This window comes from Nitrobacter sp. 62-23 (genome assembly GCF_001897285.1).
GTDB lineage: Bacteria > Pseudomonadota > Alphaproteobacteria > Rhizobiales > Xanthobacteraceae > Nitrobacter.
Genome location: NZ_MKSM01000105.1, coordinates 1 through 40,651, shown reverse-complemented (window position 1 = coordinate 40,651; position 40,651 = coordinate 1). Strand labels below are relative to the sequence as shown.

37 protein-coding genes and 2 tRNA genes are annotated in these 40,651 nt (G+C 63.9%); 19 read left to right on the top strand and 20 right to left on the bottom strand.

Annotated features, from left to right (window positions below; all coding sequences use genetic code 11):
• Positions 1–254 precede the first annotated feature (254 nt).
• On the top strand, positions 255–1,223 hold the full coding sequence (locus BGO16_RS11120) for a tyrosine recombinase XerC (RefSeq protein ID WP_292618762.1): 969 nt from the start codon (positions 255–257) through the stop codon (positions 1,221–1,223).
• A gap of 41 nt (positions 1,224–1,264) precedes the next feature.
• Here the strand turns inward: BGO16_RS11120 and lpdA are convergent, their stop codons facing one another.
• From lpdA to BGO16_RS11070, 10 genes are all read right to left on the bottom strand, one after another.
• Entirely contained in the window at positions 1,265–2,668 is a 1,404-nt protein-coding gene (gene lpdA / locus BGO16_RS11115) for a dihydrolipoyl dehydrogenase (protein WP_292618761.1), read from the bottom strand.
• A gap of 353 nt (positions 2,669–3,021) precedes the next feature.
• Positions 3,022–3,522 (bottom strand): hypothetical protein, encoded by a 501-nt coding sequence (locus tag BGO16_RS11110; protein WP_292618760.1) that lies wholly within the window; start codon positions 3,520–3,522, stop codon positions 3,022–3,024.
• A 21-nt stretch (positions 3,523–3,543) separates the two neighbouring features.
• Entirely contained in the window at positions 3,544–4,848 is a 1,305-nt protein-coding gene (gene odhB / locus BGO16_RS11105) for a 2-oxoglutarate dehydrogenase complex dihydrolipoyllysine-residue succinyltransferase (protein ID WP_292618759.1), read from the bottom strand.
• A gap of 194 nt (positions 4,849–5,042) precedes the next feature.
• Positions 5,043–8,000 (bottom strand): 2-oxoglutarate dehydrogenase E1 component, encoded by a 2,958-nt coding sequence (locus BGO16_RS11100; protein ID WP_292618758.1) that lies wholly within the window; start codon positions 7,998–8,000, stop codon positions 5,043–5,045.
• A gap of 139 nt (positions 8,001–8,139) precedes the next feature.
• Positions 8,140–9,024: a succinate--CoA ligase subunit alpha gene (sucD, locus tag BGO16_RS11095; protein WP_292618757.1), complete on the bottom strand. Its 885-nt coding sequence runs from the start codon at positions 9,022–9,024 to the stop codon at positions 8,140–8,142.
• The gene (gene sucC / locus BGO16_RS11090) at positions 9,025–10,224 is read right to left on the bottom strand and encodes an ADP-forming succinate--CoA ligase subunit beta (RefSeq protein ID WP_292618756.1); all 1,200 of its coding nucleotides are present in this window, start codon (positions 10,222–10,224) and stop codon (positions 9,025–9,027) included. It abuts the gene before it with no gap.
• A 126-nt stretch (positions 10,225–10,350) separates the two neighbouring features.
• Positions 10,351–11,319, bottom strand: a complete 969-nt coding sequence (gene mdh / locus BGO16_RS11085) for a malate dehydrogenase (RefSeq protein WP_292618754.1) — start codon at positions 11,317–11,319, stop codon at positions 10,351–10,353.
• A gap of 152 nt (positions 11,320–11,471) precedes the next feature.
• Positions 11,472–12,656 (bottom strand): cell division protein ZapE, encoded by a 1,185-nt coding sequence (gene zapE / locus BGO16_RS11080; protein ID WP_292618753.1) that lies wholly within the window; start codon positions 12,654–12,656, stop codon positions 11,472–11,474.
• A 72-nt stretch (positions 12,657–12,728) separates the two neighbouring features.
• Positions 12,729–13,265 (bottom strand): RNA 2',3'-cyclic phosphodiesterase, encoded by a 537-nt coding sequence (gene thpR / locus BGO16_RS11075; RefSeq protein ID WP_292618752.1) that lies wholly within the window; start codon positions 13,263–13,265, stop codon positions 12,729–12,731.
• 132 nt (positions 13,266–13,397) lie between these two features.
• Entirely contained in the window at positions 13,398–14,084 is a 687-nt protein-coding gene (locus BGO16_RS11070; protein ID WP_292618751.1) for an arylesterase, read from the bottom strand.
• Here BGO16_RS11070 and BGO16_RS11065 point away from each other — a divergent pair.
• The 6 genes from BGO16_RS11065 to BGO16_RS11040 all read left to right on the top strand — a co-directional run bounded on the left by BGO16_RS11065 (position 14,083) and on the right by BGO16_RS11040 (position 21,882).
• A complete protein-coding gene (locus tag BGO16_RS11065; RefSeq protein ID WP_292618750.1) occupies positions 14,083–14,805 on the top strand; it encodes an ABC transporter ATP-binding protein in 723 nt (240 codons plus the stop codon). The two genes, BGO16_RS11070 and BGO16_RS11065, sit on opposite strands and share 2 nt — an antisense overlap.
• Positions 14,806–14,894: 89 nt before the next feature.
• A complete protein-coding gene (locus tag BGO16_RS11060; RefSeq protein WP_292618748.1) occupies positions 14,895–17,438 on the top strand; it encodes an FtsX-like permease family protein in 2,544 nt (847 codons plus the stop codon).
• Positions 17,439–17,747: 309 nt separating this feature from the next.
• Positions 17,748–18,563 carry a Bax inhibitor-1/YccA family protein gene (locus BGO16_RS11055; RefSeq protein WP_292618747.1) on the top strand — a complete coding sequence of 272 codons (816 nt, stop codon included), beginning with the start codon at positions 17,748–17,750 and terminating at the stop codon, positions 18,561–18,563.
• A 137-nt stretch (positions 18,564–18,700) separates the two neighbouring features.
• On the top strand, positions 18,701–19,738 hold the full coding sequence (locus BGO16_RS11050) for a ligase-associated DNA damage response exonuclease (RefSeq protein WP_292618764.1): 1,038 nt from the start codon (positions 18,701–18,703) through the stop codon (positions 19,736–19,738).
• The gene (locus tag BGO16_RS11045; protein WP_292618746.1) at positions 19,738–21,459 is read left to right on the top strand and encodes a cisplatin damage response ATP-dependent DNA ligase; all 1,722 of its coding nucleotides are present in this window, start codon (positions 19,738–19,740) and stop codon (positions 21,457–21,459) included. The genes BGO16_RS11050 and BGO16_RS11045 overlap by 1 nt, the downstream gene beginning before the upstream one ends.
• Positions 21,460–21,579: 120 nt before the next feature.
• On the top strand, positions 21,580–21,882 hold the full coding sequence (locus tag BGO16_RS11040) for a DUF6460 domain-containing protein (protein WP_292618745.1): 303 nt from the start codon (positions 21,580–21,582) through the stop codon (positions 21,880–21,882).
• A gap of 76 nt (positions 21,883–21,958) precedes the next feature.
• On the opposite strand, the gene BGO16_RS11035 is transcribed toward BGO16_RS11040, so the two are convergent.
• Together BGO16_RS11035 and BGO16_RS11030 are read right to left on the bottom strand one after the other, a co-directional pair.
• Entirely contained in the window at positions 21,959–23,053 is a 1,095-nt protein-coding gene (locus tag BGO16_RS11035) for a quinone-dependent dihydroorotate dehydrogenase (protein WP_292618744.1), read from the bottom strand.
• The gene (locus BGO16_RS11030) at positions 23,050–23,394 is read right to left on the bottom strand and encodes a DUF952 domain-containing protein (protein WP_292618743.1); all 345 of its coding nucleotides are present in this window, start codon (positions 23,392–23,394) and stop codon (positions 23,050–23,052) included. The genes BGO16_RS11035 and BGO16_RS11030 overlap by 4 nt, the downstream gene beginning before the upstream one ends.
• A gap of 230 nt (positions 23,395–23,624) precedes the next feature.
• Between BGO16_RS11030 and BGO16_RS11025 the strand changes: the two genes are divergently transcribed.
• Positions 23,625–24,251 (top strand): helix-turn-helix transcriptional regulator, encoded by a 627-nt coding sequence (locus BGO16_RS11025; protein ID WP_292618763.1) that lies wholly within the window; start codon positions 23,625–23,627, stop codon positions 24,249–24,251.
• Positions 24,252–24,447: 196 nt separating this feature from the next.
• Here the strand turns inward: BGO16_RS11025 and acs are convergent, their stop codons facing one another.
• From acs to tsaD, 4 genes are all read right to left on the bottom strand, one after another.
• Positions 24,448–26,406 carry an acetate--CoA ligase gene (gene acs, locus BGO16_RS11020; RefSeq protein ID WP_292618742.1) on the bottom strand — a complete coding sequence of 653 codons (1,959 nt, stop codon included), beginning with the start codon at positions 26,404–26,406 and terminating at the stop codon, positions 24,448–24,450.
• Positions 26,407–26,786: 380 nt separating this feature from the next.
• Positions 26,787–27,200, bottom strand: coding sequence for an EVE domain-containing protein (locus tag BGO16_RS11015; protein WP_292618741.1), 414 nt, complete (start codon positions 27,198–27,200; stop codon positions 26,787–26,789).
• Between the two features lie 4 nt (positions 27,201–27,204).
• Positions 27,205–28,185 carry an NAD(P)H-dependent glycerol-3-phosphate dehydrogenase gene (locus tag BGO16_RS11010; protein WP_292618740.1) on the bottom strand — a complete coding sequence of 327 codons (981 nt, stop codon included), beginning with the start codon at positions 28,183–28,185 and terminating at the stop codon, positions 27,205–27,207.
• 13 nt (positions 28,186–28,198) lie between these two features.
• A complete protein-coding gene (tsaD, locus tag BGO16_RS11005) occupies positions 28,199–29,272 on the bottom strand; it encodes a tRNA (adenosine(37)-N6)-threonylcarbamoyltransferase complex transferase subunit TsaD (RefSeq protein WP_292618739.1) in 1,074 nt (357 codons plus the stop codon).
• 105 nt (positions 29,273–29,377) lie between these two features.
• On the opposite strand from tsaD, the gene hemC reads away from it, so the two are divergent.
• The 6 genes from hemC to BGO16_RS10975 all read left to right on the top strand — a co-directional run bounded on the left by hemC (position 29,378) and on the right by BGO16_RS10975 (position 35,687).
• The gene (hemC, locus tag BGO16_RS11000) at positions 29,378–30,328 is read left to right on the top strand and encodes a hydroxymethylbilane synthase (RefSeq protein ID WP_292618738.1); all 951 of its coding nucleotides are present in this window, start codon (positions 29,378–29,380) and stop codon (positions 30,326–30,328) included.
• Positions 30,329–30,331: 3 nt separating this feature from the next.
• Entirely contained in the window at positions 30,332–31,078 is a 747-nt protein-coding gene (locus BGO16_RS10995) for a uroporphyrinogen-III synthase (protein WP_292618737.1), read from the top strand.
• 211 nt (positions 31,079–31,289) lie between these two features.
• The gene (locus tag BGO16_RS10990; protein ID WP_292618735.1) at positions 31,290–32,534 is read left to right on the top strand and encodes a hypothetical protein; all 1,245 of its coding nucleotides are present in this window, start codon (positions 31,290–31,292) and stop codon (positions 32,532–32,534) included.
• Positions 32,535–32,541: 7 nt separating this feature from the next.
• The gene (locus BGO16_RS10985) at positions 32,542–34,188 is read left to right on the top strand and encodes a heme biosynthesis HemY N-terminal domain-containing protein (RefSeq protein WP_292618734.1); all 1,647 of its coding nucleotides are present in this window, start codon (positions 32,542–32,544) and stop codon (positions 34,186–34,188) included.
• A gap of 131 nt (positions 34,189–34,319) precedes the next feature.
• Positions 34,320–34,395: transfer RNA gene (locus BGO16_RS10980), tRNA-Thr, on the top strand.
• A gap of 299 nt (positions 34,396–34,694) precedes the next feature.
• The gene (locus BGO16_RS10975) at positions 34,695–35,687 is read left to right on the top strand and encodes an alpha/beta hydrolase (RefSeq protein ID WP_292618733.1); all 993 of its coding nucleotides are present in this window, start codon (positions 34,695–34,697) and stop codon (positions 35,685–35,687) included.
• Between the two features lie 114 nt (positions 35,688–35,801).
• Here BGO16_RS10975 and BGO16_RS10970 read toward each other — a convergent pair whose 3' ends face one another.
• The 3 genes from BGO16_RS10970 to BGO16_RS10960 form a co-directional block, all read right to left on the bottom strand.
• Positions 35,802–35,942 carry a hypothetical protein gene (locus tag BGO16_RS10970; protein ID WP_292618732.1) on the bottom strand — a complete coding sequence of 47 codons (141 nt, stop codon included), beginning with the start codon at positions 35,940–35,942 and terminating at the stop codon, positions 35,802–35,804.
• A 34-nt stretch (positions 35,943–35,976) separates the two neighbouring features.
• Positions 35,977–36,177, bottom strand: coding sequence for a twin transmembrane helix small protein (locus BGO16_RS10965; protein ID WP_292618731.1), 201 nt, complete (start codon positions 36,175–36,177; stop codon positions 35,977–35,979).
• 320 nt (positions 36,178–36,497) lie between these two features.
• Complete coding sequence (locus BGO16_RS10960; RefSeq protein WP_292618730.1) at positions 36,498–36,776, bottom strand: hypothetical protein; 279 nt, start codon at positions 36,774–36,776, stop codon at positions 36,498–36,500.
• Between the two features lie 700 nt (positions 36,777–37,476).
• Between BGO16_RS10960 and BGO16_RS10955 the strand changes: the two genes are divergently transcribed.
• The 3 genes from BGO16_RS10955 (at position 37,477) to BGO16_RS10945 (ending at position 39,293) form a co-directional block, all read left to right on the top strand.
• On the top strand, positions 37,477–37,707 hold the full coding sequence (locus BGO16_RS10955; RefSeq protein WP_292618729.1) for a hypothetical protein: 231 nt from the start codon (positions 37,477–37,479) through the stop codon (positions 37,705–37,707).
• A gap of 133 nt (positions 37,708–37,840) precedes the next feature.
• The gene (locus BGO16_RS10950; RefSeq protein WP_292618728.1) at positions 37,841–38,320 is read left to right on the top strand and encodes a TerB family tellurite resistance protein; all 480 of its coding nucleotides are present in this window, start codon (positions 37,841–37,843) and stop codon (positions 38,318–38,320) included.
• A gap of 190 nt (positions 38,321–38,510) precedes the next feature.
• Positions 38,511–39,293 (top strand): SDR family oxidoreductase, encoded by a 783-nt coding sequence (locus tag BGO16_RS10945; protein WP_292618727.1) that lies wholly within the window; start codon positions 38,511–38,513, stop codon positions 39,291–39,293.
• 42 nt (positions 39,294–39,335) lie between these two features.
• On the opposite strand, the gene BGO16_RS10940 is transcribed toward BGO16_RS10945, so the two are convergent.
• Positions 39,336–39,411, bottom strand: a tRNA-Ala gene (locus BGO16_RS10940).
• 519 nt (positions 39,412–39,930) lie between these two features.
• Between BGO16_RS10940 and BGO16_RS10935 the strand changes: the two genes are divergently transcribed.
• Both BGO16_RS10935 and BGO16_RS10930 read left to right on the top strand, forming a co-directional pair.
• Positions 39,931–40,221 (top strand): YggT family protein, encoded by a 291-nt coding sequence (locus tag BGO16_RS10935; RefSeq protein ID WP_040674890.1) that lies wholly within the window; start codon positions 39,931–39,933, stop codon positions 40,219–40,221.
• An 11-nt stretch (positions 40,222–40,232) separates the two neighbouring features.
• The gene (locus BGO16_RS10930) at positions 40,233–40,553 is read left to right on the top strand and encodes a DUF167 domain-containing protein (protein WP_292618726.1); all 321 of its coding nucleotides are present in this window, start codon (positions 40,233–40,235) and stop codon (positions 40,551–40,553) included.
• Positions 40,554–40,651: the final 98 nt, after the last annotated feature.

Below are 40,651 nucleotides of genomic sequence, written 5' to 3'. Positions count from 1 at the left end.
GCTATGACAAGCGGGCCGATATCTTCCTCTCTACAATCCTCTTGGCCGCTACCCTGACTTGGTGGATCAATTGAGTCTCGACCCTAGAGGCCTCGGCTTCTGATGGAATCGAAAGCGGGGATCCATGATTTTGATTTGACGCGTTTTCTTCAGGCGAACCGGGTTCCCCTTCGCTCGAAAACGCTATGGGTTAGCAAACGATAAACCAAAGCGGCGCGATATAATCGCCGGAATCATCGTGACGGGTAGGAATCATGCCCAAGCCCGCTCCGGAACCGCTACCCGATCTTGCCTGCGCGGCCCCCGATGTGGGGCAGCAAATCGCGCGGTGGCTGGCGCATCTGGGGACCGAGCGAAGGCTCTCCCCCAAGACCTGCGAGGCCTATGCGCGGGATGTCCGGCAATGCCTGGCGTTTCTCGGCGAGCACTGGGGTGAGTTGGTGACGTTGAAGCGCTTTGCCGCGCTTGAGGCGAGGGATGTCCGCGCCTTCATGGCCGCGCGCCGCGCCGATGATATCGGTGGCCGGTCGCTGATGCGCGCGCTGGCGGGATTGCGATCGTTCGCGCGCTTTCTGGAGCGGGAAGGGCTCGGCAAGGCCGGCGCGCTCGGCGCGGTCCGCGCGCCGAAGGTTGGGAAAAGCCTGCCGAAACCGATTCAAGTGAGCGCGGCGAAGCGTTTTGCCGATGCGTCCGAGCGTGCCGGCGAGGACCGCGAACCCTGGATCTGGGCGCGCGATGCCGCCGTCATGGCATTGTTATATGGATCGGGCCTGCGCATTTCCGAGGCGCTCGGCTTGAAGCGCCGCGATGTGCCGCAGCCCGGCGCGGGCGACGTGCTGGTCGTCACCGGCAAGGGCAACAAGACGCGGATGGTGCCGGTGCTGCAGAACGTGCTGGCGCTGATCCAGGACTATGTCGCGATGTGTCCGCATTCGCTGCCGCCGGAAGGGCCGATCTTCGTCGGCGCGCGGGGCGGTCCGCTCAGGGCGCGTATCATCCAGCTCGTCATGGCGCGGATGCGCGGCGCGCTCGGCCTGCCCGACAGCGTGACGCCGCATGCGCTGCGTCATTCATTCGCGACGCATCTTTTGAGCCGCGGCGGCGATCTGCGCGCGATCCAGGAACTGCTGGGTCACGCATCGCTTTCGACCACGCAAATCTACACCGGCATCGACAGCGAGCGGCTGTTGGAGGTCTACAAGACGGCGCACCCTCGCGCCTGAGGAGCAAGGCGGACGCCGCATATCTTGCGTCACGCATTGCATTACATATGGATCGCGCGTTTGCCAACGGCGAGGGCAGCTTCCTTGACAGCTTCCGATCGCGTCGGATGAGCATGGCAGGTGCGGGCGAGATCTTCCGCCGAGCCGCCAAATTCCATCAATACGCAGGCTTCGTGGATCATTTCGCCGGCCTCGCGGCCGATGATGTGAACGCCGAGCACGCGGTCGGTTTTCGCATCGGCGAGAATCTTCACAAATCCGTCCGTGGTCTGGTTGACCTTGGAGCGGCCGTTGGCGGTGAACGGAAACTTGCCGACGGTATAGGCTGTGCCGGCCTGTTTCAGTTCTTCCTCGGTCTTGCCGACCGATGAGACCTCGGGCGTGGTGTAGACCACGCCGGGGATGACGTCGTAGTTCACGTGCCCGGCCTGCCCGGCGAGAATTTCGGCGCAGGCGACGCCTTCGTCCTCGGCCTTGTGCGCCAGCATCGGTCCTTTCACGACGTCACCGATGGCGTAAATTCCTTTCACGCTGGTCGCGAAATGCGCGTCGATTTCCACGCGCCCGCGTTCGTCCAGCGCGACGCCCGCTTCCTTCAGGCCGAGGCCGTCGGTGTAGGGCGTGCGGCCGATGCAGACGAGCACGACGTCGGCCTCGATCGTCTCAGTCGCCCCGCCGGCGGCGGGTTCGACATGCGCCGCCAGCGTCTTGCCTGACGAGTCGATGCCGGTGACCTTGGCGCCGAGCTTGAACGCAAAGCCCTGCTTTTCGAGAATGCGCTGGAATTGCCTGGCGATCTCGCCGTCCATGCCGGGCAGGATACGGTCGAGAAATTCCACCACCGTCACCTGCGCGCCGAGGCGGCGCCACACCGACCCGAGTTCGAGGCCGATTACGCCGGCGCCGATGACCAGAAGTTTTTCCGGCACTTTCTCTAGAGACAATGCGCCGGTGGACGACACGATGCGTTTCTCGTCGATCTCGATGCCCTTGAGCTTCGCGACGCCGGAGCCGGTGGCGATGACGATATTTTTCGTTTCGACACTCTGTTTTTTGCCGTCGGCTCCGGTCACGTCGACCTTGCCGGCGGCGAGAATCCTGCCGGTGCCGTGGATGACGTCAATCTTGTTCTTCTTCATCAGGTATTCGACGCCCTTGACGTTGCCGTCGATGCCCTGCTGTTTGAAATTCATCATCGTCGGCAAATCGAGTTTCGGATCGGAGACCGTCACCCCCATCTTTGCAAACGAATGCCCGGCTTCCTCGAAGGTTTCGGAGGCGTACAGCAGCGCCTTCGACGGCATGCAGCCGACATTGAGGCAGGTGCCGCCGAGCGTTGGATTTTTCTCGACCACGGCGACCTTCATGCCGAGTTGCGCCGCGCGAATGGCGCAGACGTAACCTCCGGGGCCGGTGCCGATAACGATGAGGTCGTAAGTCGCCATGATCGCAAATCCTGTCGTTTAGTCCTTATGATGCGCCTGGTGGAGTGGATCTGACATTCGTTGCCCACCTGCTGCGGGCTGGCAAATGCGAATGCCAAATCCAAAACTCCACTAGAAACTTACATTGCCAGTGGTCCCCTGATTCTAACATTCGCACAAGCGCGCCTGCTGAAACGGGATGCGAATGTTAGAATCGGACCACTGGCACCCGCAGGAGATGTTCGTCTTCATGCCAGCGACACGAGGGGCTTCGCCCGATAACGGCCAGGGCGACGGCGTTGACGGTTTGTCCGCGGCGTCGCCGAACTATGGTGGATACCAAGCTCGAAGCTGCTCGGGTTCAATTGTGCTCCTTAACTCGTTGGGTCCGGTATGGTGAGCAATTTTGCGCGCTGGTCGAAGAGCAATCCGCCGACGAGCCGGTTGAGTTCGTCGGGATCGGCTCCGTCGGTGATCAGCTTTCGCCTCAAAGCGTGGGCCTTGTCGAGGTTGCCGAGCTTTTTCTCGATCGCCGGTTGATGCTTGTCTTCAGCTTTCGCGTTTTCCTGATCGGCCCTCGCCCGTCGCCTCTGGTTGTCGTGGTGGAACAACGTTCGCGACAAGACCCAGTCTGCTGATTTTTTCGAAATGTTCTCGAAAGATCCCAGGGCGTTGAAGGGGTTCTCACAGTCGATACTTTTAATTTCTCCGCTGTATTCGGAGACATAAATATGTGCGGCGGATTCGCCGTGCTCAAAGCTCAGACAGGCCAGGTAAACCAGTTCCAAAATGACCGCATTCAACTCCAGATCGATTGAGGTCAAATGACCGAACTCGGTGGCTTTGGTATCGGACTTCAGCAGGATTTGCGTCATGTGATTCCCCCCTTGCTTGAACTACAAATCCAGCACCAGCCGGGCCGGGTCTTCGAGCGATTCCTTGACGCGCACGAGGAAGGTGACGGCCTCCTTGCCGTCGATGACGCGGTGATCGTAGGAGAGCGCGAGATACATCATCGGGCGGATTTCCACCTTGCCGCCGATCGCCATCGGCCGTTCCTGTATCTTGTGCATGCCCAAAATACCGGCCTGCGGCGCGTTCAGGATCGGCGTCGACATCAGCGAGCCGTAGATGCCGCCATTGGTGATGGTGAAGGTGCCCCCCTGCATCTCCTCGATCTTGAGCTGGCCGTCGCGGGCGCGGCGGCCGTAATCGGCGATGCCCTTCTCGATCTCGGCGATCGTCTTGCGGTCGCAGTCGCGCACCACAGGCACGACGAGGCCCTTGTCGGTGCCGACCGCGACGCCGATGTGATAGTAGTTCTTGTAGATCAGGTCGGTGCCGTCGATTTCAGCGTTGACTGCGGGAATGTCCTTCAGCGCCTGAACGCAGGCCTTGGTGAAGAAGCCCATGAAGCCGAGCTTCGCGCCGTGCTTTTTCTCGAACACCTCTTTGTACTGCGCACGCAGCGCCATGACATGGGTCATGTCGACCTCGTTGAAGGTCGTCAGCATCGCGGCGGTGTTCTGCACCTCCTTGAGGCGGCGCGCGATGGTCTGGCGCAGCCGCGTCATCTTCACGCGCTCCTCGCGCGCGGCGTCGTCGGGCGGCGAGGGGGCGCGAAGCTGAACCGCGGCGGCCGGCTGGTTGACCGGTGTCGGCGCCGCCGCCGCTTTCTCGATTGCGGCCAGCATGTCGCCCTTGGTAACGCGGCCATCCTTGCCCGAACCCGGCACGGTGGAAGCATCGACGCCGCTCTCGGCGGAGAGCTTGCGGACCGAAGGCGCGAGCGGCGCGTCGGAGGACGCTGAGGTTTCCGGCGCTGAGGTTTCCGGCTTGGGCCGCGGCTCTTCCGGGCCGGCATTGATCGGTTTCGTGGTGTCGGACTTGAGGTCGGGACGTCCGGTTGCGCTTTCGGGCGCGACGCCCGCCGAAGCCTTGGCGGCCGCGGGTTTTGCCGGCGCGGCGCCTTCGGAAATCTGCCCGAGCAGCGCGCCGACGGCGACGGTCTCGCCATCCTTGGCGACGATCTCGCCAAGCGTGCCGGCGGAGGGCGCCGGCACTTCGATGGTCACCTTGTCGGTTTCGAGTTCGACCAGCGGTTCGTCGACGGAGACAGTGTCGCCGGTCTTCTTGAACCATTTGCCGATGGTGGCCTCGGTCACCGATTCGCCGAGCGTCGGAACGCGTATCTCAGTCATGTGAGCAGCCCTTCCTAAATCCTCTGCCGGTCATGGCCGGCCATATCCGTTCGAAGCACGGCGCCGCTTCGCTCGCTTGTTTCCGCTATCCACGTCTTGAACGCGATGTAGAGACGTGGATCTCCGCGCGTCGCAGACCGGTTGACGCAATCTGTGCAAGCTTGATGGCGCACCGGGCATGGCAACGCAATTAATTATCCAAGTGCTTCTTCGAGAAGCGCCTTGAGTTGTGCGAGGTGCTTCGACATCAATCCGGTCGCGGTGGCCGCGGACGCGGCGCGGCCGGCATAACGCGGGCGCTTGTTGGGAGTGTCGATCTGGTTGAGAATCCATTCGAGATAGGGTTCGATGAAGTGCCACGCGCCCATGTTGCGCGGCTCTTCCTGGCACCAGACGACCTCCGCATTCTTGAAGCGGCCGAGCACCTGCACCAGCGCCTTCAGCGGCACCGGATACAACTGTTCGATCCGCAACAGGTAGACGTCGTCGATGTTGCGCTTCTCGCGTTCCTCGTAGAGGTCATAGTAGACCTTGCCGGAGCAGAGCACCACGCGGCGGATATTCTGGTCTTCCAGCAGTCTGATTTTTTGCTCCGGAAGCATAGCCGCGTCGTCGTACAAAATGCGGTGGAAAGCGGTATCGGCGCCGAGTTCGTCGAGACGCGATACCGCTCGCTTGTGGCGCAGCAGCGACTTCGGCGTCATCATGATCAGCGGCTTGCGGATCTGGCGCTTCAACTGCCGGCGCAGCGCATGGAAATGGTTGGCCGGCGTGGTGAGGTTGACCACCTGCATGTTGTCTTCCGCGCACATCTGCAGGAAGCGTTCCAGCCGCGCCGAGGAATGCTCCGGTCCCTGGCCTTCATAGCCGTGAGGCAGCATGCAGACGAGGCCCGACATGCGCAGCCACTTGCGTTCTCCAGCGGAGATGAACTGGTCGAACACCACCTGCGCGCCGTTGGCGAAGTCGCCGAACTGCGCCTCCCACATTGTGAGCGCATTGGGCTCGGCGAGCGAATAGCCGTATTCGAAGCCGAGCACCGCTTCTTCCGACAGCAGCGAGTTGATGACTTCGTAGCGGCCCTGGTCCTTGCCGAGGTGGTTGAACGGCGTGTAGCGGCTCTCGTCCTGCTGGTCGAACAATACCGAATGCCGTTGCGAGAAGGTGCCGCGCTCGCTGTCCTGGCCGGACAGGCGGACGTTGTGACCCTCCAGCATCAGCGAACAAAAAGCCAGCGCCTCGGCCGTCGCCCAGTCGAGACCGCCGCCGCCCTCGATCGCCCTGGCGCGGTTTTCGAGAAAGCGTCGCACCGTGCGATGCACGCGGAAACCGTCCGGCACGCGGGTAATGCTGCGGCCGATCTCCTTCAGTGTCGCGACGTCGACGCCGGTGACGCCGCGACGCGGCTCCTCGTCCTGGTCGGCGAGCTTGAAACCCGCCCACTTGCCGTCGAGCCAGTCGGCCTTGTTCGGCTTGTAGCCGGCGCCGCCCTCGAATTCGGCGTCGAGCCGCGCGCGCCAGTCGGCTTTCAGCTTCTCGACCTCGCCCTCGGTGATGATGCCGTCAGCGGTCAACCGCTTCGCGTACAGTTCCAGCGTGGAGGGATGCGCGGCGATCTTGTGGTACATCGTCGGGTTGGTGAACGAGGGCTCGTCGCCTTCGTTGTGGCCGTGACGGCGATAGCAGAACATGTCGATCACGACCGGCTTGTGGAATTTCTGCCGGAATTCGGTCGCGACCTTGGCGGCGAACACCACCGCTTCCGGATCGTCGCCGTTGACGTGGAAGATCGGCGCATCGATCATCTTGGCGACGTCGGACGGATAGGGCGAGGAGCGCGAGTAGCGCGGATAGGTGGTGAAGCCGATCTGGTTGTTGACGATGAAGTGGATCGAGCCGCCGGTGCGGTAGCCCTTGAGGTCCGACAGCGCAAAGCATTCCGCCACCACGCCCTGGCCCGCGAAGGCGGCGTCGCCGTGCATCAGGAGCGGCAGCACCGAGTTGCGCTGGTCGGGCGGATCGCCGTGCTGATCCTGCTTGGCGCGCACCTTGCCGAGCACCACCGGATCGACGATTTCCAGGTGCGAGGGATTGGCGGTCAGCGACAGGTGGATGCGGTTGTTGTCGAACTCGCGGTCGCTTGAGGCGCCGAGGTGATACTTGACGTCGCCCGAGCCTTCCACGGCGTCGGGATTGACCGAACCGCCCTTGAATTCGTGGAACAGCGCGCGGTGCGGCTTGCCCATCACCTGCGTCAGCACGTTCAGCCGTCCGCGGTGCGGCATGCCGATCACGATTTCCTTGACGCCGAGATTGCCGCCTCGCTTGATGATCTGCTCCAGCGCCGGAATCAGCGATTCGGCGCCGTCCAGACCGAAACGCTTGGTGCCGGTGAACTTGACGTCGCAGAACTTCTCGAAGCCTTCCGCCTCGACGAGCTTCTTGAGAATGGCGCGACGGCCTTCCGGCGTGAAGCTGATCTCCTTGTCCGGCCCCTCGATGCGCTCCTGGATCCAGCCCTTCTGCGCGCCGTTCGTGATGTGCATGAACTCGACGCCGAGCGTCTGGCAGTAGGTTCGCTCGCAGATCGCTACGATCTCGCGCAGCGTGCCGTATTCGAGGCCGAGCACATGGTCGAGGAAGATCTTGCGATCCATGTCGGCGTCGGTGAAGCCGTAGACGCGCGGATCGAGTTCCTCGTGATCGCGCGCAGGTTCGAGACCGAGCGGATCGAGCCGGGCATGGAAGTGGCCGCGCATGCGATAGGCCCGGATCAGCATCAGCGCGCGCACCGAATCGCGGGTGGCCTGGTGGACCTCGACGCCGGCGAGCACCGAATCTTTCGCCTGTGTCCTGGCCTGTATTTTAGCGCCGACCGCCTGTTCGACCTGCGCCCAGTTGCCGTCGAGCGCGGAGGTGAGGTCGTCCCGTGGCGTCGAAGGCCAATTCGCCTTCTCCCAGGATGGGCCTTCCGCGTTCTTCGCAACGTCCTCGGGAGCGTCCTTCAGGCTGCCGAAGAATTCCCGCCACTCGGCGTCGACCGAGCCGGGATCCTTCTCGTAGCGGGCGTAAAGTCCGTCGATGTAGGAGGCGTTCGCGCCCTGCAGGAACGAGGAAAGGGCAAATGCTGCATTCGCGTTCTGGCGAGACATATCGTATCCTGACGATTTCCAGTCTTGCGCATAGCAAACGGCGCGTTCGCCGATTCCGCGGCGGAATCAGCGCGAATTCGAACTTTTTACTTACCTTATTTGGGGTGGAACTTCGCGCCGAAAAGAACCAAGGTTTGAATCAGGACTTCAATTTTTCGACAAGTGTCTTTCCGAGTCGCGCCGGAGATGGCGAGACAATGATGCCGGCGGCTTCCATGGCGGCGGTCTTGGACGCGGCGTCACCCTTGCCGCCGGAGATGATGGCCCCGGCATGGCCCATGCGGCGGCCGGGCGGCGCGGTGACGCCGGCGATGAAGCCGACCACAGGCTTCTTGCGGCCGCGTTTGGCCTCGTCGATCAGGAACTGGGCGGCGTCTTCCTCGGCCGAGCCGCCGATCTCGCCGATCATCACGATCGACGTGGTCTTGGGATCGGCGAGAAACATTTCCAGCACGTCGATGAATTCGGTGCCCTTGACCGGGTCGCCGCCGATGCCGACCGCGGTTGTTTGCCCCAGACCTTCCTGGCTGGTCTGAAATACCGCCTCGTAGGTCAGCGTGCCCGAGCGGGAGACGATGCCGACATGGCCCGGCTTGAAGATGTTGGCCGGCATGATGCCGATCTTGCATTCGCCGGCGGTGACGACGCCCGGACAATTCGGTCCGATCAGCCGCGACTTCGATCCCGACAGCGACCGCTTGACCCGCACCATGTCGAGCACCGGAATGCCCTCGGTGATGCAGACGATCAGCGGGGTCTCGGCGTCGATCGCCTCGCAGATCGCATCCGCCGCACCCTGCGGCGGAACGTAGATCACGCTGGCGTCGGCACCGGTCGCCGCGCGCGCTTCGCGGACGGTGTCGAATACCGGCAGGCCGAGATGCTTGCTGCCGCCTTTGCCCGGCGAGGTGCCGCCGACCATTTTGGTGCCGTAGGCGATCGCGGCCTCGGAGTGAAAGGTGCCGTTCTTGCCGGTGAAGCCCTGGCAGATGACCTTTGTGGTCCTGTCGATCAGAACGGACATTTACCCGACCCCTTTCACGGCCTTGACGATCTTCTGCGCGGCGTCGTCGAGATCGTCGGCGGGCAGCACGTTGAGGCCGGACTCGCGGATGATCTTTTTGCCGGCGTCGACATTGGTGCCTTCGAGGCGAACCACCAGCGGCACATTGAGGCCGACCTGCTTCACCGCGGCGACGACGCCATCGGCAATGACGTCGCATTTCATGATGCCGCCGAAGATATTGACCAGGATGCCCTTCACGTTCGGATCTGCGGTGATGATCTTGAAGGCGGCCGCGACCTTGTCCTTGGTGGCGCCGCCGCCGACGTCGAGGAAGTTCGCAGGCGCCATGCCGTAGAGCTTGATGATGTCCATGGTCGCCATCGCGAGGCCGGCGCCGTTGACCATGCAGCCGATCTGTCCGTCGAGCGCGACATAGCTCAGGTCGAAGCGAGACGCCTCGATTTCCTTGGGGTCTTCCTCGGTCTCGTCGCGCAGCGCCAGCACGTCGGAATGGCGGAACAGCGCATTGCTATCGAATGATACCTTGGCGTCGAGCACGCGCAGTTCACCTTGCCTGGTGACGACCAGCGGGTTGATCTCCAGAAGCGCCATGTCCTTGGCGATGAAGGCGGTGTAAATCTGCGTCACCAGCCTGTCCGCCTGCTTGGCGAGGTCGCCGGTGAGACCCAGCGCCTTGGCGACGGTGCGGCCGTGATGGGCCATGACGCCGGTGGCGGGATCGACCGAAAAGGTCACGATCTTCTCAGGCGTTTTATGGGCGACGTCCTCGATGTTGACGCCGCCCTCGGTGGAAACGACGAACGCGACCCGCGAGGTCTCGCGGTCGACTAGCGCCGAGAGATAGAACTCCTTGTCGATATCGGAGCCTTCCTCGATGTAGAGGCGGTTGACCCGCTTGCCGGCGGGGCCGGTCTGCACCGTGACCAGCGTCGCCCCGAGCATCTGGCTGGCGTATTCGCTGACCTCGGCGACCGACCTGGCGAGACGGACGCCACCCTTGTCTCCGGCGGAGGCTTCCTTGAACTTGCCCTTGCCGCGGCCGCCCGCATGGATCTGGCTTTTCACCACCCACACCGGACCGCCCAGCGTGGTCGCCGCCGCCTCGGCTTCCGACGCCTTCAGCACCGGCACCCCGCGCGAGACTGGCACGCCGAATTCGCGCAGCAACGCTTTGGCCTGGTACTCGTGGATGTTCATCGCGATGGTCTCCGACGCGTGGCAGTGACAATTGGCAACGAAAATTTTCGACCTTACCTGTCTCCGTCTGTCGCAGACCGGTGATAGACCGGCCGAGCGGCAGGCGGATAGTCGCCTCGCGGCCGATCAGCGGCCCAGCAGATCGGGCGCGATCTTCTTGCAGGCATCGATGAGCCCCTGAACCGCGTCGACCGATTTGTCGAAGGCCTCGCGATCCTTGCCCCCAAGTTCGATCTCGACGACGCGCTCGACGCCTTTGGCGCCGATCACCACGGGGACGCCGACATACATGTCCTTCACGCCGTATTCGCCGTTGAGATGGGCGGCGCATGGCAGCACGCGCTTCTTGTCGCGCAGGTAGCTTTCCGCCATCGCGATCGCCGACGTCGCGGGCGCGTAGAAAGCCGAACCGGTCTTCAGCAGGTTGACGATCTCCGCGCCGCCGTTGCGGGTGCGCTCGACGATTTCGTCGATGCGCGCCTGCGAGGTCCAGCCCATCTTGACGAGGTCCGGCAACGGAATGCCGGCCACGGTCGAGTACTTCACCAGCGGCACCATGCTGTCGCCGTGGCCGCCGAGCACGAAGGCCGTGACGTCTTCCACCGACACGTCGAATTCGTCGGCGAGGAAATAACGGAAGCGCGACGAGTCCAGAACGCCCGCCATGCCGACCACCTTCTTCGCCGGCAGGCCGGAGGCTTTCTGGAGCGCCCAGACCATGGCGTCGAGCGGATTGGTGATGCAGATGACGAAGGCGTCGGGCGCATATTTCCTGATGCCGGCCCCGACCTGCTCCATCACCTTGAGATTGATGCCGAGCAGATCGTCGCGGCTCATGCCCGGCTTGCGCGGAATGCCGGCAGTGACGATGCAGACGTCAGCGCCCTCAAGCGCTTCGTAGGAATTGGCGCCGGTCAGCCTGGCATCGAACCCCTCCATCGGAGACGACTGCGCGATATCGAGAGATTTTCCTTGCGGAATGCCTTCGGCGATATCGAACATCACGACGTCACCGAGTTCTTTCAGTCCGATGAGATGAGCGAGCGTTCCTCCGATCTGACCGGAGCCGATCAGGGCGATCTTGTCGCGCGCCATGGGAATTTATCCTTTGATGGCAAAGAGGCGGGATGAGGAAAATGTTGACATCAGCGTGGTTAGACCTTTCGTCCCGGCCATTCAAGTCGTGCAGCGTGCATTCCTGTTCGCCCAAGGTTCGATCCCGATGACCGGCAATGGCGGCATCAATGTCATGTCTCCACCAGTCCGGTGCTGGAGCCGCCGGCGGCGGAATCGCTGCGGCCGTGGGCCTGGGCCAGGTAGGAGTCCGAGCCCATCTCGATCAGGCGCGAGGAGGTGCGCTTGAATTCGTTCGCCTCGAAGCCTTCAGTGGCGCGATAGAGCGACAGTGGATCGGTGTCGCTCGAGGCCATCAGTTTCACGCCGTTGTCATACAGCGTGTCGATCAGCGCGATGAACCGCTTGGCGGCGTTGCGGTCGGCGTCGTTCATGACCGGGATGCGATCGATGATGAGGGTATGATAGTCCCGCGCGAGCCTCAGATAGTCGGAGGCGCCAAGCGGCTGCTCACACAGATCGGCGAAGGAAAACCGGGCCACGCCGTGGGACGAGCATGGCACGCGCAAGGCATGGCCCTTGATCGCGATGTCGCGGGGCCTGCACGGCGCGCCGCCGGTCATCAGCGCCCACCCCTTGTCGAGCGCCGCTTCGGCCTTGGCGTCGGCGGGCGTCAGCCACATCGTGACGCCTGCCAGCTTTTCCATGCGGAAATCGGTGCGTGCATCGAGGCGCAGCACCTCCATGCGTTCCTCGATCTGTTCGATAAACGGCAGGAACAGCACGCGGTTGAGGCCGCCCTCATAGAGATTCTCGGGCGGGACGTTGGATGTCGCCACCACCACCGTGCCGAGTTCGAACAGGCGCGCGAACAGGCGGCCGAGGATCATGGCATCGGCGATATCGGTGACGTGGAATTCGTCGAAGCACAAAAGCCACGCTTCCTCGAAGATCGCGGCCGCGGTGAGTTGAATGACGTCGGCGTCGGCTGTTTCGCCGCGTGCGATGCTCTGGCGAAAGGCGAAGATGCGCTCGTGAACGTTGGCCATGAACTCATGAAAATGGACGCGGCGCTTGTGCGTGACCGCGCTGTCATGGAAGAACAGGTCCATCAGCATGGATTTACCGCGCCCGACGTCGCCGTAGATATAAAGTCCCTTCGGAGGAGGCGCGTGGTCAGGATGGAACAGCTTGTCGAGAAAGCCGCCTTTGCCGGCCGGCTTGTAGGCCATGAGCCGCTCGTCCAGCGCGGCGAGAGCGTCCGCCACCCGCGCCTGCGCGGGGTCGGCCTCGAGCGCGCCCGACGCGACGAGATCCTGATAGTGATCACGGAACAGCGTGGGCGAGGCTGAAAGCATCAGACAGCTTACGACTCCATATCAGCCGAAATGCAAGTCGTGAATTGGTTGAAGGACTTGCAGGTCGAACGGTTACGGGCTGAGCGCGTAGGAATCCTCCACCACATAAGGTCCGCCGCCGACCGAGGCGCGCGAGGAGAACAGCACGAAACGCTCGGCGGTGAAGACTTTGGACGGAAAATAGCCCCGCACCGACAGATAGTTCGCGACGTCATGGTTGGATGCGTCGCGCAGCCGAGCCAGCGTCACGTGAGGCGTGAACTTGCGGCTCTCGGGATCGAGCCCGCAGCGCTGGATCAGCCGTTCGAGTTCGGCCTGCAACTCGACCAGCGGCCCGCTCGGCTCCACCGAAGCGACGACGGCGCGCGGTTTCTTGCCGCCGAAACTGGACAGCCCGCGCAGCGTCACCTCGAATGGTTTGCGGTTGACCCGCAGCAGCACCGACGCGATCTCGTTGGCGGATGCGCCGTCGATATCGCCGATGAAGCGCAGCGTGAGATGGTAATTTTCGGGATCGATCCAGCGGGCGCCGGGCAGACCGCCGCGCAGATCGGACAGTATGCGGCAGACGTCGGGCGGTATCTCCAGCCCGGTGAACAAACGCGGCATCGCAACACCCTCGATGCTGAGACCCGGTTCCGAAACTCGCGCGGCGAAAAGCGAAGTTCGAAACCAATTCGGCGGCGAATCGACGATATCCGCTTTTATCGTAGTTCTATGATGGTGCGAAGCACGTGGTTCTCACTCTTTCTGCCCAGCTATGCCGCGGACAAAGGACTCAACCGTCGGCATGATATTCGTCACGATCACTCCAATGCCCGCCGCGGTCGGATGAATGCCGTCGGCCTGATTGAGCTTGGTGTTGGCCGCGACGCCATCGAGGAAAAACGGATAAAGCGGCACGTCGTATGCCTTGGCGAGATCGGGAAAGATCGCATTGAATTGCGCGGCATATTCGGCGCCGTAATTCGGCGGCGCGACCATACCGCACAACAAAACCGCGATACCGCGCGCCTTCAGCCGCTTCAGGATGTTGTCCAGCGCGGTACGCGTCACCTTGGGATCGAGGCCGCGGAGCGCATCGTTTGCACCCAGTTCGAGAATCACGCCCCGGGTGCCGGCCGGCACCGACCAGTCGAGCCGGTCGAGACCGCCGGAGGCGGTGTCGCCGGAAACGCCGGCATTGTTGATCGCCACGTTCAGCCCTTTGTTTTGCAATGCCTTTTCCAATTGGGCGGGAAATGCGGCGGCGGCTGGAAGTCCGAGGCCGGCGCTCAAGGAGTCGCCGAGCACGACGAGCTTGATCGGACCGGCGGAGGGGGCCTGCGCGAATGCGGATGCCGTCAACACCACGCTCAACGCCAGCCACATAAACATGCGCTTCAACCACTCGACTGCCGGAAAGGAAGCCCCATATGACTTTCGCATGGACAATCTCATCGAACGCTCGTCGCCGGCCGGTTATTCCGAAGTCCCGGATGCCATCGCCATCGCCAATGTCAACCTCACGCTCGGCAGCGGCGCGGCGCGGGTCCACATCCTCAAGGACATCAATCTCCGTGTCGGCCGCGCCGAAGCGGTCGGTCTGATCGGCCCGTCGGGATCGGGCAAATCGACGCTGCTCATGGTGATGGCCGGGCTTGAACGTCCTGACAGCGGAGAGGTGGTGGTCGATGGCACTCGATTCAATGCTCTCGACGAAGATGCCCTCGCTCGATTTCGCGGCCGCCACGTCGGCATCGTGTTCCAGTCGTTTCATTTGATCCCGACCATGACGGCGCTCGAGAACGTCGCGGTGCCGCTCGAACTTGCGGGTGCCCCCGACGCATCGGCGCGCGCGGCGCGAGAACTGGAGGCGGTAGGTCTCGGCGAGCGGCTGCATCATTATCCGGCGCAGTTGTCCGGCGGCGAGCAGCAGCGCGTGGCGCTGGCGCGGGCGTTCGCGCCCGATCCGGCGATACTCGTCGCCGACGAGCCGACCGGCAATCTGGACGAGGCGACCGGCCAGCAGATCGTCGATCTGCTCTTCGCCAAACATGCCGAGCGCGGCATGACGCTGGTGCTGGTCACCCATGACACCGCGCTCGCGCGGCGTTGCGATCGCGTGGTGCGGCTGCGCTCGGGCCGCATCGACCGAGCCGCGCAATGACCCGTCATCCGTTGTTCCGAACCGCAAACCGTCCGTCACTCCGGGCTCGCGAACTCCGGTCGCACCCTCGAATGACGAAGTGGATGTAGATGGCCCGCGTCCCGTTTCTACCCCTCCGGCTGGCGTTGCGCGAATTGCGTAGCGGCTTGCGCGGTTTTTACGTCTTCATCGCCTGCATCGCGCTCGGCGTCATGGCGATTGCCGGCGTTGGCTCGGTGGCATCAAGCCTGTCGGATGGGCTGGCGCGCGAGGGTCGCGCGCTGCTTGGTGGCGACGTCGCGTTTTCGCTGATCCAGCGCGAGGCGAAGCCGGAAGAGATCGCATTCCTGCGCGCCCGAGGAGAGGTCTCGACGGCGGCGATGCTGCGCGCGATGGCGCGGGCGCCCGACGGGCAATTGGCGCTGGTCGAGTTCAAGGCGGTCGATCGGGCCTATCCCATGCTCGGTGCGCTGAGGTTGGCGCCGAAACTCCCGATGGCCGATCTGCTCGCCGAGCGTGACGGCGTGTTCGGAGCGGCCGCCGATCCTGCCCTGCTGGCGCGGCTTGATCTCAAGGTCGGCGATCGCGTCACGGTCGGTAGCGCCACCTTCGAAATCCGCAGCGTTGTGGATGCCGAACCCGACAAGCTGGCAGGCGGTATCGGACTCGGGCCGCGCTTTCTCACCAGCATCGATGGCCTGCGCGCTACCGCCTTGCTGCAGCCCGGCAGTCTGGTGCGCTGGACTTACCGGGTCCGGCTTGCCGGCGATGGTGCGGACGACGGCGCGGCGTCGGCGCTGGCCGACGATGCGCGGGCGGCGCTTCCGGAGGCAGGCTGGGACATCCGCAGCCGCAACAACGCGTCGCCGCAACTTGAGCGGACCATCTCGCGTTTTACGCAGTATCTGACCCTGGTCGGGCTCGCCGCCCTGCTGGTGGGGGGCGTCGGCGTCGGAAATGCCGTCAAGAGCCACGTCGACCGCCGCCGCGACGTCATCGCGGCTTTCAAGGCGCTGGGCGCGACAGGACGCGATGTGTTCGCGATCTATCTGACGCAGGTCATGGTGCTGGCGGTTCTCGGATCGCTCGCCGGTCTGGCGGTCGGCGCGGCGCTGCCTTTCGTCATCGTCGGCGCTTTCGGTCATCTTCTGCCGTTGCCGGTGATCCCGGCGCTGCACCCCGGTGATCTGGCGTTATCGGCCGTATATGGCCTGTTGACCGCGCTCGCATTCGGCATGTGGCCGCTGGCGCGGGTTCATGACATTCCGGTCGCGGCGCTGTTTCGTGACACCGTTGCAAACGAGGCGCGCCGGCCGCCAACCCGCTACCTGGCCTGGGTGGCGCTTCTGATCGCGCTGCTGGTCGGGATCGCCATCGGCCTTGCCTATGACAAGCGCGTGGCTCTGGTGTTCGTGGCCGGGTCGGCGATGGTGTTCGTGGTGTTGCGCGGCATCGCTTCCGCCCTGATGGGACTGGCGCGCAGGCTGCCGCGGTCGCGGATGACCATGGTGCGGCTTGCGGTTGCCAACATCCATCGTCCGGGAACGCTGACGCCCTCGGTCGTGCTTTCGCTCGGCCTCGGCCTTGCCGTGCTGGTCACGATCACCCAGATCGACGGCAATTTGCGCCGCCAGTTCCTGGCCGCTTTGCCGGAGCGCGCGCCGTCGTTCTATTTCATCGACATCCCCTCGTCGGTGTCGGACCGGTTCACGGCGTTTCTCAAGCAGCAGGCTCCACAAGCAACGGTGGAAGACGTCCCGATGTTGCGCGGCCGCATCGTCGCGGCGCGCGGCGTCAGCGCCGACAGGCTGAAACCTTCTCACGAAGCCGAATGGGTGCTGCAAAGCGATCGCGGCCTGACCTACACCGGCGAGGTGCCGAAGGGGTCGAAGGTGGTGGAAGGCCAATGGTGGGGACCGGATTATGACGGTCCGCCGCTGGTGTCGTTCGAGAAGAAACTGGCCGACGGACTCGGGCTCAAGCTCGGCGACACGGTCGTCGTCAATGTCCTTGGCCGCGACGTCACCGCCACCATCAGCAACATGCGCAACGTCGACTGGCAGAGCCTCGGCATAAACTTCGTATTGGTGTTCTCGCCCAACGCTTTTCGCGGCGCGCCGCACACCCATATCGCGACCCTGACCGAGACGCATGACAGCATCGCTGAAGATACCGCCATCATCGAGGCCGTGGCCGGCGCGTTCCCGATGGTGACGAGCGTGCGGGTTCGCGACGCTCTGGAGACCATCGGAACCGTGGTCACCAATCTGGTGCTGGCGATCCGCGGCGCCAGCACCGTCACCCTAATTTCGGCGATCCTGGTCCTCGGCGGCGCGCTGGCGGCCGGCCACCGCCATCGCGTCTACGACGCGGTGATCCTCAAAACCCTCGGCGCCACCCGGTTGCGGCTGCTGGGTGCCTACACCCTGGAATATCTGATGATCGGCACGGCCACCGCGGTGTTCGGCGTGGCCGCCGGTTCGGTCGCCGCGTGGCTGATCGTGACCCGGCTCATGACGCTCGGCTTCGAGTGGCAGGCAGGCAGCGCGGCCTTGGTGGTGGTCGTGGCGCTGTTCGTCACCGTGGTGCTGGGGCTGGCCGGCACGCTGACGGCGCTGAACCAGAAGCCGGCCCGGGCGCTCCGCCATTTATGACAATATGTAGCAGACATGGCGGCGATCGGATCCACGATGCCGCGACCAGGCGGGGGTGATTGATCCCCTTGCGGATTTGACGCTTTTGGCGCATCGGTCGTCCGCGGCCGGGGCCAATGCCCGTCCGGAGGGCGACATTCAGCCGCGCGTGGAAGCTTGCGCCCGTTGTGCTAGTTTCCCACATACAGCTTGGGTCGGACATTGGCCTGATGACGAAAAGTTAAACATTCGCAGACCGACGTATCCGAGACAGAATTCGAACTGGCGCGTAAATCATAAGTGGCGTCAGACAACCGTGGGAATTCGACCATGTCGGACTTAGACCGTAACTACACCTCTCCGTTTGGCCGGGCCGCCGGACGGGTTGATACCGCGGCCGTCGATGCCGGTCTGCGGGCCTATATGCTCAAGATCTACAACTACATGTCGATCGGCCTCGCCATCACCGGCCTGGCCGCGCTCGGCGTTTACATGCTGGCCGTGACGGGCGACGCTTCTCTTGCCGCTAAATCGACGACGGGAGCTGCATTCGCGCTGAAGGCTGGGCAATACCTGACGCCGTTCGGCGTTGCATTGTTCGTCAGCCCCTTGAAGTGGGTATTCATGCTCGCGCCCTTGGCGATGGTGTTCGCCATCTCCTTCGGCATCAACCGCCTGAAGCCCGCGACCGCACAGATGCTGTTCTGGGCGTTCTCGGCGCTGATGGGCGTGTCGCTGTCGTCGATCTTCCTGGTGTACACCCACACCTCGATCGTGCGGGTGTTCTTCATCACCGCGGCCTCGTTCGGCGCGCTGAGCCTGTTCGGCTACACCACCAAGCGTAACATGACCGGCCTTGGCTCATTCCTGTTCATGGGCCTGATCGGCGTGATCATCGCGAGCTTGGTGAACCTCTTCATCGCGAGCTCGGCATTGCAGTTCGTGGTGTCGGTGGCCGGCGTGCTAGTGTTTGCGGGCCTCACCGCCTGGGACACCCAGCGGCTGAAGAACGACTACATCTACGGCTACGCCTCGCAGGGCGGCGAGATCGCGGAACGCGCGGCGATTACAGGTGCGCTGTCGCTCTACCTGAACTTCATCAACCTGTTCACGCTGCTGTTGCAGTTGCTGGGACAGCGGGAATAGGCGCGATCCTGAAAACGGTCGTCCTGTTTGGGATCTGATACGTGAAGCCCCGGCCAAGGCCGGGGCTTTTTCGTTGCGCCGGACATCTTCGAAGCGTCCGGACTCCAACGCCTCCGGCGGCTGCCTATATGCCCGCTATGCGTCCGCAAGACATCCTGATGCCCGTCGCCGCCGGATTGTGTTGCAAGCCCGGCGGCTTCCATATCGATCCGGTGCGTCCCGTGGACCGTGCGGTCATCACCCATGGCCATTCCGATCACGCCCGCCCCGGTCACGGCGCGGTGCTGGCGACGCAGGACACGCTCGACATCATGCGGCTGCGCTACGGTGATGGTTTCGCCGGCTCCACGCAGGCGATAGCTTACGGCGAAGAGATCGCGCTCGGCGGGGTCTCGATCAAATTCCATCCCGCGGGCCACGTGCTGGGCTCGGCGCAGATCGCGGTCACCCATGGCGGGCTCCGGATCGTCGCCTCGGGCGACTACAAGGATGTCCGCGATCCGACATGCACCCCGTTCGAGGTGGTGCCGTGCGATGTCTTCATCACGGAGGCGACGTTCGGCCTGCCGGTGTTTCGTCATGGCGATGCGGCGTGCGAAGTGGACAAATTGCTGGCTTCGGCGGCGCTGTTTCCGGATCGCGCGCATCTCGTCGGCGCCTATTCGCTCGGCAAGGCGCAGCGCGTGATCGCGCTGATTCGCGAAGCCGGCTACGGCGCGCCGATCTATCTGCATGGCGCGATGGACAAGGTCACGCAGTACTATCAAAGCCGCGGTGTCGCGCTTGGCGAATTGCGGCCGGCCACGGGAATGAAGAAGGCCGACCTTGCCGGCACCATCACGCTGGCGCCGCCCTCGGCGATCGCGGATCTCTGGACGCGGCGCTTTCCCGATCCGGTGACGGCGTTTGCGTCGGGCTGGATGCGGGTTCGCGCGCGGGCGCGGCAGCGCGGCGTCGAACTGCCGCTGGTTATTTCCGATCATGCCGATTGGGACGGCCTGACCCGCACCATCGCAGCGACAGGAGCAGGCGAGATCTGGGTGACGCACGGCCAGGAAGATGCGCTGGTGCATTGGTGCACGTCGCAAGGGCTCGTCGCGCGTCCGCTCGCACTGGTCGGTTACGGCGATGAGGACAGCGGGGAGGATGCGACCTCAAGCGAAGAGGATGGTTGATGAACCGCTTCGCCGAATTGCTGGACCGCCTCGCCTATGAACCCGGGCGCAACAACAAGCTGCGGCTGATCACGGCGTATTTTCGCGAGACGCCGGATCCGGATCGTGGCTACGCGCTGGCGGCGCTGACCGGCGCATTATCGTTCAAGCACGCCAAACCCGCGTTGATCCGCGAATTGATCGCCGCTCGGACCGATCCGGTGCTGTTCGCGCTGTCCTATGACTACGTCGGCGATCTCTCCGAAACGGTGGCGCTGATGTGGCCCTCGGCGCTGAGGCGCGAGCACGACAGCAAATCACCGCCGCCCACGCTTACTGATGTCGTCACGACGCTGCGCACGCTCGGCAAGTCCGAACTGCCGGCGCAGCTCGCCCGCTGGCTCGACGAGTTGGACGAAATCGGGCGCTGGGCACTCTTGAAACTCGTCACCGGGGCGATGCGGATTGGCGTGTCCGCGCGGCTCGCCAAGACCGCCGCTGCGGCGCTCGGCGATAAGGACACGCACGATGTCGAACTGATCTGGCCAGGTCTCGCGCCGCCATATCTCGATCTGTTCGCATGGCTGGAGGGCCGCGCCGACAAGCCGGTCAATCGGCTTCCCGCGCCGTTCCGGCCGGTGATGCTGGCGCACGCGATCGAGGACGCCGATTTTGCACGGCTGGATGCCGCTGATTTTACTGCCGAGTGGAAATGGGATGGCATCCGCGTGCAGGCGGTCGGCGGTCGCGACGAGCACGGCAGTGCCGCGATCCGGCTCTATTCGCGGACCGGCGAGGACATCACGGGCGGCTTTCCGGATTTGCTCCCTTCGCTGAGGTTGCAGGAATCTTCAGAAGGGACACTTGATGATTACCGAAAACCGCTTCGCACTTTTCGGCATCAAGCGTTCGCCATCGACGGCGAGTTGCTGGTGGTGCGCGAGGGACGGGTGCAATCGTTCAACGTCCTGCAGCAGCGGCTGAACCGCAAGACCGTGACCCCTAGGCTGATGAAGGAATTCCCCATCCACTTGCGCGCTTACGATCTGCTCGGCGATGGCGACAACGACCTGCGCGAGTTGCCGTTCGACGAGCGCCGGCGGCGGCTGGTTGATTTCATCGCAGCGCTTGACGATCCGCGTATCGACCTGTCGCCGCAGGTGCCCTTCGCCACATGGGGCGAACTCGCGGCAGTCCGCGCCGATCCGGCCGCGGCGGGAGCGGATGCCGCCGCGGTCGAGGGCATCATGCTGAAGCGCCGCGACGCGCCGTACCTGCCGGGACGTCCCAAGGGCCTGTGGTGGAAATGGAAACGCGATCCGCATGTCATCGACGCCGTGCTGATGTATGCGCAGCGCGGCCACGGCAAGCGCTCGTCCTATTACTCGGACTACACCTTCGGAGTCTGGACCGAGACCGATGGAAACGAGCAACTGGTGCCGGTCGGCAAGGCCTATTTCGGCTTTACCGACGAGGAACTGTTGCGGATCGACCGTTTCGTCCGCCGCAACACCACCGAGAGCTTCGGTCCGGTGCGCCATGTCGTGCATGAGCCCGATCGGGGGCTGGTGCTGGAAGTCGCCTTCGAGGGATTGCAACGTTCGGCCCGGCACAGGTCCGGCGTGGCGATGCGTTTTCCCCGCATCAACCGCCTGCGCTGGGACAAGCCGCCGCGCGAGGCCGACCGGCTGGAGACGCTGGAGCGGATGCTCGCCTCCGCTGCAGCGGTTCGATCCGCATGAACGCGATCTGATCGCGCTGCTGGACCATTGACGGCGGAACGGCGGTTCCCCATCTGCATCACGCGGTTTTTTGGGCTATGCTGCGACGCGCGGGGCCTCGAATCCCGCAGGAGGGTCACGATGCAGAACGACACCCGGAAATTTCCGGCCGAGAACGACAGCCTGTCGCGTTTCCTGGGGGGCTCGCCGCTGGCGGTCGCGTTTCGCCTGATCCTGCTGTCGACGCTGGTTGGCGTAATGCTCGCTGCGATCGGCTTCGATCCCTGGAATATCGTGCAAAGCATCCGCCTGCTGGTCGAACGCGTCTGGAATCTCGGCTTCGATGCGATCAACGGACTGTGGCGCTACTTTCTGCTCGGCGCCGTCGTGGTGATCCCGATCTGGCTGTTGTCGCGCCTGTTCGGGACGCCGCGCGGGCGTTAGACATGACCCGAAAAAGCCTGCCATCCGGGGTGAGCCGGTTTTCGGATAGATCATGCTTGATCAAAAAAAGATGAGGCTAAGCCGGCCAGTCTTCCGCCGTGATTGCCGCGGCATCCGCGCCGACGATTTCCGACAGCGAGTCGCGCCCCGTGCGCAGCAGCGTCGACATCAGATCGCGCTTGATGTCGTCGACCAGTCCCAGTCCCTTGTAGACCAGCGCCGAATAAAGCTGGATCAGGCTCGCGCCGGCGCGAATCTTGGTCAGCGCCGCGCCTCCGGAATCGATGCCGCCGACCCCGACCAGCGGAAACGCCCCCTCGGCTCGCACATAGGTCTCCGCCACCATCCGGGTCGACAGCCGGAACAGTGGCCGCCCGGACAGCCCGCCCTGTTCTTTCGCGCGCGATTGATCGCGCAAGCTCGATGGCCGCGCCAGCGTGGTGTTGCCGACGATCATGCCGTCGATACGGCGCGAGCGCGCGATCTGGACGACGTCGTCGAGTTCTGCCAGCGTCAGGTCGGGTGCGATCTTGAGCAGCACCGGCGTGTCGCCGGCATTCTGACGGACCCGCTCGCGGGCATCGATCACCTTCGCCAGCAGTTCGTTGAGCGCATCCGCCTGCTGCAGGTTGCGCAGGCCCGGCGTATTGGGCGACGATACGTTGACGGTGAAGTAGCTTGCCACCGGTGCGAAGATTTCGATCAGCCTGACGTAATCGGCGACGCGATTGGCTGAATCCTTGTTGGCGCCGATGTTGACGCCGATGATGCCGCCGGAATGCGCGCGCGCCGCCAGCCGCCGCAGCACGACATGGGCGCCGTCATTGTTGAATCCCATGCGGTTGATCACGCCCTCGTCGCGTTCGAGCCGGAACACGCGCGGACGCGGATTGCCGGGTTGCGGCCGCGGCGTCACGGAGCCGACCTCGACAAAGCCGAATCCCAGTTTCAGCAGCGCGTCCGGAACTTCGGCGCTCTTGTCAAAGCCGGCGGCCATGCCGATCGGGTTGGGAAAATTCAATCCGAAGGCGCGAACCGCGAGCTTGGGATCGTCGGCGCGCTGACGTATCGGTGGCAGCAGCCGCAATCCCTGCATCGCCATGCGATGGGCGTCCTCCGGATCGAACCAGCGCAGGAGCGGCAGCGAGAAATTGTCGAAGGCGCGAATCACGGCGCAAGCTCCGGAATGTCGTGAGATCCGTCCGCTCGTGCGCGCATGTCCTGCACCGCCGTGACGTGGCTGAGATCGAGTTCGCCGTAAAGATGCGGAAACAATTCGCCCCCGCGCGAGACTTCCCAGCGCAGCGCATCGCCCAGCCCATCGGCATCGATCGCGATCAGAAGCAGCCCGGTCTGACCAGCGAAGTGCTTGCGAGCCGTGCCCTCGACCTGGGCGGCGGTGGAAAAATGAATGAAGCCGTCGCGCAAGTCATCGGCGCTGCCGCGAAAGACGCCGTGCCGTTCGGCCTCCCGCCAGGCCGAAGCAGGGCAGATTTTGTAGATCGTTCGCACGCGTGTCCCGAGCCCGCATTGCGCTCTACGATACTGAAAAGCGCATGATCATGTTTCCGCTCGCTTAAATTGCAGCGGATCAACGTGACCGTATCGGTGGCCCGCTTTCACTTCAAGAGCCGCATTTTACCCGCGGCGCATTGCGGATTGGCGTCAAATGAGGTAATAATTCCTAGATCGTGACAGAATTCATCGCTCCGGGAAGCGAGATCAGGACCCGCCATATGACCATGCTGACACATGCCCAGATCTGGTCGGCGTTGGATCGTCTCGCCGAGCGCGCCGGCCTGTCGCCATCGGGTCTTGCGAGAAGAGCCGGACTCGACCCGACCACCTTCAACAAATCGAAACGCGTCACCAGCGACGGCCGCGAGCGGTGGCCGTCGACCGAATCGGTCGCCAAGGCGCTCGCGGCCACCGATACCGCGATCGACACCTTCGTGCAGTTCATCGAGGACACGGCGCGCGCCGCGCAGGCGGTGCCGCTGCTCGGCTTCGCCGAAGCCGGTGTGGGCGGCTATTTCGACGATGGCGGCTTTCCTGTCGGCAAGGGCTGGGACGAGGTGGGGCTTCCTTCCGTCAACGACGAGCACGCCTATGCGCTGGAGATATCCGGCGACTCGATGAAGCCTGCCTACCGCGACGGCGATGTCATCGTGGTTTCGCCGGGCACGCCGATCCGGCGCGGTGACCGCGTGGTGGTAAAGACCAGGGACGGCGAGGTGATGGTGAAGGAACTCAAGCGCCGGACCGCGAAGACGATTGAACTGCAATCGCTCAATCCGAGCCACGTCAACCGCACGCTGTCGGCTTCCGAGGTGGAGTGGATCGCGCGGATCGTGTGGGCGAGCCAGTGATCGGGAGAGAGATGATGTTGGTCAAAGCAGCCTGACCCGACCACCTTCACCTCTCCCCGCCGGGAGAGGTCGGCACGTAGTGCCGGGGAATTCAGCATCGAGACGTCGGATCCTCTCACCCCCACCCTCTCCCAATGGGAGAGGGTGTCTCTGTGGCCAGCGATGCGTTTCCGTCTAAATGTAAATTGCTCTGAACCTACGCCGCGGCGCCGTCCTTCTTGTTCTGGCGGTTCTTGACGAGATCTGTGACGACGCCGGGATCGGCCAGCGTCGTGGTGTCGCCGAGGCTTGACGGCTCGTCCTCGGCGATCTTGCGCAGGATGCGGCGCATGATCTTGCCGGAACGGGTTTTGGGCAGGCCCGGCGCGAACTGGATCAGGTCGGGCGAAGCGATCGGGCCGATGTCCTTGCGCACCCAGGCGACCAGTTCCTTGCGCAGCGTCTCGCTTGGCTCCACGCCCGCCATCAGCGTGACATAGGCATAGATGCCCTGACCCTTGATGTTGTGGGGATAGCCGACCACGGCGGCTTCCGAGACGCTTTCATGCGCCACCAGTGAGCTTTCGACCTCCGCCGTGCCCATGCGGTGGCCGGAGACGTTGATGACGTCATCGACGCGGCCGGTGATCCAGTAGTAGCCGTCGGCGTCGCGGCGGCAGCCGTCGCCGGAGAAGTACTTGCCCCTATAGGAGGAGAAGTAGGTCTGCTCGAAGCGGGCGTGATCGCCATAGACCGTGCGGATCTGGGCCGGCCACGATCGCGCGATGCACAGGTTGCCGCTGCATTCGCCTTCCAGCACCTTGCCCTCGGCATCGACGATCTCGGGCACGATTCCGAAGAACGGCTTGGTTGCGGAGCCGGGTTTCTGCGCGATCGCGCCGGGCAGCGCCGATATCATGATGCCGCCGGTCTCGGTCTGCCACCAGGTGTCGACGATCGGGCAGCGGCTGTCGCCGACCACGCGATGGTACCATTCCCAGGCTTCCGGATTGATCGGCTCTCCAACCGAGCCGAGCAGGCGCAGGCTCGCGCGCGAGGTTTTCTTCACCGGTTCGTCGCCCGCCTGCATCAATGCGCGGATCGCGGTCGGCGCGGTGTAGAAGATGTTGACCTTGTGCTTGTCAATCACGCTCCAGAACCGCGAATTGTCCGGATAGTTCGGCACGCCCTCGAACATCATCGTGGTCGCGCCGTTGCACAACGGCCCGTAGAGTATGTAGCTGTGGCCGGTGACCCAGCCGACGTCGGCGGTGCACCAGTAGATGTCGCCGTCGTGATAGTCGAACACGTACTGGTGGGTCATCGCCACGAAGACCAGATAGCCGGCGGTGGTGTGCAGCACGCCCTTGGGCTGTCCCGTCGAGCCCGACGTGTAGAGAATGAACAGCGGGTCTTCCGCGTTCATCGGCTCGCACGGGCATTCGCTTTCGACAACGGCTGCGGCCTCATGATACCAGACGTCGCGCGTTGGATCCATGTTGACCTGGCCGCCGGTGCGCTTGACGACGATCACCCAATCGACCTCGCCGTTGACCTTCTCGATCGCGGCGTCGACGTTGGCCTTCATCGCGATGGTGCGGCCGCCGCGCAGGCCCTCATCGGACGTGATGATGACGCGGGACTTGCAATCGCGGAGGCGGCCGGCGATGGAATCCGGTGAGAAGCCGCCGAACACCACCGAGTGGATCGCGCCGATCCGCGCGCAGGCGAGGATCGCATACGCCGCTTCCGGGATCATCGGCAGGTAGATGGTGACGCGGTCGCCTTTCTTGACATTGCGTAGTCTGAGGATGTTGGCCATCTTGCAGACTTCGTCATGGAGTTCGCGATAGGTGATGTGCCTCGACTGCGAGGGATCGTCGCCTTCCCAGATGATCGCGGTCTGGTCGCCGCGTTTCTCCAGATGCCGGTCGATGCAATTGTAGGCGGCGTTGAGCACGCCGTCCTCGAACCATTTGATCGAGACCTTGCCGAGTTCGAACGAGGTGTTCTCGACCTTGGTGAACGGCTTGATCCAGTCGACCCGCTTGGCTGCCTCGGACCAGAACCCGTCTGGATCCTTGATCGAGCGCTCATACATCTCGCGATATTTGGCGTCGTCGATCCAGGCCCGCTTGGCCCAATCCGCGCTTACGTCATAGATCTTGTCGGACATCGTCTTTGCTCCACCGCGGGACCCGCGCCCAAAAAACACAGGCGGGTCCGTTTTTCACCATTGCGACGATTATGCGTCGCGGCATGGTACGGCGACAAGCCGTCAGCACTAGGACCTTGGTCGGACGGGTCATGCTGCCCGCTGTGGATAACCATGGCTATGGATAACCATGGCGGGACCGTCAGGACCGCGCGCGGCGGGCCGGAAATCGCCGGCATGGTTGCCGTCCGCTGCGCGCCCGTAACATATAACCATGTTGCCTGTTGAATTTCGAGGCCATTCGGCTCGTTTGCGCCGATACCATGGTTGCGCCGCTGAGGGTTGACTCGCTGAACCGGGCTGGCTTGCGGCGACATTGTCGTCATCGGGCGCGAACCCTTCTACAGGCCGCCCATCTTGCAGACGAGTTTCCATTCCGCTGCCGTCACCGGCTGGACCGAGAGGCGCGAGTATTTGACCAGCGCCATGTCGGCCAGGCGCTTGTCAGCCTTGACGGCGGCGATCGTCACGGGCGTCTTCAGCGGCTTGTCCGCCTTGATGTCGACGCAGACGAACTTGCCAGTCTTGTCGGTCGGGTCGGGATAGGCCTCGCGGATGATTTCGGCGATGCCGACGATCTCCTTGCCCTCGTTGGAATGATAGAAGAAGGCAAGGTCGCCCTTTTTCATGGCGACGAGGTTTTGCCGCGCCGTGAAATTGCGCACGCCGGTCCACGCCTCGCCCTTCGCGCCCTTCGCCACCTGCTGGTCCCACGACCATGCCGAAGGCTCCGATTTCACCAGCCAGTACGCCATAGAGCTATCCCTCAGCCCGGAATGGCCGCGTCAGCAGATTGTCGATGGCCTCGTCGATCGTCAACCGGCCGGCCAGAATGGCCGCGACCGCCTGCATGACCGGTATGTCGATATTGTTGGCTGTCGCCAGTTCGGCCAGCACCGGCGCGGTGAATTCGCCTTCGCTGAGTTTGCCGCGCGGGGGCTGGTCGCCGCGCCCGAGCGCGACGCCGAGCGCGAAATTACGCGATTGCGGGCTGGTGCAACTCAGGATCAGGTCGCCCAGCCCCGCCAGCCCGGAGATGGTTTCAGGCCGCGCGCCGCAGGCAAGCCCGAGCCGCATCAGCTCGGCGAAGGCCCGCGTCGTCAGCGCCGCCAGCGCCGAAGCGCCCAGTCGCCGGCCCGCGACGATGCCCGCCGCGATCGCGAGCACGTTCTTCGCCGCGCCGCCGATCTCGACGCCGCGAATATCGGTGGTGTGATAGGGCCGGAAGGTCTTTGAGCCGAGCGCCTGAACCAGCGCGACAGCCATGGCTTCGTCCTTCGCCGCCAGCGTCACCGCAGTCGGCAGTCCCTGCGCCACGTCGTCGGCAAAGCTCGGCCCGGACAGGATCGCAGGCGAGGCTTGAGGCGCGGCCTCCTCGATTATCTCGGTCATGAAGCGCAACGTGCCGTGCTCGATGCCCTTGGCGCTGGCGATGACCGGTATTCCGGCCGGAAGATGCGGGGCCAGCGCGGCGACGGCCGCGCGGGAATTCTGCGCCGGGACCGCGATCACGATGATGTCGGCGCGGCCCGCGGCGGCGATGTCGTCGGTCACGGCGATGCCGCGGTCAAGGGAAACGCCTGGCAGCCGCGGATTGTCCCGCGTCGCCGCGATCGCGGCGGCCATCGCGGCGTCGCGCGCATACAGCGTCACCTCGCGCCCCGCCCGTGCGGCGACGCTGGCCAGCGCCGTACCCCAGGCGCCGGCGCCGATCACGGAAACGCGGTTGAGCGGCCTCATCCCGACAACGCCTTCAAAATCCGGCGCGGCTATTGGCGAAGCCCGCGGGCGCCTGAGCCGTGGCATCCAGCAGCCAGCGCGCGCGCGGAGGAGCTTCGAGCGTGTCGGTCAGTCCGGCCGCCAGCCGTTCGGCGCCCGCCCATGCAATCATGGCGCCATTGTCGGTGCAAAGCGCCGGCGGGGGGATGATGAGCGGGGTCCGCGCACGGGCGGCGACACCCTCGAGCGCGCCGCGGATCGCCTGGTTGGCGGCGACGCCGCCGGCGGCGACCAGCGCACGCGGCGTGCCGAACCGCTCTTCAAACAATTTAAGGCCGACGTTGAGCCGGTCAGCCGTCGCCTCCAGCACGGCGGCCTGAAATCCGGCGCAGAGATCGCTGATGTCCTGCGGCTCCAGCGGATCGATGCGGCCGGCCTCGTTGCGCACGGCGGTTTTCAGGCCGGAGAGCGAGAAGTTGGCGTCGGGACGTCCGAGCATCGGACGCGGGAAATTGAATCGCGTGGCGTCGCCGTTTGCTGCCGCGCGCTCGACCTCCGGGCCGCCGGGGTAGGGCAGGCCGAGCATCTTCGCCACCTTGTCGAAGGCCTCGCCCATGGCGTCATCAACCGTGGTGCCAAGCCGTACATAATCGCCGACGCCGAGCACCGCGACGATCTGGGTATGGCCGCCGGAGGCGAGGAACAGGCAATAGGGAAATTCGAGCCGGCCGGTCAGCCTCGGCGTCAACGCGTGGGCTTCCAGGTGGTTGACCGCAATCAGCGGCGTCCGGTGAACCAGTGCGATCGCCTTGGCTGTGGTCAGGCCGACGATGACGCCGCCGATCAGGCCGGGGCCGGCCGCGGCGGCGACCCCGGAAAGCTGGGGAAAGTCCACGCCCGATTTCTTCATGGCGCTGGCGACGATGCCGTCGAGCATGTCGACATGGGCGCGCGCCGCGATCTCCGGCACCACGCCGCCATAGGGGGCGTGTTCTCCGGTCTGCGAGCGCACGACGTTGGAAAGAATCCGCGCGCTTCCGTCGGGCCGGCGCTCGACCACGGCGGCTGCGGTCTCATCGCAGGTGGTCTCGATCCCTAGCACCAGCATCGGTATATCGCACCTAGATTATGGGTCTTGGATTATGGGTCTTGCGTTATCCCGCAAACCAGCGTTTCCCTGTCCCTTCTTCGCGTAGCATTATGAGGTCCTGGCGTGCAATCCTCGGGTGAGACAGACATACTGGCGACGATCGGCACCCGCGGCAGCCCGCTGGCGCTGGCGCAGGCCCACGAGGTGCGAGACCGCCTGGCGCGGGCGCATCAGGTGGAGCCCGAGCGGATCGTCATCAAGACCATCCGGACCTCGGGCGATGCGATTCAGGATCGTCCGCTTTTCGACGTCGGCGGTAAGGGTCTCTTTACCAAGGAGATCGAGGAAGCCCTGCTGGCGGGCTCCATCGACTTCGCGGTGCATTCGTCCAAGGACGTGCCGACGTTCCTGCCCGACGCCACCTGGCTGCCGGCGTTTCTGCCGCGCGAGGACGTGCGCGACGTTTTCATCAGTCCGCATGCCGGTTCGTTGCACGATCTGCCGGCAGGCGCGACGGTCGGGACCGCATCGCTGCGGCGGCAGGCCATGGTTCTGCGGCTGCGCCCGGACCTCAAGGTCAGTTCGCTGCGCGGCAATGTCGAGACGCGGTTGCGCAAGATCGCGGCGGGAGAAGCGGACGCCACGCTGCTGGCGCTCGCCGGTCTCAATCGCCTCGGATTGCGGGACAGGGCGACCCGCGTTCTCGAGGTCGACGAATTCCTGCCGGCGGTCGGGCAGGGCGCCATCGCAATCGAGTCGCGCCGTGACGATGACCGCATCAATTCCTTCGTCGAGGCGATCGGCGATTCGGATACGGAAGTGGCGTTGAGCGCCGAGCGGAGTTTTCTGGCGCTGCTCGACGGCTCCTGCCGCACGCCGATCGGCGGCCATTGCCGCGTCAACGGCGACCGCATTCACTTTCGCGGCCTCATCATTTCTCCCGATGGCAAGGAGTCCTACGAGACGACGCGCGAAGGCGCGCGGGCCGACGCAATCGCGCTCGGGACGGATGCTGCGCGTGAACTGCGCGAGCGCGCCGGCGAGAAATTCTTCACATTGTTCGCAGGAGCGTGAGGCGTGGCGGTTCTCGTCACACGGCCGGAACCGGACAACGAGAACACGGCCGCGGCGCTCCGTGCGAAGGGGCTCGAGGTTTTGCTGTCGCCGGTGCTGCGTTTCGAGCCGGTCGCTTTCGAGATTGATCCGGACGCGGGCTATGATGCCGTTATCGTGACCAGCGCCAATGCGCTGCGCGCGCTCGCTGCCCATCCAAGGAAAGAGTCGCTGCTGAGGCTGGCGGTGTTCGCGGTCGGCCGTCATACCGCGGAGGCGGCGCGCGACGCCGGCTTCCACAACGTCGCGGCGGCGGGAGGGGACGCGATCGCATTGCGCGACCTCATCATGGATAGCGTTCGCGCCAAAACGCTGCCGAAGGCAGCCAGAATATTTTATCTTGCAGCGGCTGACCGGTCCTGCGATCTCGCCGCAGAACTCGGAGCGCGCGGTTTGGCTGTCGAGACGGCGATCTGCTACCGGATGGCGCCGGTGGCGAATCTCGCCCGCGAGGTCTGCGATGCCTTCGCCGCCAACCGGATCGCGGCGGTGCTGCATTATTCGCGACGCAGCGCCCGCGCATTTCTGGATGCCGTTCGCGTTGGTGGGGTCGAAATATCAGCTTTGGCGATTCCGCAATGCTGTATCTCCGCAGCCGTCGCCTCAATTCTCCGCGATGCAGGCGCTCCCTACGTGGTGGTGGCGAGCGCGCCGGCCGAAAATGCGGTATTGGAGGCGCTCGATGGCGCGTTGCAGCCTTTGTCGCGATGAATTGTGCGGTGCGGTCTCTGGCGCGGTAGTTGGTGCGTTGCGACCGTAATCAAGGTAATAGGGAGAGGGGTCTTGATCTGATACAGATGTGTCGCCGCAATGGGGAACCGTGACGATGGCAGATGACAGGCACGATGACACGTCGCAGGAGGGGGGCTCGCCAAAGCACTCGCCTGCCACGGACGTAGAAACGACTGGAGGCCCCAGGGAGGTGGACCAGGCCGCTTCGGGACATGCGGATGGCGCCGACGACAACAGGCAAGATACCGCGCCTCAAGATACCGCGTCCCAGGAGGAAGGCTGGCAGAACCCTTCGGCTGCCGCAGGCCTCGAAGCCGATCGGACTTCGGAAACGGCGGATGAGCCCGGTTCCGGTTCCGGCGATTCCAATAGCGCGAGCGGGGATCAGCAGTTCATCTCCGAACAGCCGGTTGCTCCGCGTCCGCGCTCCCGCGCCTTCTCGGCCGTTATTGGTGCGCTCGGCGGCGCGGTCGCGGCCGGATTCGTGATCGCCGGCGCGTGGCTGGCGGGCTTGCCGCTAACATCCTCGGCTCCTGCGCCGCAGGTCAGTCAGGAGCAGTTCGGCGATCTTTCGAACCGGGTCGCCAGCGTCGAATCCAAAGCCGGCAAACTGGCCGCTTCGGCGCCCGATACAACCGCCGCGGCGCGGATCGAAGCCCTGGAAAAATCCATTGCATCCTTGCGCGGTGAACTTGCGACCGTTCGCGGTCAATCCGACAAGCTGGCTGCGAGGTTGAAGGACGGCGCGGCCGTGCCGCATGACGGCGACGCATCCGATCTTGCGGCCTCCGACCTTGCGGCCATCAGTGCGCGGCTCGCCCAGATCGAACACCAAGTCGAACACCAGGCCGAGCAGACCACGCAAGCCCTGACCGCCGCCGAGGCTGCCAAGCACGAAAAGGCTCCGGTCGACGAGCCGCTTCGCCGGGCGATGGCCGCGACGCTGCTCAATGTGGCGGTGCGCCAGGGGCAGCCTTATGGCGATCTGCTGGCGGCATCCAAGGCTCTGATCACCGATCCCGGCACGCTGAAGTCGCTGGAGGTGTTCGCGGACTCGGGCGTGCCGAGCGCGAACGTGCTGTCTCGTGAACTGCTTGCGATCGTGCCGAAGATCGCGCCGGCGCCGACGCCGGTCATGGCCACGACCGGCAGCATCGTGGACAGGATTCAGCAAGGAGCCGCACGCATGGTTCACATCGAACGCATCGATGGTTCGCACACGGAAGCGGCCAGCGCCATCGTTGAGCGCATTGCCGCATCGGCGCGGCAAAACGACATCGCCGCCGCGAAGGCAGAATTGACCTCCCTTCCTGCGGCCGATCGCACCGCCGCCGAGCCCTGGATCGCCAGGGTCGACGCGCGTGAAGCCGCTCTTGCCGCGTCGCGTCAATTCGCAGCCGATGCGATGGCGGCGCTGACCAAACCAGCGCCATAGGTTTCAGATGTTTCGCATCATTCTGTTTCTCATTCTCATTGCACTGGCGGCGCTGGGCGCCACCTGGGTTGCCGATCAAACCGGCACGATCGTGTTGTCGTGGGATGTCTGGCGGGTCGAGACCACGCTGCCGGCGTTCGTGCTTGGATTGGGCCTGCTCGTCGTTGCCACCGTACTGCTGTGGAGTATCGTGCGGGGTCTGTGGCTCGCGCCGAAGCGCCTGCGGCGTGCGCGGCGGGAGCGCCGGGCCGCGCGCGGCCGGGAGGCGGTGACCCGTGGACTTCTCGCGATCGGCCAGGGCGACGCCGCGGCCGCTCGATCTCATGCCAGGGTTGCCCGGCGGCTGGTGTCGCGCGATCCCCTGACGCTGTTGCTGCATGCGCAGTCCGCGCAGCTTGACGGCAATGCGGACCGCGCGCAGCGCGCCTTCCGCGCCATGGCCGAACGGGCAGATACTCGGCTGTTGGGCTTGCGCGGGCTTTTCATCGAAGCCCAGCGTGCCGACGATCGCGCGGCCGCCGTGGCGATCGCCGAAGAAGCGCTCAAGGTCGCGCCGTCGTCGATGTGGGCCTCGCAAGCCGCGCTCGGCTATCGCTGCGCGCGGGCTGACTGGACCGGCGCGCTGACCATCCTCGACAAGAACGTCGCGTCGGGACTGATCGACAAGACGCTGTATCGCCGTCAGCGCGGCGTGCTGCTGACCGCGCGGGCGCTGGAGCTTGAACAGTCGGATCGCGATGCGTCGCGCACGACCGTGATGGAGGCGGTGAAATTCGCCCCGACACTGGTTCCGGCCGTGGTGCTTGCGAGCCGGTATCTGAGCGAAGCGAACCAGGTCAAGCGCGCGATGCGGATGATCGAAACCGCCTGGCTGGCGCAGCCGCATCCTGATCTCGCCGATGCCTATGCTCATGTCACCCCCGGCGATTCGGCGCGGGAGCGGCTGGCGCGGATCGAGACGCTGGCGGAAAAAACGCCGGGCCATCCCGAAGGCGCGATGGCCATCGCGCGCGCGGCGATCGACGCCAGCGAATTCGCCCGGGCGCGCCAAGTGCTGGAGCCGCTGATCGCCGCGCCGACGCAGCGCGTCGCGATGCTGATGGCCGAAATCGAGCACAATGAACACGGCGACAGCGGTCGCGCCCGTGCCTGGACGCTGCGCGCCGTGCGCGCGCTGCACGATCCGGTCTGGACCGCGGACGGCTACGTGTCGGACCACTGGCGTCCGGTTTCGCCGGTGACCGGACGGCTCGACGCCTTCCAGTGGCAGACCCCGCTTGCGGCACTCCCGTCGAGCAGGCCCGCTTTGGTCGAGGCGGAACTTGCCGACCAGGCCCCGGCCGAAGCGCAGCGCGTCGAAGCTCTGCCGCCGGCCTATGGGCATTCCACCGCTGAGGAGGGCGCAACGCCGGCCGTGGCGGTCGAATCGCCATCGTCCGGGGGAGAGACCGCGCCGTCGCCGGGCTTTCGTACCCAACCGGATCCGGACAAAACCGGCGCATCCGACATCCCCGCGGTGATTCCGATCGTTCGCGCGCCCGACGATCCGGGGGTTGATGAAAACGTGCAAAACGATGGATTTACCGAGGAAGAGAGTCAGGCGGCGCGCCAGGCCGGAGGATTCCGCGGTCTCTTGTCACGTCGGGGCAACTGACGCCTGCGGGGAGCAACGATATTTGTCGGCGGCGCGACGGCGGGTTCTTGCCAAGCGGGACGGTGCCCGATATCAGAAGCCCGCCGGCTGTTGCCGGGTGCGCCGCAAGCATGGCTTGTGCGAAGGCTTAGGCCGCTTTAGCTCAGTTGGTAGAGCACATCATTCGTAATGATGGGGTCGCGTGTTCGAGTCACGCAAGCGGCACCAGCCACTTAGCAGGAAACCGCCCCAAGATAAAATGCCTTGGGGAGGGCAGCGGAGACCGGCCAGTTCGGCCTTGCTGTACAAACGCTTGGTCGAACAGTTCTCATTTCCGCCCGCTACAATGGTGACAGATCGGTTGCTGGACACTCCTGCCGGCCCATTTCGCGTTGCTCGAAGTTCCATCCACGAGTTCCCGTCGTAGTCCGCATTCTCGCCGCGATTGCGCTTCACCACGCACCGATCGTGGGGTCCGCATATTGTCACATCATGTTCACCAACCGTCACTCGCCTGCCGCCGCGACGTGTTACGCGCGTTTGCAAGCGCTGCCTGCACATTGACTCTCGGAGGGTCCGTCGGTGGCTGCACCGGCGCCGCTCTCTCTTCTGGCGCTGCGACCTTCGATGCCGCCGAACTCTCCACCAATCCGACGCTTCTCGTCGCCACCACACGCAAGCCCGTAAAAGATGCACGCGCCAAGCCCTGGTACGGGTCGGAGCGAGCCGCGAAACTGAATATTGCTCGCGCCAAGCTCACACCACCAGGCGACGGCCGCTTCTCACTCAGCGCGGTGGGGTTAGGCGATTGGCGCCTCGATGCGATTGAGCCGGCCAGCCAAATCGGTGACCTCTACGCCGAGCCCGGCGGTACCCGTGACGTGCTCATCTACGTGCACGGCTTCAACCAGACCTTTGAAAGCGCGGCGCTCGACGCGGCCAAAATCTCCGACGGAATCCGCTTCCGCGGCGAGACCATGGTGTTCTCCTGGCCGTCGAAAGCGAGCCTGCTCGACTACGGCTACGACCGGGAGAGCGCGATGTGGTCGCGCGATGCCCTGGATCAAGTCTTGACCGGGCTGATGGCGAGCCCAATCACGGGCCGCATCCATATCGTCGCACATTCGATCGGCACCATGTTGACGATGGAAGCGCTGCGCCAGATCTACGCACGACAGCCGGCCGCGGGCGACCGCATCGGGGCTGTCGTGTTCGCCTCGCCCGACATCGACCTCGATGGCTTTACGTCCTCGGTCGCGCGCATCGGCCCGCTTGCGAGCAAGATCACGGTCGTCACCGCTACCAATGACCGCGCGCTGGCTGTCTCTGGCTTGTTGGCGGGCGGCATCACCCGCGTCGGCGCTGCCGAAAAGACCGAGCTTGCCCGGCTTGGACTGCGCGTCATCGATGCCTCGGCGGAAGGCTGGGGCATTATCAACCACGACCTATTTCTGTCTAACGCGAAGGTCCGCCGGGTGATCCGGCGCGCCATTGATGGACGGCCGATCGAGGGAGCCTGAGGACACAACAGGCCGTAAACAGCACACGGGAGCGCATTGACATCATTAAATTAAACGGTCGCCGGCTTGAAACACATTAACCTGACCAGGGTGCCCTCTGATAAAGGCCGGCGTTCATCGTAAAAATCCAAGGCTGGCCGCCACAATGAGCGCCGCCCCTATGAGCGCTGCCACGAGTCCGAAGCCGCCGACGAAAAGGAACAGATTGTTGGTCGGTCCCTGCGGCATCGGGTCTTCCTTGCCCGTCTCATCCATATGAAGCCATCCTGTTCTTTTGCCTGTGACGACCCTATTGCTGCCCCCCCATTACCCAGATCGTCGCCATGGTGATGACAATCGCGATGAACTGCAGGAAAACCCGCATTTGCATCAGGTTCTGCGAGCGGTTGGGACTGCCGCCGCGAAGCATGTTTGTGAGGCCCATCAGCAATACCGCCGCGACGGAAGCCACTGCGAATGGCACCAAAACCTGGCTCAGGAATATGATCATGGGCGGTGGGCCTCGCGCCTCTGGATACTCCAGCAACTGCGTAGGCCGAAACGGGTTCCTGTCACTCGTCGTAAAATCATCTTCGACCAAGCCAAGCGTGATGCGACCTTCTCCAAGCGCGGCTTGGCATCGAAGGACGCGGAAGTCGTCCTCGAGGGCGATACGCTGAGTTTCGGCGCGCTTTGAGTACGGCAAGACGCGCGACCAGACGATCGGGCTCCGTGAGAGCCGCAAGGTCGACGCGCCCGAGTTGACCGATGAACAGCAGGGCCGGAACGCCGACCTGCGGAAGGCGCGGAAGCTGGCGCAGACCCCTTGGACTATTTCGGCTCGACCGTTGTTTTTGAAGAACCTTCAGGCGCCGACTGCATGCCTGGGGGAGTTTCGCCCTGCGGACTTTCTGCAGGGGCACCACCGGACTTGGTGTCAACAGGGCCTGTTGAACCCTGCGGTTGGAGATGACCCTTGGTTTCCGGCGTGGCGGTCCTGCCAGTGTTATATTTGGACTTATCCGGTTGTTTTGATTCTGAAATTGTCTGAGCAGCAGCGGCTCCAACCAAATATGCAGCACAGGCAGCAATAACCGGCACGCGGTACATGGCAGTTCTCCGACAGCGGCCCTGGAGGCCTCGAACTCGTCCATTCCGGTAATGCGCGGGCCGGGAAGGGGTTCCTCGGATCGCCGGCATCGCGAAACCAGGCGAAAGGGAACACGCTCGAAGAGAAGCACATGGGGCGACGTTCACGCCGCACCTGGCAGTCCTAACTCTGGCCCGATTCACAAAGGCCAGAGGGGGAATATCCTGAAGAACGGGGACTCCAACCACATGGTAGAGAGAATGATGGAGCGGCTGTGGATTTGAAAATCCGGAAGCTTTCATGTAGCCAAGGCCCGCATCTCCGGTTAGTTTTTGGAACCCTTTTAGGTCGTAGATGCTTTCTACGCCGTGCGCGATGAGGCGTGTATGATGTTGCCGTACCTCTGGCCCTTGGACGTAAACCCGGCCGTTTTGAGCGAGGCGCTCGACATCGTGATGCGCTACCTGACATTCTCGGGGCACGCGGTCAGGCGTGCAGAGCTGCGGCAGGACGCGGCACACGCCATGATCGTTGCCTGGCGTTCGGGAGTTCGGCACAAAATACAATTGTCCAATCGCGGCATAGCAGCGGTAGAGAAGGTTATCTCGGGAGAGGAATTGCTTCCGTCCTAAAGTCTGAATTCAACGACGTTGAATCAGAGGATTGCCGCCCCGGTTTTGCAAGACGCAGGCAGATTTCAACCGAACTGATGGAGCGCCGATGATCCGCCTCGCCGTCATTTTATCGCTTCTCTCCGTTCTCGGGATGACCGCTGTCGCATCGGCGCAAAACGCCGCGCAGAAACACCATTCCGACTGCGCACGCGACGTGGCTCGGTATTGCCGGTCCAAGATGAATGACGGTGATATGGTTGTGCTCGCCTGCCTGAAGGAACATCGCGCCAGGCTCAGCAAGAGGTGCGCCCGGACCTTGGTCGAGCACGGCCAGTGAGCCGCGGCCAGCGCGGCTTGCCGAACTGTAATCCCTCGCGGGGGAACCTCCGCGCAGGGTGCACGATTGATTTCCGTGTTATGAACGCCGTCGCGTGACATTCCAGACATTGCGTTAAACAGCGGACGGACCAATGCTCGACAGGCTGCGCCATTTCATCGCCGACGTTGTATCATCCGAAACGCCTGAAAGCCGGTCATTCGATGAAACGGGATGCAAGCTCGCGGCGACTGCGCTGTTCGTCCATATTATCTCGCTCGACGGTGCGCCTTCCGACGTCGAAGTCCGCAAGCTGCACGAACTGATCGAAACCCGTTTTGATCTGGATCCCGGCACCGCCGACAAGCTGATCGAAGCGGCGACTCTGGTAGAGGGCGAGGCGGTCGACCTCTACCATTTCACCAGCGTGATCATGCGCGCGCTGAATGACGAGGACCGTTTACGCATCGTCGAAATGATGTGGGAGCTGGTCTACGCGGACGGTCACGTCAGCGAATTCGAGGAGAACGTGGTGTGGCGCGCCGCCGATCTCCTGGCGGTTTCCTCGCGCGACCGCATCGAACTCAAGCATCGCGTCGGCAAGCGGTCGGCGGCGGCGGGTTCGCCAGATTGAGGTGTCGGGTGGGGTGAAGCGCCGGGCAGGCGTTCGGCTGACTTGGGTTTCCGGTTGCAATGTAAAGCAGAATATTCGCGCTGTACCTCGCGCCGGTGTGTTGAAGACCGCGACGCTCCATGCTGAAACGGTCCGCCCTCAGGCCGTGTTTATGTCATTTTGTGTTTATGTCATTTCAAGAGCGTGGATCGTGATCAACCCGGTGACATTGATAACAGGCGCGTCCTCGGGAATCGGCGCCGAGTTCGCGCGGGTATTTTCCGCCCATGGGCACAGGGTGGCTCTGGTCGCCCGACGCGCCGACTGCCTCAATGCGCTCGCGGCTGAGATCGCCGAATCGGGCCGTATGCCTCCGATCGTGATCCCCTGCGATCTCGGCGAGGCGGATGCGGCCGAGCGGGTTGCCGCGGCGCTCACCGCCGAAAGTGTCGAGGTCAAGTACCTGGTGAACAATGCCGGATATGGATTGTTCGGCCGGGCTGCCGAACTGGATCGTGCCGATCAGCTTGCGATGATCGACCTCAACATCCGGGCGCTGACGGATATGACGTTGCGTTTCGCCCCCAGCCTGATCCGCCTGCGCGGCGGCATTCTCAACGTCGGGTCGATCGGCGGCTTTTTGCCGGGCCCCGGTATGGCGGTCTATTACGCAACAAAAGCCTATGTCCTGTCGTTCAGTGAGGCGCTGCGCGGCGAACTGGGCCCGCTCGGGGTCCGGGTCACCGTGATCTGTCCGGGTCCGGTGCCGTCCGGATTTCAGGCGCGGGCGGGGCTCAAGCCGGGCTTTGATTCCGCGATTCTCAACGTGTCCGCAAAGGACGTCGCCACGGACGGCTACCGGGCGCTGATGGCCAACAAGAGGGCCGTGCTGCCCGGTCTTGGCATCAAGATCGTGCCGTTCCTGCTTCGGCTGTTTCCGCGTGACTTCATCCTGTGGGGGGTTGCCGGCTTCCAGATGCGGAAACGGCCGTGACGTCCTGCCGCGCAGCAGCAGCGGTTTTCGGAAGGGAATCATTGGTGGAGCCAGGCGGGATCGAACCGCCGACCTCGTCATTGCGAACGACGCGCTCTCCCAGCTGAGCTATGGCCCCGTCCACGGCCGGCGAACGATGCGGCGACCGTAAAACGCCGCCATTTACAGTCCTCGCCAACGGCAAGTCAAGAACGGCTGGTATCCGCATTTAGAGCGTTTTCGCGCGACGTGGCTACCGGTTCGCGTCAAGAAAATGCGTCGAATCAAAATCATAGGGCCCCGCTTCTGATTTCGTCAGAAGCGGAAAGGCTCCAGGCTTCATTGTCCCGGACGTCCCTTGTTTGGCGGGAACCGAAACGGTATTTTGGCGGCCTCGTCTTGTCCGGATGCGAAGGCTCGCCGCCTGGCTTCGTCGCCCGAGGCGAATTTCGAATTCCGGGGAGACGAGAGACCGATGCTCCCGATATTGTTCGGTTCATAAGTGCTCTTGACGGAGCTTTGGCCAAAGGTGAAGAGAACGGTTGAACCGCTACACTGGTGGTCCATTCGCGTCCGGGACGCGCGGCTAGGTGGGGTCGCGAATGTCAAATTCACTCCACCGGTCGAATCCACGACCAAACCCGCGAGCTAATTTCCCATGCGAGCCATACTGGATATCGTCCTCATCATCCTCGACCTCTATGTCTGGCTGCTGATTGCCTCGGCGATCCTGTCATGGCTGATTGCCTTCAATGTGGTGAACACCCGCAATCAGTTCGTGGCCGCGGTGGCCGAGTTTCTGGAGCGGATCACCGAACCCCTGCTGGCGCCGATCCGCCGGATGCTGCCCAATCTCGGCGGGCTCGACATCTCCCCGATCATCCTGATCCTGATTATCCTCTTCATGCAGCGGGTCATCACCTATTACATCTATCCCGCCGTGTTCTGACCGGCGGTTTGATGGAGCCGTGGCGGTATTCTCCGGAGGGTCTCAGCATCGCGCTCCGGGTGACGCCGCGCGGCGGTCGCGACGGGATCGATGGTATCGAGACGCTGGCTGATGGACGCCCGGTGGTGAAGCTTCGCGTGCGCGCCGTCGCCGAGGGCGGCGAAGCCAATCGTGCCGTCGTGGCGGTACTGGCGAAGGCGCTGGGGGTGCGCAAAACAGATGTCCGGATATGCGCGGGAGCGACCTCGCGGCTGAAGCAGGTCGCGGTGGGCGGGGATCCCGTCAGGCTCGGCCATGCCCTTCGCGCCTTGACCGCGGCTCAACCAGACTAGTGGTCCAATTCTAACATCTGCATCCCGTTGCCGCAGGGAGTTCCTGCAAATGTTAGAATCAAAGGACCACTAGCAACTATCAGGTTTCTAGTGGAGTT

Excerpts from the sequence above, each read along its gene's own strand:
- BGO16_RS11120 (WP_292618762.1), top strand. The coding sequence starts at position 255 with ATGCCCAAGCCCGCTCCGGAACCGCTACCCGATCTTGCCTGCGCGGCC.
- lpdA (WP_292618761.1), bottom strand. The coding sequence starts at position 2,668 with ATGGCGACTTACGACCTCATCGTTATCGGCACCGGCCCCGGAGGTTAC.
- BGO16_RS11110 (WP_292618760.1), bottom strand. The coding sequence starts at position 3,522 with ATGACGCAAATCCTGCTGAAGTCCGATACCAAAGCCACCGAGTTCGGT.
- odhB (WP_292618759.1), bottom strand. The coding sequence starts at position 4,848 with ATGACTGAGATACGCGTTCCGACGCTCGGCGAATCGGTGACCGAGGCC.
- BGO16_RS11100 (WP_292618758.1), bottom strand. The coding sequence starts at position 8,000 with ATGTCTCGCCAGAACGCGAATGCAGCATTTGCCCTTTCCTCGTTCCTG.
- sucD (WP_292618757.1), bottom strand. The coding sequence starts at position 9,024 with ATGTCCGTTCTGATCGACAGGACCACAAAGGTCATCTGCCAGGGCTTC.
- sucC (WP_292618756.1), bottom strand. The coding sequence starts at position 10,224 with ATGAACATCCACGAGTACCAGGCCAAAGCGTTGCTGCGCGAATTCGGC.
- mdh (WP_292618754.1), bottom strand. The coding sequence starts at position 11,319 with ATGGCGCGCGACAAGATCGCCCTGATCGGCTCCGGTCAGATCGGAGGA.
- zapE (WP_292618753.1), bottom strand. The coding sequence starts at position 12,656 with ATGCTTTCAGCCTCGCCCACGCTGTTCCGTGATCACTATCAGGATCTC.
- thpR (WP_292618752.1), bottom strand. The coding sequence starts at position 13,265 with ATGCCGCGTTTGTTCACCGGGCTGGAGATACCGCCCGACGTCTGCCGC.
- BGO16_RS11065 (WP_292618750.1), top strand. The coding sequence starts at position 14,083 with ATGGACAATCTCATCGAACGCTCGTCGCCGGCCGGTTATTCCGAAGTC.
- BGO16_RS11070 (WP_292618751.1), bottom strand. The coding sequence starts at position 14,084 with ATGCGAAAGTCATATGGGGCTTCCTTTCCGGCAGTCGAGTGGTTGAAG.
- BGO16_RS11060 (WP_292618748.1), top strand. The coding sequence starts at position 14,895 with ATGGCCCGCGTCCCGTTTCTACCCCTCCGGCTGGCGTTGCGCGAATTG.
- BGO16_RS11055 (WP_292618747.1), top strand. The coding sequence starts at position 17,748 with ATGTCGGACTTAGACCGTAACTACACCTCTCCGTTTGGCCGGGCCGCC.
- BGO16_RS11050 (WP_292618764.1), top strand. The coding sequence starts at position 18,701 with ATGCGTCCGCAAGACATCCTGATGCCCGTCGCCGCCGGATTGTGTTGC.
- BGO16_RS11045 (WP_292618746.1), top strand. The coding sequence starts at position 19,738 with ATGAACCGCTTCGCCGAATTGCTGGACCGCCTCGCCTATGAACCCGGG.
- BGO16_RS11040 (WP_292618745.1), top strand. The coding sequence starts at position 21,580 with ATGCAGAACGACACCCGGAAATTTCCGGCCGAGAACGACAGCCTGTCG.
- BGO16_RS11025 (WP_292618763.1), top strand. The coding sequence starts at position 23,625 with ATGCTGACACATGCCCAGATCTGGTCGGCGTTGGATCGTCTCGCCGAG.
- acs (WP_292618742.1), bottom strand. The coding sequence starts at position 26,406 with ATGTCCGACAAGATCTATGACGTAAGCGCGGATTGGGCCAAGCGGGCC.
- BGO16_RS11015 (WP_292618741.1), bottom strand. The coding sequence starts at position 27,200 with ATGGCGTACTGGCTGGTGAAATCGGAGCCTTCGGCATGGTCGTGGGAC.
- BGO16_RS11010 (WP_292618740.1), bottom strand. The coding sequence starts at position 28,185 with ATGAGGCCGCTCAACCGCGTTTCCGTGATCGGCGCCGGCGCCTGGGGT.
- tsaD (WP_292618739.1), bottom strand. The coding sequence starts at position 29,272 with ATGCTGGTGCTAGGGATCGAGACCACCTGCGATGAGACCGCAGCCGCC.
- BGO16_RS10985 (WP_292618734.1), top strand. The coding sequence starts at position 32,542 with ATGTTTCGCATCATTCTGTTTCTCATTCTCATTGCACTGGCGGCGCTG.
- BGO16_RS10970 (WP_292618732.1), bottom strand. The coding sequence starts at position 35,942 with ATGGATGAGACGGGCAAGGAAGACCCGATGCCGCAGGGACCGACCAAC.
- BGO16_RS10965 (WP_292618731.1), bottom strand. The coding sequence starts at position 36,177 with ATGATCATATTCCTGAGCCAGGTTTTGGTGCCATTCGCAGTGGCTTCC.
- BGO16_RS10960 (WP_292618730.1), bottom strand. The coding sequence starts at position 36,776 with ATGTACCGCGTGCCGGTTATTGCTGCCTGTGCTGCATATTTGGTTGGA.
- BGO16_RS10955 (WP_292618729.1), top strand. The coding sequence starts at position 37,477 with ATGATCCGCCTCGCCGTCATTTTATCGCTTCTCTCCGTTCTCGGGATG.
- BGO16_RS10950 (WP_292618728.1), top strand. The coding sequence starts at position 37,841 with ATGCTCGACAGGCTGCGCCATTTCATCGCCGACGTTGTATCATCCGAA.
- BGO16_RS10935 (WP_040674890.1), top strand. The coding sequence starts at position 39,931 with ATGCGAGCCATACTGGATATCGTCCTCATCATCCTCGACCTCTATGTC.
- BGO16_RS10930 (WP_292618726.1), top strand. The coding sequence starts at position 40,233 with ATGGAGCCGTGGCGGTATTCTCCGGAGGGTCTCAGCATCGCGCTCCGG.